At 39.7% G+C, this 57671-nt stretch carries 55 protein-coding genes and 2 tRNA genes (2 of these 57 cut by a window edge); 40 read left to right on the top strand and 17 right to left on the bottom strand.

Annotated features, from left to right (window positions below; genetic code table 11):
- The 3 genes from SOI81_RS16910 to SOI81_RS16900 form a co-directional block, all read left to right on the top strand.
- On the top strand, positions 1 to 1195 hold the 3' portion of the coding sequence (locus tag SOI81_RS16910; protein WP_320541023.1) for a hypothetical protein. It extends 239 nt beyond the left edge of the window; 1195 of the gene's 1434 nt are visible here — the last part of the coding sequence; its start codon lies beyond the left edge, outside the window; it ends in the stop codon at positions 1193 to 1195.
- 355 nt (positions 1196 to 1550) lie between these two features.
- Positions 1551 to 1685 (top strand): zinc ribbon-containing protein, encoded by a 135-nt coding sequence (locus tag SOI81_RS16905; RefSeq protein ID WP_001983336.1) that lies wholly within the window; start codon positions 1551 to 1553, stop codon positions 1683 to 1685.
- Positions 1686 to 1808: 123 nt separating this feature from the next.
- A complete protein-coding gene (locus SOI81_RS16900) occupies positions 1809 to 2384 on the top strand; it encodes a DUF4126 domain-containing protein (protein ID WP_224993701.1) in 576 nt (191 codons plus the stop codon).
- A gap of 620 nt (positions 2385 to 3004) precedes the next feature.
- On the opposite strand, the gene SOI81_RS16895 is transcribed toward SOI81_RS16900, so the two are convergent.
- Both SOI81_RS16895 and SOI81_RS16890 read right to left on the bottom strand, forming a co-directional pair.
- Positions 3005 to 3289 carry a hypothetical protein gene (locus tag SOI81_RS16895; RefSeq protein ID WP_320541022.1) on the bottom strand — a complete coding sequence of 95 codons (285 nt, stop codon included), beginning with the start codon at positions 3287 to 3289 and terminating at the stop codon, positions 3005 to 3007.
- A 671-nt stretch (positions 3290 to 3960) separates the two neighbouring features.
- Complete coding sequence (locus SOI81_RS16890) at positions 3961 to 4653, bottom strand: tetratricopeptide repeat protein (RefSeq protein ID WP_320541021.1); 693 nt, start codon at positions 4651 to 4653, stop codon at positions 3961 to 3963.
- Between the two features lie 261 nt (positions 4654 to 4914).
- Here SOI81_RS16890 and SOI81_RS16885 point away from each other — a divergent pair, with 261 nt between their 5' ends.
- Genes SOI81_RS16885 through SOI81_RS16875 form a run of 3 tightly spaced genes read left to right on the top strand, consistent with a single transcriptional unit; the run spans position 4915 to position 8899 of the window.
- On the top strand, positions 4915 to 7677 hold the full coding sequence (locus tag SOI81_RS16885) for a type VI secretion system Vgr family protein (protein WP_320541020.1): 2763 nt from the start codon (positions 4915 to 4917) through the stop codon (positions 7675 to 7677).
- A gap of 2 nt (positions 7678 to 7679) precedes the next feature.
- Complete coding sequence (locus SOI81_RS16880; RefSeq protein WP_239976220.1) at positions 7680 to 8492, top strand: hypothetical protein; 813 nt, start codon at positions 7680 to 7682, stop codon at positions 8490 to 8492.
- The gene (locus SOI81_RS16875; protein WP_239976221.1) at positions 8489 to 8899 is read left to right on the top strand and encodes a hypothetical protein; all 411 of its coding nucleotides are present in this window, start codon (positions 8489 to 8491) and stop codon (positions 8897 to 8899) included. The genes SOI81_RS16880 and SOI81_RS16875 overlap by 4 nt, the downstream gene beginning before the upstream one ends.
- Positions 8900 to 8999: 100 nt before the next feature.
- Here SOI81_RS16875 and SOI81_RS16870 read toward each other — a convergent pair whose 3' ends face one another.
- The 4 genes from SOI81_RS16870 to SOI81_RS16855 form a co-directional block, all read right to left on the bottom strand.
- Positions 9000 to 9206, bottom strand: coding sequence for a zinc-binding dehydrogenase (locus tag SOI81_RS16870; protein WP_320541019.1), 207 nt, complete (start codon positions 9204 to 9206; stop codon positions 9000 to 9002).
- Positions 9207 to 9212: 6 nt separating this feature from the next.
- Positions 9213 to 10061 carry a zinc-binding alcohol dehydrogenase family protein gene (locus SOI81_RS16865; RefSeq protein WP_320541018.1) on the bottom strand — a complete coding sequence of 283 codons (849 nt, stop codon included), beginning with the start codon at positions 10059 to 10061 and terminating at the stop codon, positions 9213 to 9215.
- A gap of 4 nt (positions 10062 to 10065) precedes the next feature.
- Entirely contained in the window at positions 10066 to 10683 is a 618-nt protein-coding gene (locus tag SOI81_RS16860) for an FMN-dependent NADH-azoreductase (protein ID WP_320541017.1), read from the bottom strand.
- Between the two features lie 87 nt (positions 10684 to 10770).
- Positions 10771 to 11472: an SDR family NAD(P)-dependent oxidoreductase gene (locus SOI81_RS16855; RefSeq protein WP_320541016.1), complete on the bottom strand. Its 702-nt coding sequence runs from the start codon at positions 11470 to 11472 to the stop codon at positions 10771 to 10773.
- A gap of 81 nt (positions 11473 to 11553) precedes the next feature.
- Between SOI81_RS16855 and SOI81_RS16850 the strand changes: the two genes are divergently transcribed.
- The 7 genes from SOI81_RS16850 (at position 11554) to SOI81_RS16820 (ending at position 17320) form a co-directional block, all read left to right on the top strand.
- Positions 11554 to 12144: a TetR family transcriptional regulator gene (locus SOI81_RS16850; protein ID WP_320541015.1), complete on the top strand. Its 591-nt coding sequence runs from the start codon at positions 11554 to 11556 to the stop codon at positions 12142 to 12144.
- A gap of 120 nt (positions 12145 to 12264) precedes the next feature.
- A complete protein-coding gene (locus SOI81_RS16845) occupies positions 12265 to 12849 on the top strand; it encodes a TetR/AcrR family transcriptional regulator (RefSeq protein ID WP_320541014.1) in 585 nt (194 codons plus the stop codon).
- Between the two features lie 197 nt (positions 12850 to 13046).
- Complete coding sequence (locus tag SOI81_RS16840) at positions 13047 to 14246, top strand: MFS transporter (RefSeq protein ID WP_224993629.1); 1200 nt, start codon at positions 13047 to 13049, stop codon at positions 14244 to 14246.
- A 681-nt stretch (positions 14247 to 14927) separates the two neighbouring features.
- Entirely contained in the window at positions 14928 to 15629 is a 702-nt protein-coding gene (locus tag SOI81_RS16835) for a DUF1003 domain-containing protein (RefSeq protein ID WP_320541013.1), read from the top strand.
- A gap of 111 nt (positions 15630 to 15740) precedes the next feature.
- Positions 15741 to 16406, top strand: coding sequence for an RluA family pseudouridine synthase (locus SOI81_RS16830; RefSeq protein ID WP_224993633.1), 666 nt, complete (start codon positions 15741 to 15743; stop codon positions 16404 to 16406).
- Between the two features lie 127 nt (positions 16407 to 16533).
- On the top strand, positions 16534 to 16914 hold the full coding sequence (locus SOI81_RS16825) for a ribonuclease E inhibitor RraB (protein ID WP_016144003.1): 381 nt from the start codon (positions 16534 to 16536) through the stop codon (positions 16912 to 16914).
- A gap of 28 nt (positions 16915 to 16942) precedes the next feature.
- Positions 16943 to 17320 carry a nuclear transport factor 2 family protein gene (locus SOI81_RS16820; RefSeq protein ID WP_057067789.1) on the top strand — a complete coding sequence of 126 codons (378 nt, stop codon included), beginning with the start codon at positions 16943 to 16945 and terminating at the stop codon, positions 17318 to 17320.
- Positions 17321 to 17363: 43 nt separating this feature from the next.
- Here the strand turns inward: SOI81_RS16820 and SOI81_RS16815 are convergent, their stop codons facing one another.
- Positions 17364 to 19454 (bottom strand): TonB-dependent siderophore receptor, encoded by a 2091-nt coding sequence (locus SOI81_RS16815; protein WP_320541012.1) that lies wholly within the window; start codon positions 19452 to 19454, stop codon positions 17364 to 17366.
- A gap of 74 nt (positions 19455 to 19528) precedes the next feature.
- On the opposite strand from SOI81_RS16815, the gene SOI81_RS16810 reads away from it, so the two are divergent.
- On the top strand, positions 19529 to 20674 hold the full coding sequence (locus SOI81_RS16810; protein WP_239976231.1) for a DUF1624 domain-containing protein: 1146 nt from the start codon (positions 19529 to 19531) through the stop codon (positions 20672 to 20674).
- A 40-nt stretch (positions 20675 to 20714) separates the two neighbouring features.
- On the opposite strand, the gene SOI81_RS16805 is transcribed toward SOI81_RS16810, so the two are convergent.
- Entirely contained in the window at positions 20715 to 21182 is a 468-nt protein-coding gene (locus SOI81_RS16805) for an Lrp/AsnC ligand binding domain-containing protein (protein WP_001247568.1), read from the bottom strand.
- Positions 21183 to 21318: 136 nt separating this feature from the next.
- Between SOI81_RS16805 and dadA the strand changes: the two genes are divergently transcribed.
- The 5 genes from dadA (at position 21319) to SOI81_RS16780 (ending at position 27483) form a co-directional block, all read left to right on the top strand.
- Positions 21319 to 22584 (top strand): D-amino acid dehydrogenase, encoded by a 1266-nt coding sequence (gene dadA / locus SOI81_RS16800; RefSeq protein WP_239969003.1) that lies wholly within the window; start codon positions 21319 to 21321, stop codon positions 22582 to 22584.
- Positions 22585 to 22604: 20 nt separating this feature from the next.
- The gene (gene alr, locus SOI81_RS16795) at positions 22605 to 23708 is read left to right on the top strand and encodes an alanine racemase (RefSeq protein WP_239976232.1); all 1104 of its coding nucleotides are present in this window, start codon (positions 22605 to 22607) and stop codon (positions 23706 to 23708) included.
- A 10-nt stretch (positions 23709 to 23718) separates the two neighbouring features.
- Positions 23719 to 24078 (top strand): RidA family protein, encoded by a 360-nt coding sequence (locus SOI81_RS16790; protein WP_000071347.1) that lies wholly within the window; start codon positions 23719 to 23721, stop codon positions 24076 to 24078.
- 161 nt (positions 24079 to 24239) lie between these two features.
- Positions 24240 to 25679: an amino acid permease gene (locus tag SOI81_RS16785; protein WP_239976233.1), complete on the top strand. Its 1440-nt coding sequence runs from the start codon at positions 24240 to 24242 to the stop codon at positions 25677 to 25679.
- A gap of 370 nt (positions 25680 to 26049) precedes the next feature.
- Complete coding sequence (locus tag SOI81_RS16780; RefSeq protein WP_239976234.1) at positions 26050 to 27483, top strand: amino acid permease; 1434 nt, start codon at positions 26050 to 26052, stop codon at positions 27481 to 27483.
- 55 nt (positions 27484 to 27538) lie between these two features.
- On the opposite strand, the gene mauR is transcribed toward SOI81_RS16780, so the two are convergent.
- Complete coding sequence (gene mauR, locus SOI81_RS16775; protein ID WP_016142532.1) at positions 27539 to 28420, bottom strand: LysR family transcriptional regulator; 882 nt, start codon at positions 28418 to 28420, stop codon at positions 27539 to 27541.
- Positions 28421 to 28586: 166 nt separating this feature from the next.
- On the opposite strand from mauR, the gene mmsA reads away from it, so the two are divergent.
- The 9 genes from mmsA (at position 28587) to SOI81_RS16730 (ending at position 40403) form a co-directional block, all read left to right on the top strand.
- Positions 28587 to 30104 carry a CoA-acylating methylmalonate-semialdehyde dehydrogenase gene (gene mmsA / locus SOI81_RS16770; protein ID WP_320541011.1) on the top strand — a complete coding sequence of 506 codons (1518 nt, stop codon included), beginning with the start codon at positions 28587 to 28589 and terminating at the stop codon, positions 30102 to 30104.
- A gap of 11 nt (positions 30105 to 30115) precedes the next feature.
- Positions 30116 to 31006: a 3-hydroxyisobutyrate dehydrogenase gene (gene mmsB, locus SOI81_RS16765; RefSeq protein ID WP_239976235.1), complete on the top strand. Its 891-nt coding sequence runs from the start codon at positions 30116 to 30118 to the stop codon at positions 31004 to 31006.
- A 77-nt stretch (positions 31007 to 31083) separates the two neighbouring features.
- Positions 31084 to 32733 (top strand): AMP-binding protein, encoded by a 1650-nt coding sequence (locus SOI81_RS16760; RefSeq protein WP_239968998.1) that lies wholly within the window; start codon positions 31084 to 31086, stop codon positions 32731 to 32733.
- 11 nt (positions 32734 to 32744) lie between these two features.
- Positions 32745 to 33872, top strand: coding sequence for an acyl-CoA dehydrogenase family protein (locus SOI81_RS16755; RefSeq protein WP_239968997.1), 1128 nt, complete (start codon positions 32745 to 32747; stop codon positions 33870 to 33872).
- 21 nt (positions 33873 to 33893) lie between these two features.
- Positions 33894 to 34667: an enoyl-CoA hydratase gene (locus SOI81_RS16750; protein ID WP_239976237.1), complete on the top strand. Its 774-nt coding sequence runs from the start codon at positions 33894 to 33896 to the stop codon at positions 34665 to 34667.
- Positions 34668 to 34679: 12 nt separating this feature from the next.
- Positions 34680 to 35705: an enoyl-CoA hydratase/isomerase family protein gene (gene hibcH / locus SOI81_RS16745; RefSeq protein WP_239976239.1), complete on the top strand. Its 1026-nt coding sequence runs from the start codon at positions 34680 to 34682 to the stop codon at positions 35703 to 35705.
- A gap of 121 nt (positions 35706 to 35826) precedes the next feature.
- The gene (locus SOI81_RS16740) at positions 35827 to 37179 is read left to right on the top strand and encodes an MFS transporter (protein ID WP_239976240.1); all 1353 of its coding nucleotides are present in this window, start codon (positions 35827 to 35829) and stop codon (positions 37177 to 37179) included.
- Positions 37180 to 37447: 268 nt separating this feature from the next.
- Positions 37448 to 38164, top strand: a complete 717-nt coding sequence (gene abaR, locus SOI81_RS16735; RefSeq protein ID WP_239976241.1) for a LuxR family transcriptional regulator AbaR — start codon at positions 37448 to 37450, stop codon at positions 38162 to 38164.
- Between the two features lie 385 nt (positions 38165 to 38549).
- Positions 38550 to 40403 carry an alpha/beta fold hydrolase gene (locus SOI81_RS16730; protein WP_239976408.1) on the top strand — a complete coding sequence of 618 codons (1854 nt, stop codon included), beginning with the start codon at positions 38550 to 38552 and terminating at the stop codon, positions 40401 to 40403.
- A gap of 177 nt (positions 40404 to 40580) precedes the next feature.
- On the opposite strand, the gene SOI81_RS16725 is transcribed toward SOI81_RS16730, so the two are convergent.
- A tRNA-Gly gene (locus tag SOI81_RS16725) sits at positions 40581 to 40656 on the bottom strand.
- 45 nt (positions 40657 to 40701) lie between these two features.
- Positions 40702 to 40777: transfer RNA gene (locus SOI81_RS16720), tRNA-Gly, on the bottom strand.
- A 230-nt stretch (positions 40778 to 41007) separates the two neighbouring features.
- Here SOI81_RS16720 and bolA point away from each other — a divergent pair.
- From bolA to SOI81_RS16695, 5 genes are all read left to right on the top strand, one after another.
- Positions 41008 to 41316, top strand: a complete 309-nt coding sequence (gene bolA / locus SOI81_RS16715; RefSeq protein ID WP_016142521.1) for a BolA family protein — start codon at positions 41008 to 41010, stop codon at positions 41314 to 41316.
- Between the two features lie 11 nt (positions 41317 to 41327).
- On the top strand, positions 41328 to 41720 hold the full coding sequence (locus tag SOI81_RS16710) for a SirB2 family protein (RefSeq protein WP_320541010.1): 393 nt from the start codon (positions 41328 to 41330) through the stop codon (positions 41718 to 41720).
- Positions 41721 to 41796: 76 nt separating this feature from the next.
- Complete coding sequence (locus SOI81_RS16705; RefSeq protein WP_009387679.1) at positions 41797 to 42639, top strand: ParA family protein; 843 nt, start codon at positions 41797 to 41799, stop codon at positions 42637 to 42639.
- Positions 42640 to 42649: 10 nt separating this feature from the next.
- Entirely contained in the window at positions 42650 to 43036 is a 387-nt protein-coding gene (locus SOI81_RS16700; RefSeq protein WP_016142519.1) for a hypothetical protein, read from the top strand.
- Between the two features lie 214 nt (positions 43037 to 43250).
- Positions 43251 to 43841, top strand: a complete 591-nt coding sequence (locus SOI81_RS16695; RefSeq protein WP_239969565.1) for a LysE family translocator — start codon at positions 43251 to 43253, stop codon at positions 43839 to 43841.
- Between the two features lie 7 nt (positions 43842 to 43848).
- Here the strand turns inward: SOI81_RS16695 and dedA are convergent, their stop codons facing one another.
- The gene (gene dedA / locus SOI81_RS16690) at positions 43849 to 44490 is read right to left on the bottom strand and encodes a DedA family protein (protein ID WP_016142517.1); all 642 of its coding nucleotides are present in this window, start codon (positions 44488 to 44490) and stop codon (positions 43849 to 43851) included.
- 194 nt (positions 44491 to 44684) lie between these two features.
- Between dedA and SOI81_RS16685 the strand changes: the two genes are divergently transcribed.
- The gene (locus SOI81_RS16685) at positions 44685 to 45122 is read left to right on the top strand and encodes a DoxX family protein (protein ID WP_016142516.1); all 438 of its coding nucleotides are present in this window, start codon (positions 44685 to 44687) and stop codon (positions 45120 to 45122) included.
- 64 nt (positions 45123 to 45186) lie between these two features.
- On the opposite strand, the gene SOI81_RS16680 is transcribed toward SOI81_RS16685, so the two are convergent.
- On the bottom strand, positions 45187 to 46404 hold the full coding sequence (locus tag SOI81_RS16680; protein ID WP_171067955.1) for a DUF445 domain-containing protein: 1218 nt from the start codon (positions 46402 to 46404) through the stop codon (positions 45187 to 45189).
- A 385-nt stretch (positions 46405 to 46789) separates the two neighbouring features.
- Between SOI81_RS16680 and guaA the strand changes: the two genes are divergently transcribed.
- From guaA to SOI81_RS16660, 4 genes are all read left to right on the top strand, one after another.
- Positions 46790 to 48358: a glutamine-hydrolyzing GMP synthase gene (guaA, locus tag SOI81_RS16675; RefSeq protein ID WP_016142514.1), complete on the top strand. Its 1569-nt coding sequence runs from the start codon at positions 46790 to 46792 to the stop codon at positions 48356 to 48358.
- Between the two features lie 216 nt (positions 48359 to 48574).
- The gene (locus tag SOI81_RS16670; RefSeq protein ID WP_239976406.1) at positions 48575 to 49522 is read left to right on the top strand and encodes a pirin family protein; all 948 of its coding nucleotides are present in this window, start codon (positions 48575 to 48577) and stop codon (positions 49520 to 49522) included.
- The gene (locus tag SOI81_RS16665; protein WP_016142512.1) at positions 49519 to 49926 is read left to right on the top strand and encodes an OsmC family protein; all 408 of its coding nucleotides are present in this window, start codon (positions 49519 to 49521) and stop codon (positions 49924 to 49926) included. The genes SOI81_RS16670 and SOI81_RS16665 overlap by 4 nt, the downstream gene beginning before the upstream one ends.
- Positions 49927 to 50038: 112 nt before the next feature.
- Positions 50039 to 50707 carry a glutathione S-transferase gene (locus SOI81_RS16660; protein WP_239976405.1) on the top strand — a complete coding sequence of 223 codons (669 nt, stop codon included), beginning with the start codon at positions 50039 to 50041 and terminating at the stop codon, positions 50705 to 50707.
- A 40-nt stretch (positions 50708 to 50747) separates the two neighbouring features.
- On the opposite strand, the gene SOI81_RS16655 is transcribed toward SOI81_RS16660, so the two are convergent.
- A complete protein-coding gene (locus tag SOI81_RS16655; protein ID WP_239976404.1) occupies positions 50748 to 51362 on the bottom strand; it encodes an SPOR domain-containing protein in 615 nt (204 codons plus the stop codon).
- 154 nt (positions 51363 to 51516) lie between these two features.
- A complete protein-coding gene (gene argS / locus SOI81_RS16650) occupies positions 51517 to 53307 on the bottom strand; it encodes an arginine--tRNA ligase (protein WP_239976403.1) in 1791 nt (596 codons plus the stop codon).
- Positions 53308 to 53801: 494 nt separating this feature from the next.
- Here argS and sfcA point away from each other — a divergent pair, with 494 nt between their 5' ends.
- Positions 53802 to 55499, top strand: coding sequence for an NAD-dependent malic enzyme (gene sfcA / locus SOI81_RS16645; protein ID WP_320541009.1), 1698 nt, complete (start codon positions 53802 to 53804; stop codon positions 55497 to 55499).
- A gap of 45 nt (positions 55500 to 55544) precedes the next feature.
- On the opposite strand, the gene SOI81_RS16640 is transcribed toward sfcA, so the two are convergent.
- Positions 55545 to 56465 carry a Dyp-type peroxidase gene (locus SOI81_RS16640; RefSeq protein WP_016142507.1) on the bottom strand — a complete coding sequence of 307 codons (921 nt, stop codon included), beginning with the start codon at positions 56463 to 56465 and terminating at the stop codon, positions 55545 to 55547.
- Between the two features lie 158 nt (positions 56466 to 56623).
- Between SOI81_RS16640 and rhtB the strand changes: the two genes are divergently transcribed.
- Entirely contained in the window at positions 56624 to 57250 is a 627-nt protein-coding gene (rhtB, locus tag SOI81_RS16635; protein ID WP_224993673.1) for a LysE family transporter, read from the top strand.
- A gap of 1 nt (position 57251) precedes the next feature.
- On the opposite strand, the gene znuB is transcribed toward rhtB, so the two are convergent.
- Positions 57252 to 57671, bottom strand: the 3' portion of a protein-coding gene (gene znuB / locus SOI81_RS16630; RefSeq protein ID WP_320541008.1) for a zinc ABC transporter permease subunit ZnuB. It continues 390 nt past the right edge of the window; the window shows 420 of its 810 coding nt (coding positions 391–810); its start codon lies off the right edge, out of view; the stop codon is at positions 57252 to 57254.

Raw genomic sequence — 57671 nt, 5'->3', positions numbered from 1 at the left:
AATAGATCATGGAAAGATAGTTATTTGTTTCTTAGATAAACTGCAAGAATTATTTATTGCAACTGGTGAAAAGCAATATTCTGGAACTGGGAAAAATAGACAAACAACTAGAATTGTTACCTCTTATAGTAATTATAATATTTTACCTTTACATATTAATTTAATAAATGCTAAAGGAAAAGAGATCAAATTAGCTCCTAAGAAATCTGAAGTAATTTCAACATATTGGACAAATTTTTCAGAAAAATCCTCTTATCAGGTAATCATCGAAGGAAGGGTTACGCCATGTTTACAGACAAAACATGGTGATAAGACAGTAGGTTTTATTGTCAATTCTAATAATTCTAATGGCGCATTAATTGGTTTGCCAAACATTGATTTTTCAGATGAGACATTTTTTGACGATGAAACAGGTGAGTGGACTATTGAAGCTCAGCAGTTTTCACATAATTTTATTAAACAAATAATTGGATTAGAAAAGGCTTTTAAGCAAGATAGTAATTTAACTGTAGAGCCGGATTGGGCAAAAAATGATGAATATAAACTCAGTTCAGAAATATCTGCTACTAGTAAATTATTATTATTAGAAGAAAAAATTAACGAATTAAATCAAAATAAAGAATTAATACTAGATGAGGTTAGAACATTAAATAAATTAAGAAATTTATTATTTGAAAAAGGAAAACCCTTAGAATTCGCAATTTTAGATGCCCTCAAAATTTTGGGTTTCTCCGTAACTCAATATGAAGATGCAGACTCTGAATTTGATGCTGTATTTGAATCAAGTGAAGGACGTTTGATAGGAGAAGTAGAAGGCAAAGATAATAAAGCTATTAATATTGATAAGTTAAGACAATTATCTTTGAATATACATGAAGATCTACAAAGAGAAGAGGTTTTAGTACCTGCTAAATCTGTACTTTTTGGCAATGCTTACCGCTTACTTCCTTTAGATGAAAGACCTGATCCATTCACTGATAAATGTAGCTCTGCTGCTTTAGTTAGTTCGACTGCATTAGTATTTACCCCTGATCTTTTTGTAGTTGCTAAATACTTAAAAGATAATAAGAATGCTAGATTTGCAACGCAATGTAGAAAATCTATTTTAGAAGCTGTTGGTCGAGTTAAATTTCCTTCTATCCCTACAAAAAGTGGAAATACTCTTTTAAGCAATAAAAGTTTAGATAACAATTGACTTAAATTTTTACTTAAAACAGCCATTTTAAATAGTCATAAAAAAAGCCCGACATCCTGTCGGGCTTTTTCGTATTTGGTTGCTAGATATGACTCCTGTCGTATCTCACGATCCTGATGCATGAACCTATTATTGTTGTTTTGTGTTCCGGAACGTCCTGTTCCTGTATGAACTCATGATAGAAAAAAAGCAGAGGGTAGCCAATCCGCTAAATCCCTAAATCTGTGTAAGATAAATCGTACAAATAACATTTTTTGCATTTATGCCATCATCATCGGGCGAAATGGACAATTGACATTCACTTTAAGTGGGTTATATTCCTGTTTAATATATATACGATTATAGGAATGTAATCATGGTAACAGCAGGCGAAAAACCCGGAACAGGCTTCTATTTCTGTGCTCAGTGCGGACATAGAGTGTTTTTAGAAATTAACACCGATCCTTTACCACCTTGCACGAAATGCTACTGCACACAATTTAAACGTTAAGAATGAAATAATATTTGCGTTCGCATTTAACAAAAAGCCCTGTCACCCGATGGGGCTTTTTGTTAGTTTAAAATAAGACTTACATAACAAGACCCGCGATGGGCATTAAAAAAGGAAACCGTTATGGAAACAATATTGGGTTTATGTATTGGTGTGGGCTTGAGTGCTGCCTGCGGTTTTCGGGTGTTTGTGCCGCTACTGGTTATGAGCATTGCAACCATGATGGGCTGGTTTGAGCCATCGAAAGGTTTTGAATGGTTGGCTATGCCGTCGGTGTGTTTAGCTTTGGCTGTGGCAACGGTGTGTGAAGTTGCGGCTTACTATATTCCGTGGGTCGATAATGCCTTAGACACAGTTGCGACTCCTGCGGCTATGATCGCGGGTACGTTAGCAACGATGGCGGTTAGCAGTGGAGAAATGTCTCAGTTTGCCAGTTGGGCAGCAGCCATTATTGTCGGTGGTGGTACGGCAGGTGTGGTGCAAATGAGTACCGTTGCTGCACGTGGTGTTTCAACTGCGACTACGGGTGGCTTGGGTAATTTTGTCGTTGCAACAGGAGAGTGGATTGGAGCAATCTTACTCTCGGTTTCAGCCATGTTAGTGCCTGCGCTTGTTGCAGTAGTGGTGCTGATTGCAGTTATCTGGGTAGTGCGTTGGATCCGTCATAAAAAGCAGGAACAGGCACATAGTCCTCTATAGGTGAGAGTAAATATTATTTTTAAATAAGCATAAAAAAAGCCCAACGTCCTGTTGGGCTTTTTCGTATTTGGGTACTAGATATGACTCCTGTCGTATCTCACGCTCCTGGTGCTTGAACCTATTATTGTTGTTTTATGTTCCGGAACATCCTGTTCCTGTATGGGTTCATATTAGGAAAAAAGAAGGGTGTCGCCAATCCGCAAAATCCTTAAAAGTTTGTAGGATAAAACGTACATTGATAAATGATTCAGTCGTTTAAACCCTAAAATTTCCCAATATTCAGATATAAAAAAAGCCCAACATCCTGTCGAGCTTTTTCGTATTTGGTTGCTAGATATGACTCCTGTCGTATCTCACGCTCCTGGTGCATGAACCTATTATTGTTGTTTTGTGTTCCGGAACATCCTGTTCCTGTATGAGTTCATATTAGGAAAAAATAAGGATGTCGCCAATCCGCAAAATCCTTAAAAGCTTGTAGGATAAAACGTACAAGATCGTCTTTTATATATCTCATTTTGAACTCAACTTAGGCCTCTGTGCCACAACAGACTTTAATCTTTTGCGCTGATTTAAAGTAATAAACCATTGCAGCACAGAGATAAAGGGGCCAAGCCAAACGCTTAACCCAGACTACTTTTGTCACACCGCTGCATGACGCTGAAAAAAGTAGGGGCGAAGTCCCGTGGGAGAACAGGACTTTGCAAACTGACATGTTCTAGCTGCTGCATCAGCTTGGGAGAGTAGGTTTGTTCAAGTCGCTGATAAATACATTCGCAACTGGTTTTGCTGTGCCCACCCGACAGACAAATTTTTTCAAACTCCTGTTGAGTGTGTAAGTTACAACCCGAAATTCCCAAGCTGCCTAGAACCAAACTTAAAGCCAAAATAGGTTTATAAATTGTCATATTATTCTCATAATGATTTATATCTATGAGTCGAATAAAAATATAATTAGTTTTAAGGTTTAAAATAATTTTTAGATAATAATTAACCCTCCCATAAATACAGGAAAATAAAAATAATTAAATTTTTAAAATAAAAATAGTCTATGAATTTAAAAAATCAGGAAATAGAAAACCCAAATTTTAAATAAATAAAATAGTTAAATAGGCGAGGGAATGAGTTTAAAAAATGTCATGGTCAACTCCTTGAAAATGGAGCCCTACCACCAGATCACCGTCAATTGATTATGGTGGTAGAACGAAAGGGGGTTGACAGACTGGAGCTCATAGAACCAGCACGCACAGGGCGTCCCCCTCCCGTCCTACCGCAAAGAAAGGGGACGCAAGGGTCTAACGAATTATAGTAGAACTATAATCCGCTATGAGCTTACGGTCTGTCAAAACCGTCTGGCAATGTAGGCCAGCAACGAGATAATAATCGGTGATTTTAATTACGTCAATTTAATATTTAAAATATTTTTGATTTAATAATAAAACTAAATGTAGCTTTAAAATAATAGAATTAATGTTTATATTTAATTAGAAAAAATAAATAATAAAATAATTGTGCATGCAGTTTTATTGGTAATAGTAATTCATCATCTTATAAATAAAAATATTATGAGTAACTACCTTTAATCTAAAATTTTAAGCATCTCTTTCGCATCTGCATCGCCTATATTGGCAGCTTGCTGGAACCATTTCTTTGCCATTTCTAAGTTTTTCTGTGTGCCTTCACCATTTAAATACATTTGGGCCAAGTTGTACTGGGCATCACTTTCGCCATGCTCGGCTGCTTTGGTGTACCACTTCAGCGCTTGCTCATCACTTTGGGTGACGCCGTGACCTTTTTTATATAGCTGAGCTAAATTATATTCTGCGGGTGGGTAGCCTTGCTCGGCAGCACGGCTAAACCATTCAAACGCCTTTCCATAGTCTTGCGCAGTTCCTTCCCCTCTGTCATATAACACCCCTAAGTTATATTGCGCTTTCGCATGGTCTTTGGCCGCAGCCTTGGTAAAATAATCAAAAGCACGCTTGATATCTTTTTCGACGCCCGTACCTGTGTAATACATCATCCCTAAACTATATTTTGCCCCCATACTTCCATTTTGGTCAGCCGCAGTTAGCCATTTAAACGCTTGTTGATAGTTTTTAACAACGCCTTGTTCGCCGCTTAAAAGCATCATCCCCAAATGATATTGAGCAACAGCTTGTCCTTGCTCTGCACGATATTGAATATCGGCGACACTCGGTTCCGCAAATGCTGAAGAGTGAAATGAGAAAATCACGGTAAATATATAAAAAGCAGACTTTTTTATTTTCATATCTCATCCTGAATTTTATTAATTTGAATATTTATTTTTCTTGCTATCTGATTGATTGTGCATGAAAAATATTAAATGTATCTTGGTGATTTATAGTGCTTTAAAATAATCTAATTTTACCGATTAAATACCTATTTAATAACAAATTAACGTAAAACAGCATATTTAGACTAGTTACATTTTGAAAATGAGTATAGATAGACAGATTAGTCTTTTATTAATTAAAATGCGGCCTAAATATAAGTTTGATTGATAATAAAAATGCAGATGAGTGTGTCGAGTATATTGGAGCGTTTAGGCCTTGTTTCACAAAATCGTGCCGTCCATATCCAATTCTCAAATCAGTCTTTAAACCAGCAAGTTTTCTTACAGCGCATTGAGGGCGAGCATACGCTCAACCAAGGTAGCGTTGCTGAGTTACTGTGTCTGTCGACGAACGCGCATATTGCATTAAAACAATTTATTGGTTGTCAGGTTGCTGTCGATCAGGTCACTGATACAGGTCAATTTTTTAGAACCACAGGTATTATTACCGAAGCGAGCCAAGGGCAAAGCGACGGCTCACTCACCATTTATAACCTCACCTTAAAAGACCCAACTGCACTTTGGCATAAACGTCGTAACAGCCGCGTGTTTATGAACAAAAGCGTGCGCGATATTAGCGAAATTTTATTTAAAGAATGGCAAGGCAAAAGCCCGCTATTTGCCTCAAGCTTAACGCTCGACACAGCAGGTTTAACGAAAGACTACGATGTGCGTCCATTTGTGATGCAGTCAAACGAAAGCGATTATGACTTTTTAACCCGTTTGTGGCGTAGCGAAGGCATTAACTGGTTAATCGATGAATCACAGCTTTTTGTCGCCGACCCGAATGCGTCCATTCAGCCACAAGTCTTACGCTTAATTGACGATAATCAGCACTATCAAGCTCTTGACCGTCGTAGCCTACGCTACCAGCGCAGCAGTGCAACAGAGCAGTTCGATACCATTACCCAAGTTAAAGCTGAGCGCCGCTTACAGCCGACGTCTGTTCATGTGCAACGCTGGCAAGCCGATGCCCTGCAACAAGAAGAAGGCAGTGGTAGCGTGCAAGGCACACAAAAGCACAGTGAACACTATGACAATGCCAGCCTAAACCTTGAAGATGCATGGCATGTCAGCCCCGCGTGGATGCAAGACTTAAACGGTGAAGACCAAGCCACCGCCTCGGGCAATAGCCAGATTGAACAGCTTAACCAGCATATTAATGCTTATCATCACTTGAGTTCGAAACAATTTACAGTTTCAGGCAACGTCCGTGATGCACAGGTCGGTTACTGGTTTGAGCTGAATGATCACCCAGAACTCGACCAACACGACAGTGCTGATAAAGAGTTCTTAATTTTAAGCAAACACTACTATAACCAGAATAATTTACCGAAAGAATTACAACAGCAACTTGAGCGTCTGTTGCCAAAGGATAAGCTCAAAGTAGCCCAACTCGACAGCCAAAATCCTGAGCAACGCCACTTTGCTGAGCTGAATGTTGTTCGACGTAATGTTAAAGCTGTGCCTGAATATAGCCCGTTAGAGCACCGTCCAGCAGCTTACCCACAGCGCGCTAGAGTGGTGGGGTTGGAAGGTGAAAGCATTCATGTCGACCAGTGGGGACGCATTAAAGTCCGCTTCCTGTTTACCCGAACTGATGACCATAGCCATGACGGTGGCGCAGGTAGTAACGACAATGACACCGACTCGGCTTGGGTGGATGTGCTCACTCCGTGGGCAGGTGCAGGTTATGGCGCACGCTTCTTGCCTCGCGTGGGTGAGATCGTGGTCATCGACTTTTTTGATGGCAATATTGACCGCCCGTTTGTGGTGGGACGTATTCATGAGGCTGAACGCCACCCAACGCAGTTCGACCAGAAAGGCCAATTACCTGACACTAAAAAGCTCAGTGGCATCCGTTCAGAAGAAGTCAATGGTAAAGGCTTTAACCAACTCCGTTTTGATGACACCACAGGGCAAATCAGTGCCCAGCTACAAAGCAGCCATGCGGCTAGCCAATTAAACCTCGGTAACTTAAGCCATCCAAAAGACAAAGCGGAAAGTGATGGCCGAGGTGAGGGTTTTGAACTTAGAACAGACCAATGGGGTGCAGTAAGAGCTGGCAGTGGCTTACTCCTTAGTACTCATAAACAAGACCAAGCCCAAGGTGTACACCTAGAGGCAGCTGAGGCCAAACAACAAATTGAAGGAGGCCTTAGCAATGCCAAAGCACTCAGTGAAGTTGCTAAAAATCAGCAAACTGACCCATTAGAAAATTTAGAAAACCTAAAATCCTTTATTGAAAAACTCGAGCAGCAAGACAACGCAAAAGCCAAAACCTTTAAAGAGGCGATTATGCTGCTGGCAAGCCCAAATAGCATCGCGCTGAGCAGTAACGAAGATATTCACCTAAGCGCAGATGGGCAGCTCAACCAAACTGCTGGAGACAGCATAAATCTGTCTACCCAAAAGAATTTAATCGCGCATGCCCAAAACAAGATCAGCCTTTTTGCGGCTCAAGAAGGGGCGAGACTCTATGCAGGCAAAGGCAAAGTCGAGATACAAGCGCAAGGAGATGGAGCAGATTTAATTGCCCGTCAAGCTGTTCAGATTATTTCATCAGAAGACAAAATTGAGGCGACAGCAGCCAAAGAAATTGTGCTCACCGCAGGCGGCTCTCAAGTCAAAATTACTGGTTCGGGCATTTTTATGACGACAGGCGGCAAGTTTGAGGTAAAGGCGGGGCAGCATTTATTTATGGGAGGCGGGAGTGTGAATAGTTCATTGCCATATCTACCCGAACAAGGAAAGCAAAAATATGGTTTATGGTTCGATGTAATGGATAAACAAGGAAATAAACTAAAACCTGGCACGGGATATATTATTTTTGACGAAAATGATAAAGAAATCGAACGTGGTCAGTTAGATCGAACAGGCTTGGTTAAGTTAGAAACAGAAGAGCCGAACAAGCAATATAAAATACATGTGGAAATTTAAACATGAATGATGCTGCTATTGCTTTACAAAGCTTTGCAAAACAAACCTGTGGTCATGCATGTGTCATGCCTCCTATACAACCTGTAGTACTAGATGTGTATAAACAGAGTTTTACTGCATTTGTTGGTGGTGCTGCTGATAAATATCAATTTCTGGGACGCCCTTTAGATATAGATTTCCCAGATGATATTGGAGCTGGACCTACAGGTATCATGAAATCATGTATGAGGAAATTTAAAGAAGCATCTACTTCACAGATAAATAAAGCTAAATTTGAGTACTATGGTTATGAAGAAGCTTACACTAATGATAGTGTTGTTAGACGATATAGAGGAAAACTATTATTAAATTTACTCACTGATATAAAAAATATTTTGAAAGAGGAACCAAATACACAAATAAATCTAGTTGGACATAGTTTAGGAGGATGGAATGTTGCAGGATTATCAGAAGAGTTATCTAAAGCAAAAATCTGTACAGTTCATACTCTTATAACAATAGATCCAGTAGGCATTAGACTTAGTAAAAGTGGTATGGGAACAGATAGGGCCCGTATTTATTATTTAGAGCCAGACCCAGTTGCGAAAAAATGGATTAATATCTTTTCTCAACCTTTAAAGAACTATAGGGATGATTATATAGCAATCTTAGGTGGAAGATGGAACGATGATGATACGGCAAAAGCTAATTTTAATAGTGTTTCTACCTATCATCATGGAGAAGCATCTGAAATGTTTTTTGAAAAAAAGTTTTTGGAAAATAAAATGTCAGCTTCAGATCTTTTAGTTTCTGAATTAAAAAAGGTCATAAAATGATAAAAAAATTATTTTTACTGAGTTCCTTATTTTTAATAGGTTGTAGTGAGAGTTTTTCAAACTTCACAATAGATAATGTAGTTAAAAGTAATGAAAAGTTAAATTTTTCTATTAATTTTAAAGATAATAAGGTTTTAGATAAAATAAGAGAGTCGTCATCAAAAAAAATTGTTTGTAACAATACTGCTAATCACAACCAAATGTTAGATGCTTATATAAATAAGATTGAAAATAACAAAATTGATGTATCTGTAGAATTTTGCTCAAATAATGATAATAGAAGCTGCGAGCCTATAGATATAAGTTCAGTTAAAAAAATTAATTTAGAATGCCAAGCAGTTTTCTCTGCAATGATTGGTAATGTCTCTAAATCGGAAAAATTTCCAATTGTATGGGAAGAACAATAGTTTTTTCAAAGACTCTAAACTTATCTTAATAAGGCAGGGACTTCTCTTATTACTTAGAAATATAGAAGAAGCATACTTTCTTAAGCTTCTTCTAATTTTACTACTCACTCACTACGACAATTTTACCAATCGTCTTATTTGACTCAATCAACAGATGTGCTTGTTTGATGGTTTTAGCATTAATAGGATGTAGAGATGTAAGTCGTGGTGAAATAATAATATTTTGATCAATCATTTTTGCGATATAACTTAAAATTTCAGACTGTTTTGTCATATCTGGGGTTTGGAAACTGGATCGAGTGAACATAAATTCCTAATGAAATGATAAACTCTTTTTCATCAATAGATTGAAATCTTGTGGATGAGAAAAGGGCACAATACTGCAAATTTTTCCAAATGGCCGAGTCGTATTAGATAATTGGTCAAAATATGAATCTGGTGAGTTACAGATCAAGACATAGTCGACCTCAGAGTAACCCAATGGGGCTAATTGAGTAGTGATGTCTTGAGTGTGATCTATAATATGGTCGGCTCCCAATTTTCTACACCAATCACTCGTTTCTTGCCGTGAGGTAGTAGCGATAACAGTTAACTGCGGTACAAGTTTAGCAAGTTGAATTGCCATCGAACCCACGCCGCCGGCACCACCGATCACCAACAAAGATTTTGGTTGGCTTTCATCATCTTCTAAAAGAAGATCTACATGGTTTTTACTAATTTGGACTGATAGCCTTTCAAATAGTGCTTCCCACGCAGTTAACGATACCAATGGTAGAGCAGCGGCATCTTCTATAGAAATACTCTGAGGCACGTGGGCAATTAATCTTGAAACAATTGCATGGTAAGCACAATTCCCCCCAGATCGATTGATATCACCTGCATAATAAACTGTATCTCCAATTTTGAATTTTCCAAAGACTTTAGAACCAATTTCAACGATTGTTCCTGCAACATCCCATCCTAAAATTGTAGTTTGGCCGTCTTTAGTTTTTCTACGTCGCGCACGCGTATCGGCAGGGTTAATTGAAATTGCTTGAACTTTAACAATAACATCGTGAGGCAGTGCTTCTGGGTAAGGAATTTGAACATCCATAAATGAATCTGGATGCTCAAGTTCTACTGGCTCGCAAATAGCAACTGCATAATTTATTTTGCTATCCATAATCTTAGGCGATCAGTTTCTCGATATTACTCATCACATCTTGCTTTGTTTTCTCATAATCTGTATTCACTACTGTAGGTGAAATATGAATATTCTCAATATCACTTACACCAATAAACTTTAACCAGTCATTAAAATAAGGTGTTGCGAAGTCAGAACCGAAGTTATTAGAAATACCTTGGTAATACACACCACTAGCAATCACGACATATGCTTTTTTATCATTTAACAATCCTATATAACCTGTAGAGGGATCAAAACCAAACGCCCAGCCTGGCTGAGTTACCACATCAATAAACTGTTTTAAGATGTAAGGAATATTGTTGTTCCAAAGAGGGACGTTAAATACATAGATATCAGCAGATGCAAAACGATCATAAACTTCTTTAATTTTTGTCCATGCTTCTTTTTCTTTAGAGTTTGAATCTTGTCCTGTAAATAATGCCATTTTGGCACCTACAGCATTTTTATCGAACGCAGGAAGATTATCTTCAAAAAGATTGAATTCATCAATAATTAAATCAGTATGCTTCCTTTTAAGCTGAGTAATCACCTGTTCAGCAATAAGCAAAGACTGACTATTCTCACCACGAGTTGATGAGTTAATATGAAGGACTTTCATAGTTTTCTCTATATTAGAAATATTTTAATGTTTGTTATTTAATAAATAATTTGAAATTTATTAAATAGTTCTAGATAAGGAATTATTTTAGGCAGCTTGAATTGCTTCACCACAAAGAGAGACAGTTTCTTGTTTATGTTGGTGTAAGTACCAAAACTGTTCCGCAATCGTTTCTGGATGTACCGTGTAGGTCTTATCTTGTGCACCTGGCGTTCCATCAACGAAACCATTCACAATAACTTGGCTCACATATACATCAGAGTCTGCTAGCGTATGAGCAAGTAAATTGGTGGTTTTATATTGAGCGGCTGCAGCAATTGCTAAAGCTGAATATTCTTTGGCAACCAAATCAATTCCTACTGCATCGAACGCGAAAATTCCGTTTGTCGATAAAATACTACCGTGATTCTTTTCTAAATCTGGTAGGCACGCTTGTACCATAGCAATATAGCTTGAAACACGAATATGGAAGCTTTGGGTGAGGTCTAGCGGATTGGTTTCTAAGATGTTGCCTTCAATGTCATGAAAAGCATTCCAATGAATATTTTTAATCTCTCCGAAGTGGTCTTTAATACGTTTTACGAGATTTGGTATATTTTCAAGAACTGCTAAATCACATGTAAAAGCATAGGCTTCTATACCGTGTGTTTTAAGTTCTAGAATGGCCTTTTCGAGTTTTTCAGCATTTCTTGCCACTAACCCGATTTTATAGCCTTCTTTACCAAACTTATGTGCTACGGCTTTGGATATACCTGTTCCATAGCCAAAAATTATAATATTGTTGTTCATTATAAAGTTCCAAAAAACCAACTATTTGGTTGGAAATATTTTATAATATGTTTTAATAATATATGCAAGTGAAAAATAATTATGTCGTGGGATACTGAAGGAACAAAACAAAAAATCTTGAAAGCTGCAATTAGTGAGTTTGCTTTGCATGGTCCAGATGGCACCACTGTTGATAAAATTGCAAAGATTGCAGGTGTTAACAAAGAGCGTATTTATAATTATTTTGGAGCAAAAAGAGAGTTATTCGACGTTGTTTTAAGTAATGAGTTAATAAAAGTTGCGCAATCTGTACCCCTTAAATCATTTGCAGAAGAAGATATTGCTGAATACGCAGGCCGTGCCTATGACTATCATTATGCACATCCTGAGCTAAGTCGTTTATTACTTTGGGAAGGACTGATCTATTCATCAGAAGAAGTACCAAATGAACGTAGTCGTCGTGAAAACTATAGTTATAAAATCCAAGCGATTAAAAAAGAACAAGACCAAGGAAAGATAACTGATGAAATTGAAGCAAGCTATCTGGCTTTTTTAGTATTAGCACTTGCAAATAGTTGGTTTATGTTGCCTCAAGTTGCCAGAATGTTTACCCCGATCGAGGATATTGATAATCCTCATGAAAAGCGTAGAGCAATGATTATTGAATCGGCTAAGCGGTTACTAATGAAATAGTTTTTATAAATAACATCAATCTACAAATTCTAATTAAATCATCTGATTAATTTTTTAATTTGACTTCTCTATCTTCCTAGCCTAAATTAACTGGAACGATCGTTCCTGTTAAGTCTAATTATGCGAACCAAAGAATTTGAAACTGATGAAATTGCTGATGCTGCAATGCAGGTTTTTTGGCGTCGTGGTTATGCTGCAACTTCAGTTCAAGACTTGGTTGATGGTACGGGCTTATCTAGAAGTAGTCTTTATAGTACCTTTCAGAGTAAACAAGGGCTTTATCAAAAAGCATTACAACGCTATGAGCTTTTAACCACACTTAATAATGTGGAGTTGTTGTCTGGTTCAGGTTCTCCAAAAGTACTTATTAGGCAATTACTTCTTAATATTGTTGAAGATGAGCTGAATGATTCAGAGCATAAAGGTTGCCTTATCGCAAATGCCTGTTTGGAACTGGCCGGACATGACGAAGATGTTTCCAAATTCGTTATAAGTAATTTACAGAAAATACAGCATGCTTTAGAGAATTTGTTAATTAAGGCTCAACAATCTGGTGAAATTTCTTCTAACCAAAACCCATGTGCATTAGCGAGTTTCTTTGTAAATACTATTCAAGGTTTACGTGTTTTAGGGAAAGGTAGTCCGCTTGAACAAAGAAAAAAATGTTTAATGGATGTGGTCGAAATTGCTTTAAACGTTTTATAAAACTCATTTAAACCTTAACTATTGTTGAGCTGAATAGTTAAGGTTTTTATTTAACTTAAATTGGAATGATCATTCCAGAATGTGATTTTTAGTTTACACGGAGAACAAATGTCTTCCCATCCTAACGTTATTAAACAAGCTTGTAGCTATACAGAGCAGATTAAGAACGCTGCAAGCGAATTTGAGAGAAAACCTTTATGAATATTAAGTGTGATGAAACATCTCCTCAGTTAACTGATGAATTCACTGCTCAATTACCGATTTGGAAACTGTTGGCTTTTACAGTTGCAGGCTTTCTAACGATCATGACAGAAACTATGCCAGCAGGGCTGTTGCCCCAAATCAGTCAAGGGCTACATATTTCAGAAGCTTACGCAGGTCAGTTAATAGCAGTATATGCCTTAGGTTCGGTTTTAGCCGCAATACCTCTGATTAGTCTTACTCGTAGTTGGAATCGAAGACCCTTGTTACTCAGTGCTATGGCGGGTTTACTTTTATTTAATGCAATTACTGCTTTATCAAATAATTATATTCTGACTTTGATTGCTCGTTTTATTGCAGGGATGGCAGCGGGTGTTATTTGGGGGCTTTTAGCAGGTTATGTAAGACGCATGGTGTCAGCATCGTATCAAGGACGAGCTTTGGCAATTGCTGGGGTTGGGCAGCCAATTGCTTTGGCGATTGGTGTTCCTTTGGGTGCATGGTTAGGAACACTGTTTGAGTGGCGTGGCGTATTTTGGATTATGTCTTTATTGGCATTGATTTTATTTGTCTGGATTCGTTTTAGTATTCCTGATTTTGCGGGACAGTCAGCACAAAAAAGATTGCCCATTTTAAAAGTTCTTTTAATGCCAGGCATTAGAGCTATTTTATTCGTTGTCTTTCTTTGGATATTGGCTCATAACATTCTTTATACCTATATTTCGCCATTTTTGGCCTCGACAGGGCAGGCATACAAAGTTGAGACCATTCTTTTTATGTTCGGCATTTCTTCTATAGTGGGTATTTTGCTTACGGGGATGTTCATCGACCGTTCATTAAGAAAAATAACACTTATCAGCTTATTTATCTTTGCAATCGCAACAGTACTATTAGCGGTTTATAATTCTTCAAGTTTTGTCGTACTCACGAGTGTAGTGTTATGGGGAGTCACTTTTGGTGGGGCTCCGACCTTATTACAAACAGCCTTGGCAAATACTGCGGGTCACGAAGCGGATCTGGCACAGTCGATGTTGGTCACGGTATTTAATCTTGCGATCGCATTCGGTGGTATGGTGGGCGGGGGCTTGCTTGAAAGTTTTGGCGCGGCTTCTTTTCCATGGTTTATGCTGATTTTTGCCCTTATCGCGTTATCTATCGTTTACCTTGCCCATAAACATGGTTTTATTTCTTCATAAAAGATTTTTGCCCTTCATGGCTATGAACGTGAAGGGTGAGTTACTTTTATAGCCCGATGCACTGCTAATAAAATAGTTGATGATTTGGTAAAATAAACCGAAAAATACAAATAAAGTGGAATTTAAGTTTAACTAAATATAAGTAAATGGGAATAAATTCTTTTTATTGTGCAGTAGGGTGTAAAAATTCCCAAAAATAATAAAAATTCGCTTTTCTTAGAAAAACAATCCCGCAGGGTGCTGGCTAAACTATATCTCAAGGGTGTGATAGGGATCGAAAAGAGTAGCATGCACCAAAACGTATAACGTTAGTGTGTACTCACCCAAAAGGTCTCGATTCGGCTTAGGACGCTATAGATCAAAAGTTTATAGGCACAAGGTTATAACTTACAAAGTTATGATTGTTGAAGTAAACCATAGATGTTTTCCCTTGACACCCTAAAAAATTCTCCATAATAAAAATGATACTTTATAAGAATATAATTCATATATAAGCCTTATCTTTCTGCGCTACCTCCTGACATTCAAATCTCCTCATATGAAGCCTGTGATGTCTGTCTCTCGAAAAATAGTACCAGCGCCTTTACAGATTTTAAGCTAGATTACTATTTTTATTTACGATGTGATCAGCCAAAATTGTTTATATAATAATCTTATTATCATAATAACGAGCTGAATAATATGGAGAATAAAAATCAGTGCCGGCAATGCGCCGTTTGTGGAAAGAGCTTTCCCTTAAAAGATCTGGTGTCTGGTGAAGTCATTCGTAATGTGATCAGTGATGAAATTTTAAAAGATTATCCAGATTGGAATTACTTAAGCTTTATTTGTCGGGCAGATCTGGCAGATTATCGAATTAAATATGTACAGTCTCTTTTACGTTCAGAAAAGGGTGAACTCTCTAATTTAGAAAATGAAGTCATTGGTAGTATGCAACGCCATGAGTTGATTAGCCGAGATACCGAATCAGATTTTGATCAAAACTGGACATTTGGAGAAAAGCTAGCAGATAAGATCGCAACCTTTGGTGGTAGCTGGGCGTTCCTGATTTGTTTTGCTTTATTTTTGACAGGTTGGATTATTTTAAACACGGTGGTAATGGTTGTACGTCCTGTAGACCCTTATCCCTTTATCTTGCTGAATTTAGTTTTGTCATGCTTAGCTGCAATTCAAGCGCCTATTATTATGATGAGCCAAAATCGCCAAGAAGCCAAAGATCGGCTGCGTTCCCAACATGATTATCAAATTAATTTAAAAGCTGAGCTTGAAATTCGCCATTTGCATGAAAAAATGGATCACCTTTTGTCGCATCAGTGGGAAAGGCTTGCGCATATTCAAGAAATTCAGCTTGATCTTTTAGCCGAAATGAATAAAAAACGATAAAGTTTTTCCGAGTTTCACGTGGAACATGAGTAGAGTGCTATAGATTATTTTGCGGTAGGTCCGAAATTTCTTTATGATTTGCCGCCATGCTCCTTTGCTGTTTCTACGACCATGCCTTTAAACGACAACTTTGTTTACGCTCCACCACAAGATCCGCTTTCAGTTTTATTTGAAGATGACGATTTAATTGTGGTTGATAAACCTGCGGGTTTGTTGTCGGTCATGGGACGTTTACCTGAGCATCATGACAGTGCTTATTTACGGGTGCTGGAAAAGTTCCCTTTGGCTAAGGTCACCCATCGTTTAGATATGGCGACCTCAGGCTTGCTTATGTTTGCCAAGCATCGCGATGCAGAAGTTGCTGTAAGTAAAATGTTTCAGGCCAGAACAGTCAAAAAACACTATATTGCTTTGGTTCAAGGCCAAGTCGCACAAGAGGGAAGCGTTGAAGTTCCGCTCATTACCGACTGGGAAAATCGCCCAAGACAAATTGTACATTTTGAACTAGGAAAACACGCTAAAACCTTGTTTCAGCCTTTGGCTTATGACGTTCAAACAGATCAAAGTCGAGTATTGCTTGAACCGGTAACAGGGCGTTCGCATCAGCTACGCGTGCACATGATGCATATTGGCCATCCGATTATGGGTGACAAGCTTTATCACCCTGAACCTAAACGTTTTCACTTAAACCGCATGGCATTACATGCTGCATATTTGGCTTTCCAACATCCTTTGAAAGGAACAGATGTGGTGATTGAGTCGCAAGTACCTTTTTAAAATTTATACAATTAAAAAAATTAATTTGATGCAATTGGGAACGGAATATATACCCAAATTGCAATAAAAGTCGGGTATTCTTGATGTCGAATAATATTAATACTGCGACAACAACAAGGATCACTTTATGACTCGTGACTACGAACAATTTCCAGATGACGATAACGGCAACGTACTTTGGCAAATGGCTGAAGATGGGGATGATTTAACCGAGCTGCATGAAATTGAATTTTCTATTGCTTTTCAAGATCAGAAAAATGCAGAGCAATGCGCGCTCTATTTGCTTTACCAAGAACAAAAAGTTTCACTTTTCCAAGATGATTCTGTTGAGCCAAATGAATGGGTGATTACCATCTTTGTCAACATGGAACCTGAGTACTCAGATATTGTTGATTTAGAGCAATGGTTTGCCAGTATCGCTGAGAAATTTCAAGGCGAATATGATGGATGGGGCTGTATGGCTTATGTCTTCGAGGAAGGCGAAGATGAAGATGACCTGTTGCAGTAAGGTCTAAAATAAAGAGTAGGAGATAAATATGAACTTATCTCAAAAACAAATTGCAGTACGGTTTTTAGAGCTTGCCGCAGCTGGTGAAGTTGATGAAGCCTATAGCAATTACACTGCGCCGAACTTCAAGCATCACAACCCTTATTTTGCAGGTGATGCGACTTCTTTGAAGGAAGGGATGCGTGAAAGTGCAATTGAAACTCCTAACAAAGTCTTTGATGTTCAACATGTCATTGAAGAGGGTGATTTGGTTGCTGTACATTCAAAACTTGAAATGCAAATGAACGGCTTAACCACCTTGGCTGTGGTTCATATTTGTCGTTTTGAAAAGGGTAAAATTGCTGAGTTTTGGGATATCGGTCAAGTACAGCCCGACCCCCTCATCAATGAAAATGGTATGTTTTAATGAAAAGCCCGAAATAATTCGGGCTTTTTTATTTATGTATGAATTAAAACTTCCATTGTGCCGAGATTGAAGCATTAAGTGGTTCACCTGGTTGAACCCACAAATCGCTATAGCTTGAAACATAGTAAGTTTTATCAAACAGGTTGTTCACATTGAGCTGATAGCGTAAACGATCAGATGGGGCATAGTAGCCATTTAAATTGACCAATGTATAACTCGGTAAATTAAAGCCATTATCAAGGTTATGTCCGCTGCGCTCGCCAACATAGGTGAGGTTAGCTCCTACACCTGCTTTTCTCGGACCTTCTTGTAGAAATTCATAATTAGTACTTACGGAGCCTTGGTGTTTTGGAACATTGCTTAGACGTGCACCTTTTGCCAAGTCTTGGTCTTTTTCAATTTGGGCATAGGTATAACTATAGTTAGCATTGACGAACCAGCGGTCATTGATCTGACTATTTAAGTCAAACTCAAGCCCTTTACTACTGACTTCACCTGCTGCGGTTTGAAAGTTACTATCGATTGGGTCTGTCGTTAGCACGTTTTGTTTTTTCATTTTAAACAAAGCGAGACTCAGCACACTTTGGTCGTTTATTTTATATTTGGTACCGACCTCGTAGCTTTCGCCTTTTTCAGGAGCAAAAGTCTGTCCATTTCGGTTCATACCACTATTCATGGCAAATGAGCGACCATAGTTGGTATAAAAAGCCCATTGCTCAGAGGCTTTAAAATTTACTCCGAAACGCGGACTATTTTGATGAAGGGTCTGGTTACTTTCAGTCTGAGTTAGGTGATTCTTAAAATCTTGTTCGACCTGATCAAAACGGTTGCCGAAAAGCACACTCCACTGATCATTGAAAAAGATCTGGTCTTGTACATTAAGCGCAAAATAACGCTGCTGTTCTTTGGTGTTGGTAAACGGTGCTAGGTTTGGTAAATATTTGCCATATTCAGGTTGGTAAATATCAATTGTGTTTGGTGAGCCTGTGCTGTGGTTGCGACGAAGTTGGTTTTGTTTGTAGTCGAGTTGACCAAGCTCGGTTGAAAGTAAAATTTCATGACGAGCCCATGACGTATCAACCTTGCCAAGTAACTCTGTCTGAGCCAGCACATCTTCACTTGTATAATCACGATAGCGACGTTGACGCTCTAAAGTACGACCGTCAGCTTGTATGCGCCGTGGTTCGGTTGCAAAGCCAACCATTTGAGCATCTTTATAGTTGACCGCACTATTCAGTTTCCAGTCCGGGTTAAATTCGTGACTTAGACGTAATTGGTAAAAGTAATCTTTTATTTTCAAATCGCCATCGTCAGGTTCACCTGTAAAGGTTTTCGGGTCCATCACAAACTGGTGATTGACTGTGCTAACGCCACGGTCAAAGGTTCCTTTATGCTCTGTAAATTCACTGTCAAAGTCGAGTTGAGTTTGGTCAGAAATTTTCCATGTGAGCTGTGGTGAAAAGAACCAACGTTCACTGCTGACATGGTCGCGGAAGCTTTGATTATCTTCGTGAGCCACCGCTAAACGATAAGCCAGTTCATCGTTTATAGGGGCAGTATGTTCCAGACTAATTCGATATTGTTCTTGGGTATTGGCGCGTAGATTAAGTTCACTTCCGCTTTCCCACAGTGGTTTTTTACTATTGAGATTGAGTAAACCCCCTGTTTCGCCGCGACCATATAAAGCTGCCATTGGTCCTTTTAAAAACTCTAAAGATTCAATGTTCACTACATCTTTTGGCGCATTAATCCCTCGGTTTACACTTAAACCGTTTCGAATCATAGCCGCACCTAAATTGGGGTCGGTACTAAAACCACGGAAAGAATAGTTATCCCAAAAACCACCACCAAAACTATTTTGATGAAAAACTCCGCTCACCAAGCTTAATGCGTCATCAATCCGTTGAACGTCTTGTTGTTCCATTATTTGTTTAGAAAGATAAGCACGGTTAAAAGGGACATCTAAAACATCGTGAGTAAATTTAGTCGCCGAGCTATTTTGGCTCACATCTTCTCGGGTGCTTTCAGCCTGAACACGTATGGTCTCCAGTACCGTTGATGTTTCTTCTCCCCAAGTGAGTGTCGATATAAATGATAGACCTAACGAAGACAACAATCCTAATTTGTGTCGCATAAATAATCAGCCATAAAAGACAAAAGGAATTAAATGTAATAGTATAACGTTACATTATTTTGTTGATTACCGCTATGTCTATAGAAAAGAATATTGAACGTTTACAGTCGATTGATGCATTGCGTGGTCTGGTCATCATCATTATGTTGCTCGACCATGTAAGAGAAACTTTCTATTTACATAAACAAGTTACCGATCCAATGGACGTAACAGTAACAGAACCGGCTTTATTTGGCAGTCGATTATTGGCACATATTTGCGCTCCGGTTTTTGTACTTTTAACCGGAATTTCCGCTTTTTTATTTCAATCAAAAAAACAAGATTTACAGCAAACGCGTGCTTTTCTATTAAAACGTGGCTTATTTTTGATTGTGCTAGAGCTTACCCTTGTGAACTTTGCGTGGACAGCGACTTTTCCACCTGAAGTCATTTATTTACAGGTGATTTGGGCGATAGGTATTAGCATGGTGGTGTTAGCTTGCTGTGTAAGTTTGCCTTTGCCAATTCTTGCAGGTATAGCGTTGGTCATTATTTTTGGGCACAACCTGCTAGATTCAGTACACTTCTCACAAGGTATATTGCAAAATATATGGTTCGTTTTACATGACCGTGGCTGGCTTGAGTTTGCGGGCATAAAACTGCGTACAAGCTATCCTGTTTTGCCTTGGATTGGGGTGATTTTATTAGGTTACGTTTTAGGTCAGTTCTTTAGTTCAAAATATAATGCAAAGCAAAGAACCAGCGCTTTACTCAGCCTTGGTTTAGCAAGTATTGGGTTGTTTGTTTTACTACGTTTTATCAATGTCTATGGTGACCAGCCGTGGCAACATTTTGAGTCATTACAACTAACATTAATGAGCTTTTTTAACCTCACCAAGTATCCACCATCTTTACTGTTTATTTTGTTAAATGTTGGGATCGGTTTGATTGTGTTGGTTGCTTTTGAGCGAATGCAGCAATACTCGTTTTTAAAACCATTGGTGGTGTTTGGTTCAGTGCCTATGTTTTTTTATTTATTGCACTTATATGTTTTAAAATTGATCTATGTGTTTGCACTAAATATGTGGGGAGCTAACTACGGAAACTATTTGTCGGTCAACCATGTGTGGATGCTGTGGCTAATTACGATTGCGCTGTCTTTCGCCCTCTATCCAGCGGTTAAATGGTTCTCGAAATTTAAACATCAAAATAAACATATTTCGATTTTAAAATATTTCTAATTTTTAAAACGTGAGTAAAGCGAGTTCAATAATGCTCGCTTTACTTGCTTACATCGAGATATAGAGTTTCTTTCACTTCTTCCATGACGACATAACTGTGTGAAGATGCCGAAGCGGGAAGTTTCTTTAATAGATCACCTAATAAGCGGCGGTATGCGCTCATTTCTTTTAAACGCGCTTTTACAAGGTAGTCAAATTCACCTGAAATAAGATGACATTCGAGCACTTCAGGAATCTCAACGAGGTCTCTGGCCACTTGATCAAATACATCACCAGATTTGGCAGATAACTTAATTTCTAAAAACACGAGAAGGTTACGGTCTACGTAAGCTGGGTTTAGACGGGCGTAATAACCCATGATAATACCATCGCGCTCAAGGCGTTTTACACGCTCTGAACAAGGGGTGGTCGACAGGTTGACTCTCGATGCCAATTCACTAATCGCAATTCGTCCTTCACGCTGCAAAATGTCCAGAATCATGCGATCTATACGATCTAAGGGGCGCATAGATATTTCCTCTTTTTTTAAAATTCTCGCGAGAAAAACATAAATTTACCTAGATTATACCCTGAAAAACAGTGAAATAAACTATTGAAGCAGAAATATACTAGTGAAATAAACTGGTGTGCGTGAGGGAATGGAAATGCGCGTAATTGTTTTAGGTAGCGGCGTTATTGGAGTGGCAAGTGCCTATTATCTAGCTCAACAAGGAGCTGAGGTTACTGTTCTCGATCGCCAGTCAGGTCCTGCTGAAGAGACAAGTTTTGGTAACGCAGGGCAAATTTCGCCTGGGTATTCGACCCCTTGGGCAGCACCAGGAATTCCTTTTAAAGCTGTGAAGTGGATGTTCCAACACCATGCACCGCTTGCCATTAATTTAGATGGCAGCATGTGGCAGTTACAGTGGATGGCGCAAATGCTGAAAAACTGTAATCCACAAAGTTATGCTGTGAACAAAGAACGTATGATGCGCGTGGCTGAATACAGCCGTGATTGCTTACGTGAGCTTAGAAAAGATACAGGCATTAATTACGAAAACCGCGCTAAAGGTACTTTGCAGCTATTTCGTAAAGAAGCTCAAATGGAAGCGGTTCAACGCGACATTAGCGTGCTTGAAGAGTGCGGCGTAAGCTACGAATTATTAAATGGCAACGAACTTGGTCGTGTAGAACCAGCGTTGGCAAATACGCAAGATAAACTGGTTGGTGGTTTACATTTACCAAATGACGAGACAGGTGACTGTTATTTGTTTACCAATGCTTTAGCTCAAATTGCCAAAGAGTTGGGGGTTAACTTCCAGTTCAACCAAAACGTAGAAAAATTGATTGTAGAAGGCGATGAAATTAAGGGCGTTCAGGTCAATGGTAAGGTCTTAACTGCAGATCGTTATGTCCTAGCGTTTGGTAGCTATTCACGTGATTTCTTGAAACCACTTGATCTACAGTTGCCTGTATATCCTGTGAAAGGTTATTCGTTGACCATTCCTATTGTTGACCCTGCTTTTGCTCCGCAATCTACAGTGCTGGATGAAACCTATAAAATTGCGATTACTCGTTTCGACCAACGTATTCGCGTAGGCGGTATGGCAGAGTTAAGCGGTTTCAATTTAGGTTTAAATGAAGACCGCCGTGCAACTTTGCAAATGGTGACTCAGGACTTGTTCCCGGGCGGCGATATGGCACAGGCGTCTTTCTGGACTGGTTTGCGTCCAATGACGCCTGACAGTACTCCAATTATTGGTGCGACTCGCTTTAAAAATCTGTTCTTGAATACAGGTCACGGTACTTTAGGTTGGACCATGGCATGTGGTTCAGGAAAATTAATCAGTGACATCGTATTGAATCATAAGACTGAAATCAGTACCGATGGTCTTTCAATTCAGCGTTATTCACAAGCGCATGCTGCATAACGGACGTTAGGAAAGTAATCATGCCTCGTCCTATTACCGCAGTGATCCACCGTCAAGCCTTACAAAATAACTTGGCGGTGGTACGCAAGGCTATGCCAAATAGTAAGGTCTTTGCTGTTGTAAAAGCCAATGCTTATGGACACGGAATTGAACGTGTTTATGAGGCATTTAAAGCAGCAGATGGCTTTGCCTTACTTGATCTTGATGAAGCAAAACGAATTCGTGCTCTAGGTTGGACAGGTCCAATCTTGTTGCTCGAAGGGATTTTCTCTCCTCAAGATCTATTTGATTGTGTGCAATATCAGCTCAGTTTTACCATTCATAGTGAAGCGCAAATCGAGTGGGTTGAAAAGCATCCTTATCCTGCTCAATTTGATGTTTGCCTAAAAATGAACAGTGGTATGAACCGTCTCGGTTTTAAACCACAGCACTATGTGCAGGCTTGGGAACGTTTAAATAGCTTGGCAAATGTGTCCAAGATTACCCACATGATGCATTTTTCAGATGCAGATGGCGATCGTTTTGGCCAGCAGGGTATCGATTATCAAATTACTGCATTTGAAGAAATTATTAAAGATTTACCGGGTGAAAGGTCGGTAAGTAATAGCGCGGCAATTCTGCGTTATCAAGACCAGCTCAAATCAGACTATGCACGTAGCGGCATCATGCTCTATGGCAGCTCGCCAGACTACCCGACGCATAGTATTGCGGACTGGGGCTTACAACCGACCATGAGCTTACGCAGTGAAATTATTTCTGTTCAACATTTAGAACCGAATGAAAGTGTCGGTTATGGCTCAAACTTTGTGGCAGAACAGCCCATGACGATTGGGATTGTGGCTTGTGGTTATGCCGATGGTTATCAGCGTATTTCACCAACAGGTACGCCTGTTTTAGTGGACTCTGTCCTCACTCGTACAATTGGCCGCGTCAGCATGGATATGTTGGCAGTCGATTTAACAGGCATTGAGAGTGCCAAAGTCGGCAGTGAAGTCGTGCTTTGGGGCCAATCAAGTACAGGCGTCGTTTTACCTATTGATGATGTCGCAGTTTCATCCGGTACGGTGGGCTATGAACTGATGTGTGCTGTCACCGCCCGTGTTCAATTTATTAATCAGGTATAAGGAAATCCGAATGTCGAATTCAGATATACAAAAGATCAATACTAATGAAGTCATGAGCGCCGTGACTGTTTTTAACAAAGTAGTTTATCTGTCAGGTCAGGTCCCTAAAAATACCGAGCAAGACGTGGCAGGCCAAACTCGTGAAATTCTTGCAACGATTGATGAACTGTTGGCATTAGCCAATACAGATAAATCTCGCTTGCTCTCTGCGCAGCTCTATTTAAAAAATCTTTCTGACTTTTCAACTGTAAATGCAATTTGGGTTGACTGGTTAAAAGGGTGTGTTGCTCCATCACGTGCCACAATTCAGGCCGATTTGGTCAATCCTGACTGGCTCATTGAAATTGCCGTGACGGCAGCACAAAAGTAATTCGTTTTTACTCTAAAAATGATGATGTATCTAACAGAAGGAAGATAGATACGGTTTAACCAGTCATTTTTGGTGAACAGATTCAGTGACCTATGGCATACGGTTCAATTTTCGCCGTAGGTTGCTGATCTTAACAAAGGAATTCAAAAAGGAATTTTAATATGACAACGGCTCGTCATTCAGATACAGAAAATTCTCCTGATCATCTGCAACGAAAACTGTCTAACCGTCATTTACAACTGATTGCTATTGGCGGTGCAATTGGAACCGGCCTATTTATGGGTTCGGGCAAAACTATCTCCCTCGCTGGTCCTTCAATTCTTTTAATCTATATGATTATTGGAGGCATGTTCTTTTTCTTAATGCGTGCAATGGGCGAGTTGCTCCTTGCAAATCTGCATTACAAATCTTTTGTTGATATGGCTCATGACTTGATTGGTCCTTGGGCTGGTTATTATTTGGGCTGGACTTATTGGTTAGGCTGGGTGCTGGTCGGTATTGCGGACCTTTCAGCGGTCATTAACTATTTGAGCTTCTGGCTGCCCGATGGGACAAGCTTCTCTCCAATACAGCAGGCCATGATTAGTGCAGGCTGTGTATTGTTTGTGATGGGTCTTAACCTACTGACAGTACGCCTATTTGGTGAAATCGAATTCTGGTTTGCACTCATTAAGATTCTGGCCATTATTGGCCTGATTGGGGTGGGTGGCTATATGATTTTTAGCCATTTCCAAGCTCCGCAAGGCGCTGTAGCAAGTTTTAGTAACGTTTGGTCGCATGGCGGTTTATTCCCGAAAGGTACGGAAGGTTTCTTAGCAGGATTCCAGATTGCCGTGTTTGCTTTTGTCGGGGTTGAATTGGTTGGTACTACTGCTGCTGAAACCAAAGATCCCCAAAAGAACTTACCGAAAGCAATTAACGCGATTCCGGTACGTATTATTTTGTTCTATGTGCTCGCACTTTTTATTGTGATGTCAGTAACGCCTTGGGATCATATTCGTGCAGACAAAAGTCCGTTTGTTGAGTTGTTCTTAAATGCGGGTATTCCTGTTTCTGCCATCATCATGAACTTGGTGGTGCTATCTTCAGTCATGTCTTCAATGAACAGCGGCGTGTTTTCAACCAGTCGTATGCTGTTCGGTTTATCAAAAGATGGTCAGGCACCGGGAGCATTTGGTCGCTTATCAAAACGTGCAGTTCCGTCGAACGGCTTAATCTTCTCATGTATTTTTATTATGGGCGGGGCAGTGCTTCAGTACTTTGTTCCTAACACCATGGAAGCATTTACCTTGGCAAGTTCACTTTGTGTGATTCTATTCATTAGTGTCTGGAGTCTCATCATGGTGTGCTATTTACGCTATCGTAAATTACGTCCTGAATTACATGAAAAATCGACTTTCAAAATGCCGGGCGGCGTTTGGATGAGTTATATCGTTTTGGCATTTATGCTTTTCACTTTAGTCATCTTGGCGCTAGAACCCGATACTTTAAAGGCGTTATATGTCAGTCCAGTATGGTTAGTCATTTTAGGTGTTACCTATCATGTGTTGTATAAACCACGGATGAAAAAATTAGGACGTGAACTCGTCAACAATCATTAAGTTTTATTAAAAAGCCAATCAATTATGATTGGCTTTTTTTGTTTTTATTATATTTTTTATCGGAATAATATTGTTTATTTTTGGATCAATAGAGCAATTTGGAGGGTGTCGGAAAAGTACATCTAGCATAATCGCATGCTACACTTCGGCTAATCTGGAAACTCAGATTGGTTAACTAAAATTGCCGTGAAGGCACTACATAAATAATGTGACTTAAAAAAATCAGGACAAACGATTTATCAATTAAGGGAAAAATATACTTGAACATCTTGTCCTGAGGTATAGACTCAGCAACCCACGATATATGGTTCGTTTTTCTCCCTATAGGTTGCTGATTTAAATTAAGCAAAATATAAAAAGGACTTCTAATATGACAATGGTTCATCATTCTGATGAGGCAAGCTCCCCTGATCATTTACAACGGAAATTAAGTAATCGCCACTTACAATTGATTGCAATTGGCGGTGCAATTGGAACGGGCCTATTTATGGGCTCGGGCAAAACCATCTCCCTCGCAGGTCCTTCAATTCTCGTTATTTACATGTTAATTGGCGGGATGTTCTTTTTTCTAATGCGTGCATTAGGTGAATTATTACTTGCTAACTTACATTATAAGTCATTTGTTGATATGGCCTATGACTTGATTGGTCCATGGGCTGGTTATTATATCGGCTGGACCTATTGGTTAGGCTGGGTATTGGTGGGTATTGCGGACCTTTCAGCGGTTATTAACTATTTGAGTTTCTGGCTACCCGAAGGCGCCAGTTTCTCACCCATGCAACAGGCCATGATTAGTGCAGGCTGTGTACTATTCGTTTTAGGACTGAACTTGCTTACAGTGAAGCTATTTGGTGAAGTTGAATTCTGGTTTGCACTCATTAAGATTTTGGCGATTATTGGCTTAATTGGCGTGGGTGGCTACATGATCCTCACTCATTTCCAAGCCCCTCACGGTGATGTTGTGAGTATCAGCAATGTATGGTCACATGGCGGTATATTTCCAAAAGGTGTAAGCGGATTTTTGGCAGGTTTCCAGATTGCCGTGTTTGCCTTTATCGGCGTTGAACTGATTGGTACAACAGCGGCTGAAACGAAAGATCCACAAACCAACTTACCGAAAGCAATTAACGCGATTCCACTACGTATTATCCTGTTCTATGTGTTGGCACTTTTTGTCGTAATGTCAGTAACACCTTGGAATCACATCCGTGCAGATAAAAGTCCGTTTGTTGAATTGTTCTTAAATGCAGGTATTCCGATTTCAGCCATCATCATGAACTTGGTGGTGCTATCTTCAGTTATGTCTTCAATGAATAGCGGTGTGTTTTCAACCAGTCGTATGCTATTTGGTTTGTCAAAAGATGGTCAAGCGCCGAGTGCATTGGGACGTTTATCAAAGCGCGCAGTGCCATCGAACGGCTTAATCTTCTCATGTATTTTCATTATGGGTGGAGCAGTGCTTCAGTACTTTGTTCCAAACACAATGGAAGCATTTACTCTGGCAAGTTCACTTTGTGTGATTCTATTCATTAGTGTGTGGATTTTAATCATGGCGTGTTATTTACGTTATCGTAAAACTCGTCCTGAACTTCATGCCGCATCAACCTTTAAAATGCCGGGTGGTGTGTTGATGGCATACGTTGTTATCGCATTCTTCTTGTTTACTTTGGTGATTTTGGCACTCGAGCCAGATACATTAAAAGCGGTATATGTGAGTCCACTATGGTTGGTGGTTTTAAGCGTAACTTATTTTGTGTTCTATAAGCCACGTATAAGAAAATTAGCTCAAGAAACTTTTGATTAATGTTTCATAGTTTCAAAAAAGCCAATCATCAGTGATTGGCTTTTTTATTTAATATTTAATCAACTAACAAATGTTGGTATTTATCGGCTTGTTTACGTAAATAATCCCAAACTAACTTAATGCGCGGTTCATGTTGTAAATCAACAAAGGTCAGCATCCAGAAAGTATGGGTAAAGCGAACTTGCTGTTCTAATACTTCTTCGAGTTCAGGCTTATCATCTGCCAGAAACTTGGGCAAAATCGCAAGCCCCGCACCAGCGCTCACGGCAATTTGTTGAGCCAAAATACTGCTGCTACGGAAGTTGGCATTCAGTTTTAAAGGTAGCCGTTCTAGACAGTACAGTTCAGGGCTATATACCAGATCATCAATATAATTCACAAAACGGTGTTGGGTTAAATCTTCTAAACCACGAATGGGTGGGTTTTGTGCCAGATAGTTTTGGCTGCCATAAATTTTTAAGCAGTAGTCTGATAACCGCGTAATGATATAGGGGCCAGACGTTGGACGATCAATTGACACCACAATGTCTGCTTCACGGTGTGAGAGCTTAATCATTTTCGGCACAGGAATCAGGTCGATGGTGAGCAGTGGATATTGAATAGAGAACTCAGCCAGTAAGCGGGCCAAAAACGCAGTACCAAAACCTTCAGGTGTGCCAATTCGCACACGGCCTTGCAAAGGTTGATGTGGTTTTTCAATTTGTAAGAAAGCTTGTTCCATTTGCTCAACTCGAGGAACAAGTGCCATCCCTTCGAGTGTCAACTCATAACCCGTCGCTTCACGTTTAAACAACGTTGTACCCAAAGCAAGTTCTAGTGCCTGAATCCGTCTAGCCACCGTACTGTGCTCGACACCAATAATCCGCGCAGCATTGGTTAGGGTTTTAGTCCGAGCTAAAACCAGAAAAAAATGTAGATGATCCCAATCCACTTTCATTTTTGTTGTCATCCTTGTGCATATTTGCACAACAATCGTGCATGAATTTCCGTTGGTGGTCAAAGTTTTCTTTGCTAGTCTCAATTGAAACTGGAATAAAGAAAATACGATCAAGAAGTATTTTCTAATAATTGAACACAATAAAAATATGGCCTACGGAGAGGTTATGAACACAATCCAAAAAATCGAATTGGAAACCGCTAAATTACTCATTAACGGAAATTTTATCGAATCTGAAACACAGGAATGGCAAGACATTATTAACCCTGCAACTCAGGAAGTGATTGGTCGTGTACCATTTGCAACGGTTAAAGAAGTTGATGCTGCTATTCAAGCTGCACAAGATGCTTTTGCTTCTTGGCGTCAGACCCCAATTCAGGCACGCATGCGCATCATGCTCAAGTTACAAGACTTAATTCGTGCCAACATGAAAGAAATTGCGCAAGTACTAACGGCTGAACAAGGCAAAACCTTGACAGATGCTGAGGGTGATATTCAACGTGGTTTAGAAGTCGTTGAACATGCTTGTTCGATCGGTACCTTACAAATGGGTGAATATGTTGAAGGTGTCGCGCGTGGTGTAGACACGTATACCTTGCAACAACCTTTGGGTGTATGTGCGGGTATTACGCCGTTTAATTTCCCTGCCATGATTCCGCTTTGGATGTTTCCAATGGCAATCGTATGCGGCAATACCTTCGTTTTAAAACCATCAGAACAAGATCCGTTATCAACCATGATGCTGGTTGAACTTGCGATTCAAGCAGGTATTCCAGCAGGTGTGCTCAACGTTGTGCATGGCGGTAAAGAAGTGGTTGATCGTTTGTGTACGCATAAAGACATTAAAGCGATTTCATTTGTAGGTTCAACTGCGGTTGGCACACATGTTTATAACCTTGCAGGACAACATGGTAAGCGCGTGCAGTCGATGATGGGCGCAAAAAACCATGTTGTGGTCATGCCTGATGCCAATAAAGAACAAACATTAAATGCTTTAGTCGGTGCAGCGTTTGGTGCGGCTGGGCAACGTTGTATGGCATTGTCTGTTGCAGTTATGGTTGGCGACAGCAAACAGTGGATTCAAGAGTTAGTTGAAAAAGCGAAAACCTTAAAAGTAAACGCAGGCCATGAGCCAAATACTGACATTGGGCCAGTGATTTCAAAACGTGCTAAAGCGCGTGTGCTTGACTTGATTAATAGCGGTGTAGAGCAAGGTGCAGAAATGCTCCTCGATGGTCGTGATGTTCAAGTACAAGGCTATGAGTCTGGTAACTTTGTCGGCGCGACGATTTTTAGTGGCGTAAATACCGACATGCGTATTTATAAAGAAGAAATCTTTGGCCCTGTTCTTTCTATTATTTGTGTAGACACACTTGACGAAGCTATTGCTCTTATCAATGCCAACCCATTTGGTAACGGTGTCGGTCTATTTACACAAAGTGGTGCCATTGCACGTACTTTCCAAAACCTGATTGATATTGGTCAAGTCGGTATCAATATTCCAATTCCTGTGCCAGTACCTTTCTTTAGTTTTACCGGTTCAAGAGGTTCAAAACTTGGTGATTTGGGACCATATGGCAAACAAGCTGTGCAGTTCTATACTCAGACCAAAACGATTACCAGTCGCTGGTTTGAAGATAGCCATGAAGTTGGCGGTGTAAATACAACTATTAGTTTACGTTAAGGGGATCACGGATGAATATCGCCTTTATCGGTCTAGGGAATATGGGCGGCAGAATGGCCCAAAACCTACTCAAAGCCGGGCTCAAAGTTTATGGTTATGACCTCAGTGAAGTCGCGATTCAGCACTTTGCCGAGGCAGGTGGTGTGGTATGTGACAGCCCGCAGACAGCAGCAAAACAAGCTGATGTGGTCATTACTATGTTACCTGCAGCCAAGCATGTTAAAGAAGTTTACTTGGGTGAAAATGGTGTATTGGAAGTGCTAAAAGCAGGTAGCTTATGCATTGATAGCAGTACCATTGACCCACAAACCATTAAAGACATTGCCGCTGTTGCAGAGAGCAAAAAAATTAAAATCTGTGATGCACCAGTTTCAGGTGGAACTATTGGTGCTCAAGCAGGAACTCTAACCTTCATGGTAGGTGCCGATGATCAAACCTTTAATGAAGTAAAACCTGTGCTTAATCATATGGGCAAAAATATTGTTCATTGTGGTGATGTAGGTGCAGGCCAAATTGCCAAAATCTGCAATAACCTGATTTTAGGTATTTCAATGGCTGCTGTTGCCGAAGGTATGGCGCTGGGCGTGAAGTTAGGTATCGACCCACAAGCATTAGCAGGCGTCATTAACACCTCAAGTGGCCGTTGCTGGAGTTCGGATGTATGCAATCCATGGCCGCATATTAATGAAAATGCGCCAGCATCTCGAGGCTATCAAGATGGCTTTGCCACTCAGCTGATGCTGAAAGATTTGGGTCTTGCGGTAGAAGCGGCAGGGCAAGTGAAACAACCTGTGGTGTTGGGTGGTATGGTGCAACAGCTGTATCAGCAAATGTGCATGCGCGGTAATGCTAATCTTGATTTTTCGAGCATTATTCAGCAATACCTGCCACAAGAGGCATAACGACAAAGCCAAAGGATGGCTTTAAACACATTAAACTCTGTCGTGAATAACAACAAATCCGGACTGAGGGAAAAGATATGATGGATTATCAAAATGCTGCACAGGTTTTCGATTTAGAAAGTACTGCAAAACAAATGTTATCAGGTTCACTTGATGCCTTAAATGCTTGTTATGAATGCTGTGATCGACACGCAGATGGCGACAAAATTGCGCTGTATTGGCAAGGAAAAGACGGACGAAAAGAGCAATATACCTTCCGTGAATTAAAAGAATGGTCGAGTCAGTTTGCTAACTTCTTAAAATCACAAGGTGTAAAAGCGGGTGACCGTATTTCAGGGCTATTACCAAGAACACCTGAACTGATCGTGACTATTTTTGCAGCTTGGCGAATTGGTGCAGTTTATCAACCACTCTTTACTGCGTTTGGTCCAAAAGCGATTGAGCACCGTATTCAGCTTGCACAAAGTAAGCTGGTGGTGACCGACATGGGCAACCGTAGCAAGCTTGATGAAATTGAAAATTGCCCTGCAATTGTGACGGTGGCCGATGTACAAGGTACTCCGCTCAAAGCAGGTGATTTTAATTTCTGGAATGAAGTGAAGCAGCAGTCCGATCAATGTGATCTGGTCATGCGTAGCATCCAAGATCCATTTTTACTCATGTTTACGTCTGGTACTACAGGTCCTGCTAAACCATTGGAAGTGCCTTTAAAAGCATTGATTGCCTTTGGGCGATATATGCAAGATGCCATTGGGTTAACCGAAGATGACTCTTTCTGGAATATTGCCGATCCGGGTTGGGCATATGGTCTGTACTATGCGATTACTGGGCCGTTATTCTTGGGTCACGCTACCTTGTTCTATGAAGGTGGTTTCAGCACAGATAGTTTATGCCAAATTGTGAAAGATTATAAAATTAACAACTTGGCAGGTGCTCCAACGGCTTACCGTATGATGATGGCAGCGGATCCAGCACAAATGGCGCCATTAAAAGGACAGTTCCGTGTGGTGAGTAGTGCAGGCGAGCCACTTAACCCAGAAGTAATTCGCTGGTTTAAACAAGTGCTTGATGCTCCGATTTATGATCACTATGGACAAACTGAAGTGGGCATGGTGGTGTGTAATCATCATGGTTTAAAACATGAAATTCATGCTGGTTCAGCAGGTTTCCCAAGTCCGGGCTACCGTGTTGCGATTGTCAATGAACAAGGTGAAGAACTTCCAGCGGACACCCCAGGAATTTTAGCAGTCGATATTAGCCAGTCTCCAATGATGTGGTTTGGCGGCTATAAAGAAAGCCGTAAATCACCTTTTGTTGGTCATTACTATTTAACTGGTGACACTGCCGAGCTTCATGCTGATGGCAGCATGAGCTTTGTAGGGCGCAGTGATGATGTAATCACCACATCGGGTTACCGCATTGGTCCGTTCGATGTAGAGAGTGCTTTACTCGAACATGAAGCGGTGGTTGAAGCAGCAGTGATTGGTGTACCTGACCCAGACCGTACCGAAATCGTTAAGGCATTCGTGATTTTAGCCGCAGATGCGCAACCTTCAGAGGCACTTGCTGAACAACTTAGCCAATTTGTAAAAAAACGACTTTCTGCACATGCTTACCCACGTTTAGTTGAATTTGTGAGTGAATTACCTAAAACTCCAAGTGGCAAAATTCAGCGCTTTTTACTGCGCAATCAAGAAATTGCTAAACAACAAGCTAAAGCAGGGTAAAGGAAATAACAATGCAATTTACCGAAGAACAATTACTCATTCGTGATATGGCGAAAAGTTTCGCTCAAGAACAAATCAAACCCAATGCCAGTGATTGGGACCGAGACGGAACATTCCCGAAAGACACATTGGCTCAAATGGGTCAACTCGGTTTTATGGGAATGCTTGTTTCAGAGCAATGGGGTGGTTCAGATACAGGTAACTTGGCGTATGTACTGGCGCTTGAAGAAGTTGCCGCAGCCGATGGCGCAACCTCGACCATCATGAGTGTACATAACTCGGTTGGTTGTGTGCCTATTTTGAAGTTTGGTACCGATGAGCAAAAAGAGCGTTTTTTAAAACCTTTAGCACAAGGTGAAATGATCGGCGCTTTTGCTTTAACCGAACCGCATACAGGTTCAGATGCAGCAGCCATTAAGACCCGTGCAGTAAAAGATGGAGATGATTACATTTTAAATGGTGCCAAGCAGTTTATTACCTCGGGTGATAATGCAGGCGTGATTATTGTGTTTGCAGTAACCGACCCAAGTGCAGGCAAAAAGGGGATTAGTGCATTTTTAGTCCCACGTGAAACACCGGGTTACGAAGTAATTCGTGTTGAAGAAAAACTCGGTCTGCATGCTTCAGATACGTGTCAGATTGCACTGACAGATGTACGCATCCATAAAAGCTTAATGCTAGGTAAAGAAGGCGAAGGTCTGAAAATTGCTCTTGCCAATTTAGAGGGTGGACGTATTGGTATTGCTGCACAAGCAGTCGGTTTAGCACGTGCGGCGCTCGAAGAAGCAACCCGTTATGCCAAAGAGCGTATTACTTTTGGAAAACCAATTTTTGAGCATCAAACCATCGCATTTCGCCTTGCCAGTATGGCAACTGAAATTGAAGCAGCAAGACAACTGGTTCACTACGCTGCGCGTTTAAAAGAAGCAGGACAACCGTGTTTGAATGAAGCTTCAATGGCCAAGCTATTTGCTTCAGAAATGACTGAGCGAGTGTGCTCGAGCGCGCTACAAGTGTTTGGTGGCTATGGTTACCTGAGAGACTTTCCAATTGAGCGTATCTATCGTGATGCCCGTATTTGTCAAATTTACGAAGGCACAAGTGATATCCAACGTTTAGTGATTGCACGTAGTCTATAAAATCAGAACAAGGAATAAATAATGCAGTGGCAAAGTATTTTATTAGAAAAGCGTAATGGGGTTGGACTGATTACATTAAATCGCCCTCAAGCGCTCAATGCTTTAAACAGTGAATTAATTGATGAAATTAATCAGGCATTAGATCAGCTCGAAAAAGACCGCGAAATTGGTTGTATGGTATTGGCAGGTTCTGAAAAGGCCTTTGCCGCAGGGGCCGACATTAAAGAAATGGCTGATTTAGCATTCCCTGATATTTATTTTGATGACTTTTTCCATCTTGCAGACCGTATTGCACAGCGCCGTAAACCTTTAATTGCAGCAGTGAGCGGCTATGCGTTAGGTGGCGGCTGTGAATTGGCACTCATGTGTGACTTTATCTATTGTGCTGACAACGCCAAGTTTGGTTTACCTGAAGTGACTTTAGGCGTAATTCCAGGTATTGGTGGCACACAGCGCTTAACCCATGCAATTGGTAAAGCCAAAGCGATGGAAATGTGTTTTACTGCTCGTCAAATGGGCGCTGTAGAAGCAGAGCAAAGTGGTTTGGTTGCACGTGTGTTTAGCAAAGAAGAATTACTTGAACAAACTTTGCAAGCTGCAGAGAAAATTGCAGCACGATCTTTAACTGCCAACATAATGCTCAAAGAAACGATTAACCGAGCTTTTGAGGTGAATCTCACCGAAGGCCTACGTTTTGAAAGACGTATGTTCCATTCAATTTTTGCAACATCTGACCAAAAAGAAGGAATGCAGGCTTTCGTTGAAAAACGAAAGGCGAATTTTAAAAATCAATAAGAGATCAATAAAATGAATACAGAAAATCACTTAATGATTGAGCAACAAGGTAAGCTCGGCGTGATTACCTTAGACCGTGTGACTCATCTCAATGCATTGTCGCTAGATATGATTGAAGGCATTGGTGCCCAATTGGAACTTTGGCGAAATGATGCTGCTGTTCAGGCTATCTTAATCAAATCGAATAGTCCAAAAGCCTTCTGTGCAGGGGGAGATATCCGCTATCTCTACGACAGTTATAAAAATGGCACGGCCGATTACAAAGGTTACTTTAGTGCCGAATATAAAATGCTCAATACAATGCGTGAATATACAAAGCCAATTATTGTTGTACTTGATGGCTATGTATTAGGTGGCGGTTTTGGCTTGGCTCAGGCTTGTCACATTGTGGTAAGCAGCGAAAAGTCTAGATTTGCCATGCCTGAAACAGCGATTGGTTTCTTCCCAGACGTTGGTGCAACACATTTCCTGTCTCGTCTTGATGATATCGGCGTTTATATGGCCATTACGGGGGAGCAGATCAGCAGTAGTGATGCGCTTTACCTCGATTTAATTGACTACCATGTGCCAAGCGAGCAGTTACAAGCTTTGCAAGATGCTCTCGTTGAAGCACCAAGTTTAAGCAAAGAGGGAATTGAACGCATCATTACCCGATTTATTACTCGTCCTGCTGAAAGTGAACTCAAACAATTGGCAGAAGGTATTCGTAAACACTTCGGATATCAGCATTTAGATGAAATCGAGCAAAGTCTTGGAAATGAACAAGATGAAAGCTTAAAAACTTGGGCAAGCAAGATGCTCAGCATTTTGCAGCAGCGCTCATTTATTGCCAAACAAACCAGTTTGAAACTGCAACATTTAGGCCGTGGGCTTTCTTTACCGCAGTGTATGCAGCTTGAACGTGATTTACAGGACATCTGGTTTGAGCATGGTGACTTTATTGAAGGTGTTCGTGCACTCATTGTCGATAAAGATAAACAACCACAGTGGCAAGAACGTAATCCGGAGCTAGAGCAAATTTTAGAAAAATTGAGCTAAACCGTATTACAAAAACATAAAAAGCTTAAGGAGATAAAGCGTGACCTGAAAATGCTTATGGTCAGGACTGGTCATAAGCATAAAAAAGACAAAACAAGAAAATCTAAAAAAGGAAATTACGATGCAAACAGTACATGGAAACGGTTCACATACTAAAAAGTCGTCACATCGATTAGCAGGCATCTCAAGCATGGTCGGCACCACCATTGAGTGGTATGACTTTTTTATTTACGGCGCGGCAGCGGCACTGATTTTTAACAAATTATTTTTCCCAAATCTGGATGCCCTTACAGGCGTGCTTGCTGCATTTGCCACCTATGCAGTGGGGTTTATTGGGCGACCTTTAGGAGGGCTAGTCTTTGGCCATTTTGGTGACAAGATTGGCCGTAAATCGATGTTGCTTTTGACTCTGATGCTCATGGGAATCCCAACGGTACTGATTGGCTTATTACCAACTTACGAGTCAATTGGTTATTGGGCTGCAATTTGTTTAGTTGTCTTGCGATTTATTCAAGGGATGGCCATGGGCGGTGAATGGGGCGGTGCTGTGCTTATGGCTGTTGAACATGCACCTGAAGGTGGTAAAGGATTCTGGGGTAGTTTGCCTCAGGCCAGTACTGGTGGCGGTTTAATGCTGGCCTCAATCGCATTAGGACTGGTATCGTTATTACCTGAACAAGCTCTATTTAGTTGGGGGTGGCGTCTACCATTTCTTGCCAGCATTATTTTACTAGCAGTAGGTTGGTACATTCGAGTGAAAGTGCCTGAATCACCAGATTTTGAAAAAATAAAACAGCAGTCCGAAGAAGTTAAAGTTCCTGCTTTACAGGTTTTTAAAAACCATCCGAAGCAACTCATCACCATTATTTTGGCCCGCGCTGCCGAAAACGCATGGTTCTATATTGCCTCAACCTTTACCTTGGCTTATACCACTGCGCAACTTGGCATCGCACGTCAAGACATTTTGTTTGCTACCATTTGCGGTGCAGTAGTCATTCTATTTATGACACCGTTATGTGGACATTTGTCAGATAAAGTTGGCCAACGCAATATGTTTATGTTTGGGCTGTGCATATTGGCACTTTACTGCTATCCATTTTTCACCATGCTCAACACAAAAGACCCTGTGTTAGTCTGGACAGCAATTGTTTTAGCAATTGGCGTGGTCTTTCCCATTATGTACGCACCACAAGCTCAGCTTTTTGCCCGTCAATTTCCTGCGGAAATTCGTTATAGTGGAATTTCAATTTCGGTACAGTTGGCTGGCGTATTAGGTGGCGGTTTAGCACCGATGATTGCGACTAAATTATTGAGTGTTGGGCAAGGCAATCCATACTTAATTATGCTTTATATTGGAAGTATGGCAGTGGTTGCAATTATATCGACCTCATTTATGCCACGCGATTGGAGTTATAAAACGGATGAAGCTTATTATAAAAAATCAAATTTAAATTTGAAAACCAAGATCGATTAATATAAGTTAATATTTTTTAGAATCATTGTTGTTTTTTTAATGAAAATATTGAAACTCATGCCTGTCTTTGGTGTGAGTTTTCTTGTTAATAGGCTTATATTTTTAAATAAGTTATATTATTTAAAATTAAAAATATTCTAGTATAATTATCACGTATAGTATCCCTATAAATTAAAAATTTCCTCAGGTTAAAATACTATTAATAGTATATAAATTTATAATAAAAGACTGTGAAAGATAATTTATGAATGAGGTCTAATGAGGGGAAATGGAAAATTGGCAAGAAGATTTATTATCAGCATCATTGACTGTAAAAAGTGAATATCAGTTATTTGAGATTTTTGAGTCTACAGCTTTAAAGCTTGGATTTGAATATTGTGCTTATGGTATGCAATCACTCTTATCAATTGCCGAACCAAAAACAATTATGTTAAATAATTATCCAGAAGCATGGCAGAAGCGTTATATGGAATGGCAGTATGTGAGGATAGATCCAACCGTACAACATTGTATGATGTCACTCCAACCACTTGTCTGGTCGAGTCAATCTGCGAAGACACAAGCACAAAAAGATTTCTGGGAAGATGCGCGTTCTTATAATTTAAATTTTGGCTGGGCACAATCAAGCCGTGATTTTATCGGTACGCGTGGGATGTTAACGTTAGCAAGATCCGTTGAGGAGTTATCAGAAAAAGAGCAGAAATCTCAATCTATAAATATGTATTGGCTGTCTCAAACAGTGCATTCTAGTATTGCTAAAATAGTGAATAACAAAGAATTTGCTCGGTTTAATCTTTATTTAACCAATCGTGAAAAAGAAGTACTACGTTGGACAGCTGAAGGTAAAACGTCAGGAGAGATTGCTCAGATACTTGGAGTGACTGAAAGAACAGTAAATTTTCATCTCGTAAATTCAATGCAGAAGCTGAATGTGAATAATAAAATTTCAGCTGCTATCCGGGCAGTGATGTTAGGGATTTTATAGAATTATAGAAATAATCAAGAAAAAGGCTATAAAGTAGTTTTTTGATAAATATAAATCAACCTGTAAATATTTACAGGTGTAATAAAAGATATTAGTACATAAAATAAAATTTGAATTTATTTTTATTAAAATAGATAACTAGTACTTTAATTGAAGAATAACCTAATTTGAAGGTTGAGTATGATTAATTAGGGAAATTATGATTTTAATAGGTATAGATAGTAGTATTGCAACTTGGGGTGATCATAAACTCTTTGAATGAAAATAAAACAGCTTCTGAGTATTTAGGACAGAAAACTGATGGAATTCAATCTCTGAAATATATAGATGAATATGCGAGTTCAATATCAAGCCCCCCTTGTTATAGTCCCTAATAAGGTGATTTATGGATAATTTAAATAACGCAAAAAAAGATAATTTTTCACGGAAGACCATATTAGTAACAGGTGCAGCGGGTTTTATTGGTAGTAGATTAATCGTTGAGCTTCTGCGTGAAGGTCATCAGGTGATTGCTGCACTGCGCAATGCGGTAACTAAGAAAGAAAAGCTATTAGGTTTCATTGCAACACAAGGGCTGACTGATCCATCTATTTCTTTTGTTGAGTATGATTTAAGTCATGACTTTAAGTTGGACTCTCTACTAACGGATACTCAAACAAAGATCCATGTGATTTATCATCTGGCTGCATCATTTAATTGGGGCATTAGCAAAGCTGAAGCTGAGCGTACGAATGTTAAGTCAGGGCTTGCTTTGATTGAATGGGCTGCAACATTAACACAGCTTGAGCGATTTATCTGGATTGGTGGGTATCGTGTAGCTGCTCCGCCACAAGAGTCGGCTGATGAGTTGTATTGCAAACATGGTGGCTATGAAGCTTCAAAAATTTTGGGATATCAAGCTTTCATTGTGGCCTGTAATCGTTTAAATGTGCCATGGACTGCAATAAATCCAGCCACAGTCATTGATGGCTTTTATAATTATGGCGATATGCAATATATCGGTATTGCTGACATGATTGATAAGCTCTATCAGGGGCGTCTGCTGGCATTGCCAGGTGGTCGTGACACATTCCTGCCACTATGCAATATGCAGTATATCGTGAGCTTTCTGATCCGAACGATGTCTTATCCTGAGACTATTGCTCAGGAGTATATGTTACTTGATCCTGCGACGCCGAAATTTCATCGTCTCGTTCACCTAGCTGCCGAGCATTTGGGAGTCAGCACACCACATTTACAAGTACCCAAAGGTCTATTAGAGAGATTGCCAGAAGTGTTGCTTGGTGGTTCTAAAGAGCAACTCTCTTTCATTTCTACCGAGCACTATCATGTTGCTGGGGCAGAGGCGATAGCAGCGAAAATGGGTATTGCGGACCTGATCAATATCACTCCTTATTTTTCTCGTTGGATTGATCGTTTGGTGCTTACACGCTTTGGTCATATGCAAGTACCAACACCTAGTCATTTCAGCTATCAAAACCAATATTGGAAAGAAATCTATACTAAACAAACAGTTGTTTCGGAAAAATCTTCTGCATTATTTTTACATGGGATTCCATTTGATAGTGCATGCTGGTCTCCAATCATAAATAAAATCACATACGAACAGGTCGCTATGATGGACCTGCCGGGACTTGGGCGTTCAGGCAGTTATGAGATGATTGAAGACAACAACCATCAATTTATTGATGCCGCTGCAAAGCTTTTAGCGCCAAATAGTGTTGTTATTGCACACTCGTTAGGATGTCTTTTTGCGTTGAATCTTACAAAGAAATATCCAGATAAAGTTGCACGTCTTATCCTCATATCGCCTTATTTTGTTCAAGCACAGGCCGCTAAAATGTTTCAGATACAAGCCATATCTAATCTGATTTTCCGTTTTGTGCCAAAAGATATGATTGCTAAAGACCTACATCCAGATGGACAACAAAATCCGTCAGTGAGATATGCGATGGATTCATTACGTCGAGTGTCGGTAGCCAAACATATTAGTGAGTATATGTACCGTATTAGTTTGCCGCAGCAGCGAGCAACTCAGACAACTTTGTTAAACGAACTTAGTTCTAAAGTTGAAATCATTGTGGGAGATAAAGATCCAATTGTTACCACAATAAGCTCAGATATCCCTATACATACTATCGCTGGCGCAGGCCATAATCCACATATTACACATGTAGATGCGGTTTCTGACTATCTGGCACCTGTTCTGATGAAATACAACAGCACTACCGCTTCCTAATGTCTGATCGTGCCCAAGTCTAGATTTATATTTATTTCATTTTAAGGATACTACGAAATTTCATTTGGTCTGGAGCTATTTCCCTACAATGGATCATGTAAATAGATAGACCGTAAAGAAATTATGAATCAATGAAAAGAAAAAAGCCCCAGTCTTTCGACTAGGGCTTTTTAAATTTGGAGCGGGAAACGAGACTCGAACTCGCGACCCCAACCTTGGCAAGGTTATGCTCTACCAACTGAGCTATTCCCGCATATATAAGCAGTTTTTACGAAAACTTTCTCAAAAAAAACCAATTTGGAGCGGGAAACGAGACTCGAACTCGCGACCCCAACCTTGGCAAGGTTATGCTCTACCAACTGAGCTATTCCCGCGTGCCGCTTATAATACATTAAGCGAAACATGGGTCAACAACTTTATGCAAATAATTATGCTGATTGCATAAAATAAAAACAGAAATGAGTATTTAGGGATATTTTTATTGTTAAGTTGCCGAATAAATAGACATTTTGTTTGGAGCCAAAGCATACAAGAGCAACTTTTGTTTATGTGTAGACAGGGTATACTAGGTTCAAATATACGAATAATCGTAAAAGGAAAAGCTATGAGCCTTGAACAACAGTTGATTGAACGGTTACAAAACCTTGCCCCTAGCCATTTAGAAGTCATCAATGAGTCCGCAGGGCATGGGGGTTATTTTCCCGGTAAAGAATCTCATTTTAAAGTGATTATAGTGAGCGATGAATTTAATGGGTTACGTTTGGTTCAACGTCATCAGAAGGTTTATGCCTTAGCTTCAGACTTAATGAATCCCGGCCAAATTCATGCTTTAGCAATTCATGCCTACTTGCCAAGTGAATGGCAAGGTCAAGCACCTGCTAGCCCAGAATGTGCACATGCACCTAAAAACTAAGGGTTAATTCCATGGATGTACATTTACTCACTAAAATTATTCATATGACTGCGGTAGCTGCCGCACTTATGGTGTTTGTTTTGCGCGCTTCTACACTGTTTATAGGTGTGCAAGGCGAACAGCCCAATCCAGCAGGGCGTAAAGTATTAATTGCCTTACAACATTTGTCGTTTACCGTAGTTTTTATTACGGGTGCAATTTTATTGGTCATGAAGGACTTTCAAGTACAGCCATGGTTTTACGCTAAAATTATTTTATTTTTAGTGCTGTTATCTTCTCTCATGAAAGCCTTTAAAAAAGATGACACTCTTTTATTGGCACAGCGCCGTGCAGGTTTGATCATTAGTGCGATTGCATTTATTGCTATTATTATTTTAGTGATTGTGAAACCTGTTTTCGCTTAATTGTTCTACATTCTTTGCCTTTTTGATTAAGCTCTAGGTTAAACTGCATATAGTAAAAAAATATGCAGAGGGAAAAATGTTAACTCGTGTGGTGTTTAACCAAAAAGGCGGTGTAGGGAAATCAAGTATTACTGTAAATTTGGCTGCAATTAGCGCCAAACATGGTTTAAGGACATTGGTGATTGACCTTGATCCTCAAGCCAACTCTAGTCAGTATCTCTTAGGCGATGAAGCGACCTATTCTGCTGAAAAATCAATTTTAGAACCGAATATCGAAAACTTTTTTGAAGATGTGTTGGGGAACAATCAACAAAAAGGTCTAATCGGTAATGCGCTAGGTTCAATTTTAAAAGCCCCACGAAATAAAGATCTCGACAGTTTTGTACATTCAACTCCTTTTGCAAAATTAGACGTGCTTCCAGCTAGCCCTACACTTGGTGCGCTTGAGCATGCACTTGAAAGTAAACATAAAATTTATAAATTACGTGATTCGATCCAAAACTTAGTTGGACGATATGACCGTATCTATATAGACACGCCACCAGCATTTAACTTCTTTACTTTGTCTGCACTCATTGCGGCAGATAAGGTACTCATTCCTTTCGATTGTGATGTTTTTTCAAAGCGTGCGTTACAAACATTGATTGAAAATGTTCTCGAAACGCAAGATGATCATAATGATCGCTTGGAAATTGAGGGAATTGTGGTGAATCAATTCCAATCCCAAGCAAAATTACCTCGGGAAGTGGTTCAGCAGTTAAAAGATGAAGGGTTGCCTGTGCTCAATAGCATGTTACCGCCTTCGATTTTAATGAAAGAATCGCATCAGAAAAATTTACCTTTGGCCCATTTGGCACCAGAACATAAATTGACTCAGGCTTATGAGACATTATTTGGTGAGATTGAGCCAAAACGATAAGAGAAAAATGATGAAAGGCTTATATATTGCGCCTTTGGTGGCAGCCACTTTACTCCTTGGCGCATGTGCTACAACGGTAAAACCGACTTATGTATCTCCGACACAATATCAATCTTTGAGCTGCCCACAGTTACAAAGTGAATATAACCGTATTCAGCAATATATCGACAATGGGGTGCAAACGCCTAAAAGTACTGGTATGGGTGTTGGTCTCGGACTCGGGGGTGGTTGGGGACGAGGCGGTTGGGGATTCGGGCCTTCTATTTCTGTAAATATGGGGCAATCTTCTTCAACAAAAAACACCGAACTTTCACGTGTTTTAGGCCAACAAGAAGCGATTGTTCAGGCTGCTCAGTTCAAGAATTGTCCAATTATTGTTCGGAAAAAGACGAATTAATAGCCAATTTGACATCACAATATGCTAATAAAAGCATATTGTGATGAATAAAGTTTAGCAAAATGTTTCATAATAAAATCAATATAAATAAATCAGTTATACATTTTTAAGCTTCTAAAAACCTACGTTTTCTGTAATCAAAAAGCTTCATAAACTTGCTATATTTTGCCTGTTTCGTTTAAGGTGGCCCCATCTTGGATATTATGGAAACTTTATGATTGAGAGTTGGTTTTTTGTATTGGCAATGTTGGCTGTTTTGCTCATTCCGGGGCCGACAAATGCTTTACTTGCAACCGCTGCTCATTCTCAAGGTTTAACTAAAGCATTTTGGCTTATTCCAATGGAATGGTTAGGCTATGCCTATGGTATTAGCTTTTGGGCTGTATTCATTCATTTGGCAGCTCCAGTTTGGCCTGCGCTACTGCTCATTTTGCATATTACAAGTGTGATCTATGTGTTCTGGATGGCATTTCGTTTATGGAAAACCAACCATTTACAACAATTTAGTCAAACTCACCGTAACATTCGCCCACGTCAATTATTCTTCTCAACTTTGAGAAATCCGAAATCTTTACTATTTGCTGCAGGTATTTTCCCAGCTGAAACATGGAATTCGCCTGAAAATTTTCTTATGGTTTTTGCCGCTTTTACTTTAACTCTTATTCCTGCGGCGAGTTTCTGGATGATTTTTGGACGTGCTCTATTGACAGGTTCAATGCAAAAAATAAAAGCCGATCATTTATATAAAGGATCGGCTATGTTACTCATTTTATGTATGCTTCCGGTGGTATTCCGTTTCTTCTAAATCAATCTTAAACGTTGGCTTTCCGGTTTTTTAGTTTTTCACGAATAAAGCCGATGATACCCGGTAAAACACTAATAATAATGATGCCAAAAATAAGATGGGTGAAGTTATCTTTAACGATTGGCATATTTCCAAATAAATAGCCTAACGTCACAAAAGAAGCGACCCAACAAAATGCTCCGATCACATTATAAGTTAAGAAAAACTTATAGTTCATGCTGCCGGCACCAGCAACAAAAGGTGCAAAGGTACGGGCAAATGGAACGAAACGAGCAAAAATGATTGTCTTGCCACCATGGCGAGCAAAGAATTCTTGAGTTTTAATTAAATGTTGCTTATTAATAAATCTGGAATTCATTTCAAACACACGCGGACCGATAAAACGCCCAATATGGTAGTTCACCGTATCGCCTAAAACCGCAGCAATGAAGAGTAGAGTCCCTAACAACCATGGATCCATCGCACCAGTAGAGGCTGCTAAAGCACCGGCTGCGAATAACAAACTATCGCCCGGTAAAAACGGCATGACCACTAAACCGGTTTCGACAAAGATAATTAAAAATAAAATGCCATAAATCCACGTCCCGTAATTTGTAATAAACTCGGCGAGATGCTGATCAACGTGTAGAATAAAATCAAGAAGTTCCATGAGATGTTTAAGTGGTAAACCGTGCTCAAATCCTAGCAGTGAGCCTATAGAAAGTCAGTATAAAACATCAAAAATATACAAATTGATCATCCTGTTTGTGCAACGATATATATGGATTTTGAGTATTTAATTATCAATGTCCTATACCTAGAATGAGCTCATCAATAAATAAGCATTTAAATAAAGGTGGCAAAATGTTTAATCCAAATGTAGTGGTCAAAAATATCGTAACGCAATCAGGCGCAGATAGTTTTATTAGCCTTGTTGCGCGTCTTCTTATCGCTTATATCTTCATTGTTGCTGGTTGGGGGAAAATTACTGGTTATGCAGCAACTGCAGGATATATGGAAGCCATGGGTGTTCCAGGTGGAATTCTCCCATTAGTTATCTTGGTTGAGTTTGGTGGTGGTTTAGCCTTATTGTTTGGTTTCCAAGCACGCTTTGCAGCTTTTGGACTTGGTATCTTCAGTATTTTAACAGCATTCTTGTTTCACCAAGGTGGGGCTGATGCAGCGGCGCAATATAACAATGGCATTCATTTTATGAAAAACTTAGCTATGGCAGGCGGTTTATTCTTTTTGATGCTTCATGGTGCTGGTCGTATTAGTTTAGATCATGCAATTGAAAAATAAGATGTAAGACAAAATAAAACCGGATGAGCAATTCATCCGGTTTTTTATTTCTTTATTTTTAAAATTAGAGCATAAATTGGATTTGCAATTCCCCAACCACGAAACCAAGCACTGCACCGACAGCAATTAAGGCCCACTCATCTTCTTTAAATGCAGGACGTAACATCCCTTCAAACTCTGAAGGTGTTAATTTCTGCATACGTTCAATAAGTGTGCTACGAATATTCATAGCATCTTCTGCATAAGACTCTACATATTTCATCGTCTCTGGAAGCTGTTGCATAATACGCTCAGCAACTTGCGATTTCATATTCTGATATTTTTCTCCACCAATTGCATATACAACTAACGGGCGAATCACCCCAGCTTGCATATCAATTTCTTGTTTGACATGGCGGTTAACCAGATCAATAACACGCGCAGAATGTGTACCGGAAAATAGCTCTTCCATCATATGACGTGAAGTTAAAAGCTGTTTGGAAATTAAAGCTGCATAGTCAGCTGCAACTTCATTTTGACGTTTAATAAACAGCCCTTGCCATGTGTAACCCAAGATCTTTTTAGGATAGAGCGGTCTAAACATCATTTGCAGTGCAATCCAGTCACTGAAAAAACCAACAAAGCCACCAAACATTGGCAGCATCCAAGGATACTTTCCTTGAGTGACAATCCAGCACAACATCTGAATCACACCAATACCGAAACCAAATACAAAACCAACATTACTGAAAAATTTAAATTCTTGTTTGCCTACACGTTTAAAAATATTGTTGAGTAGGCGTTTATCTTTAAGTAAGTTGCTGATAACTAGGTTTTTAATATCAAAATATCGGTTCACATCACGCTGTACTTCACTCATGATGTGTTCAACAATCTCCGGTGCTTTGGATTGCACGCGACGAATAAGCCTTTGGCGAGCAAATTCTGGCATGCCTTCCCATAAACCGGGCTGATATTCTTGAGCGACGTCGCGGGTAATATCTTCAGCTGCTGCAAGTAGTGGTTTTTCTATTTCTTTGGCAATACGTTTAGGATCTAGGCGTGCAAAAATTTCTTCTGGTTTAATGAGCTTGGCTGTCATGAGTTCAACAGCAATAGTTGCCATCTTCTCTGCTTTGCGAGGCACAATACCTTGCCAACCCAAAAATGGTTTAATACCTTTAAATTCAAGTGGCGAAAACATCATCTGGATAGCAATCACTTTGGTGATATAGCCAATTAAACCACTCATAAAAGGAATAGAGATATACAACCAAAAATGTTGCTGGAAATCTGCAATCATAGTTTGAAGCATTGTTGTTCCTTAGATTTCTATTGATTTTGATAGGGGGCAACAAGCCATAAAAATGGATAATTGTTTAAGCACAGACAAATATCGCTTATGGTATTTACCTTTCCATGGTAATGCCTGTTTTATCGGGTAATCTTATCATCAAATTCATGGTGATGTTGCATAGAATGTGATGAATTTATCAATACACGGGGAGTTTTTAAGTCTACTCCAGATATTTGATAAATATAAGTAAATTTTAATTTATATCAAACAATCCAATTTTAGAAATGATTCTGATATGAAAAAAATAAGATATATGATGATTTGCGGTGCGCCGAAGCATGAAAAATGTTAAAATGGCGCGCTTAATTCTTTTGCCATTTAGTGGTTTGTCATGACTACCAATACTCAAATTACTGAAGATCGTATCCTGATTTTGGATTTCGGCTCTCAATATAGTCAGCTCATTGCACGTCGTGTGCGTGAAGCTGGTGTTTACTCTGAAATGTATGCTTTTGATATGTCTGAAGAAGACATTCGCGCTTTTAAGCCAAATGGCATTATTTTGTCAGGTGGACCTGAGAGTGTGCATGAAGAAGGCAGCCCTCGTGCACCACAAGTGGTGTTTGAGCTAGGCGTTCCAGTATTGGGTATTTGCTATGGTTTGCAAACCATGTCTGAACAGTTAGGCGGTAAAGTTGAGCCAGGTACTGTGCATGAGTTTGGTTATGCTGAAGTTGATATCGTTAAACGCGACCAACTGATTGGTAACTTACAAGACCGTGAAAACCAACTTCATGTTTGGATGAGTCATGGTGATAAAGTTAGCCAGATTCCAGAAGGCTTTAGCATTACTGCAAGCACACCAAGTTGTCCAGTTGCTGCTGTAAGTGATGAAGCACGTCGTTTCTATGGCGTGCAATTCCACCCAGAAGTAACGCACACGGCAAAAGGTGAAGAGTTACTTGCAAACTTCGTTCATAAAATTTGTGGATGCGGTGGTCTTTGGACACCTGAACACATCATTGATTTACGCGTAGAGCAATTACGTGAACAAATCGGTGATGAAAAAGTTCTTTTAGGTCTTTCTGGCGGTGTTGACTCATCTGTTGTTGCTGCGCTTTTACATAAAGCAATTGGCGACCAGTTAACATGTGTATTCGTTGACAACGGTTTACTTCGTTTAAACGAAGGTGACCAAGTGATGCAGATGTTTGCTGAAAACATGGGTATCCGTGTTATTCGTGCAGATGCTGAACAACGTTTCTTAACTGCATTGGCCGGCGAAGTTGATCCAGAGAAAAAACGTAAAATTATTGGTCGTGAGTTCATTGAAGTTTTTGCTGAAGAAGCACGTAAACTTGATGGCGTGAAATTCTTGGCGCAAGGTACGATTTACCCAGACGTAATCGAATCTGCTGCAAGCAAACAAGGTAAAGCACACGTTATTAAATCTCACCACAACGTGGGCGGTTTACCAGACGATTTAGAATTTGAATTGGTAGAGCCATTACGTGACTTGTTCAAAGATGAAGTACGTAAATTAGGTACTACACTTGGCTTGCCACACAGCATGATTTACCGTCATCCATTCCCGGGCCCTGGTTTAGGCGTTCGTATTCTGGGTGAAGTGAAAAAAGAATATGCAGATATTCTTCGTCTTGCTGATGACATCTTCATGCAAGAGCTTCGCGACAGTGGTTGGTATGATAAAACTGCTCAAGCATTTGCCGTATTCCAACCGGTTAAGTCAGTTGGTGTGGTAGGTGATGGCCGTCGTTACGCATGGGTGATTGCACTTCGTGCAGTTGAAACAGTTGACTTTATGACAGCTCGTTTCGCACATTTACCATATGAATTGGTTGATAAAATCTCAACGCGTATTATGAATGAAATTAAAGATGTATCGCGTGTTGTATACGATGTGTCATCTAAACCACCAGCAACAATTGAGTGGGAATAATTTTTCTCTGTTTGTTGGTAAAGAAAAGGACGCATTAGCGTCCTTTTTTATTACTTATCTTTTAAAGATGAAAATTAATTTTCTGTAATTAAAAACTTTGATTGTTTCATTCATAACACCCTGTGTATTACTAAAAGACTATATTGAATAATGAGTGTATTGTTAAGATCATTAGAACAACTCATTGCAAAAGCATAGGTAAAAGAGAGTAATATCATGAGCAATAATAATGATTACGATATTTCTGATTCAAAGGATTGCGAGAAATTTGCCAATCAATTTATTCAAGAATTTCCAATTCGCTCTGCTGAAATTGGACAGGGGACAGTCATTAAGCGGGCTTTACCTAGCCGCCAAAAACGAATGATTGGTGCGTGGTGTTTCTTAGATCATGCGGGTCCAGTAACTTTTCCAGCAGGCGATGGTTTAGATGTTGGCCCTCATCCCCATATTGGTTTGCAAACCTTCACGTGGATGATCGAGGGCACCATGATGCATACCGATAGCTTAGGCTCAAAACAACTCATTCGTCCTAAGCAAGTTAACTTAATGACAGCGGGACACGGGATTTCACATACAGAAGTTGCGCCTGATACAGAAACTCAAATGCACGCTGCGCAGCTCTGGATTGCCTTACCGGATGATAAGCGCAATATGGATCCGAAATTTGAACATTACCCTGAACTCCCTGTAGTTGAAAAAGATGGTCTAGAATTTACTGTGCTTGTAGGTGAGTATTTAGCAACGACTTCTCCAGTTGTGGTACATACGCCGTTAGTTGGTGTCGATTTAATTGCTACCCAAGATACAAAAACTCGTATTCCACTAAACCCTAATTATGAATACGGTTTTATGGCGCTCGAAGGTGTTGCCCATGTGAATGGCCACGAGTTAACTGCTGACAACATGGTGGTCTTAGATACTGGTCTTAGTGAAATCGAGATCGAAGTAAAAAAAGGCAATCGTATTCTTTTGATTGGCGGTGAACCGTTTGAAACTCCAATTTTGCTATGGTGGAACTTTGTTGCACGTACAATGGATGATTTAAAAGAAGCGCGTGAGCAATGGATTAACCATGATGCACGTTTTGGTGAAATTCCAGATTATGTAGGTGCGCGTTTAGAAGCACCTGTTCTTCCAGATCAAATGAGAGCATCAAAATGACAGCAGTAATCGCAAGCAGTAAAGCAAAGCCCCTTGCTGGACAATGGAAGGGTGAAATCACGAGTGGTCGCCATCAATATTTTTGTGATGAGCCAGAGAAGTTGGAAGGACAAGATCAAGGTCCAGCGCCGTATGATTTACTCACTGGAAGTTTGGCCGCTTGTACGCTCATTACTTTAAGAATGTATGCAAAGCATAAGGGTTATGATTTTGGTGAATTTTCGGTTGAAATCGATTTTCATACCAATAGAGAGCATGAGGAACATATTGAACGTCGTATTGTTTTTAAAGACTTACCCGATGAAGAACTTCAACAAAAAATCTTGTTGGTGTGTGGTAAAACCCCAGTCACTAAAACTTTGTTACGTAGTTTAGACATTCATACTGTGCTTGTTACAGCGTAAAAATGCTATTTTGTTGAGGTGGATGATTTTATATCCATCCCACAAATGGAATAAAACAGCATGTTCACATGCTGTTTTTTATGTAAAAAGAAAAATAAAAGCAGGCATTAACATGATTAGTGTGCACCACCTGGAATGTTCGCGATCGTTTCGAATTTTATGGGCTTTAGAAGAGTTAGGTTTAAATTATGATATTCATTATTATCAACGCTTACCTAACTACTCTGCTCCAGAAACATTGAAATGTATTCACCCATTAGGCAAAGCTCCAATTTTGACTGATGATGAGCAAGTCATCGCAGAATCTGCTGTAATATTGGAATATCTGCAGCAGCATTATGATCAGAAACAACAATTTAAACCTACAAAACCTCAAGATTTACAGCAGTATATTTACTGGATGCATTATGCAGAAGGTTCACTAATGCCGTTATTGGTGATGACTTTGGTCATGAATAGTGTAAACAAGCATGTGCCATGGTTAATTCAACCGGTAGCTAAAAAAATCACAGAAGGTGTAAAGGCAAATTTTGTTCGCCCTCGTATGAAAGATCATATTAGTTTTTTAGAAAACTATTTGGCTGAGCACGAATATTTCGCAGGTGATTTTTCATTTGCTGATATTCAAATGAGCTTTCCTTTGGAGGCTTTACAATCCCGCTTACAGGGTAAATACCCTCATATTCAAGCTTTTTTACATCGTATTCAGCAAAGACCCGCATTTCAAAAAGCGAAACAAAAGGGGATTGGTTCTAGTGAAAGGAATTGTGTTGATATTTAAAAGAAAAGGAACAAATATTTGTTCCTTTTTTATTTTCATTTTACTTACGTTTGATCACTATGGAGTCAATACCACTATGTTGTAAGGTCTGCTGAGCAGCCAATGCAGCTTCTTGAGTATCATAAGGTCCAGAAATAACACGATACCATGTTTGGCCATTTTCAGTACTTTTAACTACGTCAGCAGATAAGCCATTTAAAATGATTTCTGCACGGCGGGCATCAGCCTGATCAGGATCGTTATAACTACGAACTTGTAAAATATAAGTAGGTTGCTGAGGAATAGTAGCTGATTGATTAGGGTCAATTCCTGCACTTTCAGAAGCAGCGGGTTGAGTTGTACTTGGTGCCTCAACAATCATAGCAGTGCCTTGATTTTTACTTTCAGGGATTGCTTGTTCAGGAATAGGAGTAACCTGTTGCTGAGGTAATAGATCGTAGAAACGATAGTCTTTATTGGTATCTTCTTCTTGATAATGTTCAGAGGTAATCTGATTTTTCGCAGGAACAGGTTGCCAAGGTTTCCAAAGCATAAGCATTACAGCGATACATAAGACCGCCAAAATAGCGACAAGTGTCCCTAACCATTTGGGAATTAGGGGCTTTTTAGGCTTATTAGGTCTTTCAGATACACCGCGTTGCGTTTTGCCAAACACGTGGATTATTCCTCTGTATTTTGATTGTTTTTTAATTCGAGTTTGATTCTCGTCTTACGATGCTAAAACAGGGGTTTGTACTGATAGTTTAACTGTACAAACCACCGCTTACTATATTGCATGACCTTTGTTTCGATGTCATGCAATATATTTATTACATAGATTCTGGTGCAGATACACCAAGTAATTCTAAACCATTACGCAACACTTGTTGTACATTGATTGAAAGTAATAAACGGGCTTGTGTAAGCTCTGCATCATCGCTTAATACTTTATGTTCATTGTACCAACCGTGGAACAGTGCAGCTAACTCTTTTAAGTAGTTACCAACCTGATGAGGTTCATATGCATTTGCAGCACGTACTACCGCATCTGGGTAAGCTGCCAGTTTAGCAAGAATCTCGGTTTCTGCATCAAGAGATAAGCGTGCTGCATGTGGGCGAGCAGTATTCACATCAAATTGTAAGCCTGTGCTTGCTGCTTTTTCTAACATACGGCAAATACGTGCATGTGCATATTGAATATAGTACACAGCATTGTCTTTACTTTGTGAAACAGCAAGGTCGAGGTCAAAGTCAATGTGTTGTTCACTCTTACGCATCACATAGTAGAAACGAGCTGCGTCATTGCCAACTTCTTTACGTAAGTCGCGTAAAGTCACAAACTGACCTGAACGAGATGACATTTGAACCATCTCGCCGCCACGCCATAAACTTACGAACTGAACTAAAAGTACAGTTAGTTTTTTAGAGTCATAACCCATTGCATCAATTGCCGCTTTTACGCGAGAAATATAGCCATGGTGGTCAGAACCCCAAATATCGATAAGGTCAGTATAACCACGTTGTAATTTATTTAAGTGGTATGCAATGTCAGATGCAAAGTAAGTGGTTTGGCCGTTACGACGCTTAACAACACGGTCTTTTTCATCGCCAAATTCAGTCGATTTAAACCAGATGTTGCCATCTTTTTCATAAAGGAAGCCACGTTGATCTAGGGTTTCTAAAGCTTCATCAATTTTCGCGCTAAGAGATGCTTCACTAAACCATTGATTGAATGTTACACCAAAGTCCGCAAGGTCATCTTTAATATCATCTAAAATGGCATGAAGCGCTGCTTGGTGGAATACGCGGTAGCCTTCACCTAACAATTGTTGTGAGTTGGCAATAAGGCCATCAATATGCTTTTCTTTATCACCAGATAACACAACTTTGTTGCCTTCGCTATCTAGCTCTTCAGCATATTGCACATCTTCTGGTACATCTTTATAAACATTCGCAACTTCACGAATGTAAGCATCGCCATCTTTATCAATAATGCCTTGTGCGATTTCTTTAACGTAATCGCCTTGATATGCATTTTTAGGGAATACAAGGTTCTGCCCAAGTAATTCCAAATAACGTAAATAAGTAGAAGTCGCCAAAATGTCCATTTGACGGCCAGCATCATTCACGTAGTACTCACGGTCAACTTTAGCACCCGTTGCTTCAAGTAAATTAGCAACAGTCATACCATATGCCGCACCACGTCCATGACCTACATGTAGACTAGACGTTGGGTTTGCAGAAACAAATTCAACTTGGATCTTTTTCGCTGCATTTGCTTGGCTACGACCAAAAATTTCTTTTTGTGCCTGAATTTGGTCAAGAATAGCAAAGCGCTGGTCTGCATTTAAAAAGAAGTTAATAAATCCGGGACCTGCTATTTCAGCTTTACTGATATCGGCCACTTCTGGTAATGCAGCTAGAACTTTCTCAGCTAAATCACGTGGTTTCATACCAGCAGCTTTCGAACCGATCATGGCAATATTAGAAGCAAAGTCGCCATGGCTTCGGTCTTTGGTGCGTGTTAAGTTGCTTGTGTTTTTCCAGTCGGAAGGAAGCACCCCTTCTTGTTGAAGAGTTTGCACTGCATGGTCGAGAGCTGCTTGTATTGCCGTATTCATATCAATCGAAAATAGATGTCGCAGAAAAACGTTAAATATAGCAAATTTCCGATGACTTAGGGGAGGGGATTTAATATTCCAATAATTCTTTATACAAATTACTGATGATTATTTTTTAAATGAATGTTGGCTGATGAATAGCTTTATTATTCTGAAAATTAAGAATTACAAACCTTTTGGGTAGTTTTGATTTATAAAATACGTGTTAAATTTAAGATTATTTCCTGTGGAAATACCTTTCACTAATAAATCATATAATTATGGCTTTTAAAAATGAGTAAATAAAAGAAATTTTTAAAAATATGAAAATAATAAGATATTGATTTTTATCGGTTATTTTTAAACATGTTTTAACTAAATAGTGTTTAATTTTGACATCATGGTTTAAAATATCTATTTTGAACGAATTAGGCTTAAGCTTATACACACAAAGAGTTTTAGAGACCATACAAAACGTGTTTTTCTCTACTCTAAGCTGGAAAATGAGATAGGCAATGATATCAGGACACCCAAGTAAACATCCCCTTTATATTCCATATGCAGGTTTTACACTTTTAGAGTTACCCCTTTTAAATAAAGGTTCGGCTTTCACTGAAGAAGAAAGAAGTAACTTTAACTTACACGGTTTACTCCCCCATATTATTGAAACTATTGAAGAGCAGAGCCAGCGCTCTTATCAGCAGTATTGCGCTTTTACTGACGATATTAACCGTCACATCTATCTGCGTAATATCCAAGATACCAATGAAACCTTGTTCTATCATTTAATCGAAAATCATCTTGAAGAAATGATGCCGATTATTTATACCCCAACCGTGGGTGAGGCATGTCAACGCTTCTCTGATATCTATCGTCGTCATCGTGGTGTTTTTATTTCATATCCAGATCGTGATGTGATTGATGATATTTTGCAAAACGTAAATAAAAATAATGTAAAAGTGATCGTCATTACTGATGGTGAACGTATCTTAGGTCTCGGTGATCAAGGTATTGGTGGCATGGGTATCCCTATTGGGAAACTTTCACTCTACACCGCTTGTGGTGGAATTAGTCCAGCGTACACATTGCCAATCACAATTGATGTAGGGACGAATAATCCACAATTGTTAAATGATCCGATCTATATGGGTTGGCGCCAGCCACGTATTAGTGGTGATGAATATTACGCATTTGTCGATATGGTGATTGAAGCTGTAAAGCGTCGTTGGCCAAAAGCATTAATTCAGTTTGAAGATTTCGCACAAAAAAATGCGATGCCACTTTTAGAAAAATATCGCGACAAGATTTGTTGTTTTAATGACGATATTCAAGGAACAGCGGCGGTATCTGTAGGTAGTTTGATTGCTGCGAGCCGTGCAGCGGGCAAACAGTTAAAAGATCAAACAATTGCTTTCTTAGGCGCGGGCTCTGCTGGATGCGGTATTGCAGAGCAAATTGTTGCGCAAATGGTTGCTGAAGGTTTGACGGACGCTGAAGCACGTGCACGCGTTTACATGGTGGATCGCTTTGGTTTGATTACCGAAAATCAGCCAAACCTATTAGATTTCCAACGTAAGTTAGCGCAAAAAGCTGAGGTGGTTGATCAGTGGGGCAATATTGAAGAAGTGATTTCACTACTTGATGTTGTTAAAAACGCTAAGCCTACAGTGTTAATTGGGGTTTCTGGTCAACCGGGTCTGTTTACAGAGGAGATTATCAAGACCATGGCGGCGAATTGTGAGCGCCCAATTGTCATGCCATTGTCTAATCCAACTTCTCGTGTTGAAGCAGTACCGGCTGATATTGTGGAGTGGACTGAAGGTAGAGCATTAATTGCAACAGGTAGCCCGTTTGCTCCTGTTAATCATCACGGCAAACTTTATAATATTTCTCAGTGTAATAACTCGTACATTTTCCCAGGCATTGGTTTAGGTGTGGTGGCATCAGGTGCTAAACGGGTTACTGAAAATATGTTAATGGCTTCAAGTAGTGCTTTAGCGAATTGCTCACCATTACTGAAAGATCCACAAGCTGATCTATTACCACCTTTAGGTGAAATTCAGCAAGTCTCTAAAGTGATTGCATTTGAAGTTGCGAAAGCTGCCATGGTAGATGGAGTGGCCGTAACGATTAGTGATGATTTGCTACAACAAAAAATCGATCAATCATTCTGGAAACCTGAATATCGCAAATATAAGCGTATTCCTTTCTAAGAATGAAAATGTAAAAAGAGGAGCTTAAGCTCCTCTTTTTTTATTTTATCCTTCTAAAATTTCTTCGAGTAATTCTTCGCTAGGTGCAAAGTAATATGCGCCGTCTAGTGGTGTCACGAAATGCAATAAGCGGTCGTGAATACCATCCCCACTTGTACCGAACATACGTTTTAACATGGCATCAATAATGTTCAGGTCCTTGGTGTAGGCAATAAAAAATAAACCTTGATCACCTCTGCCGTCGCCATAAGGCAGACTATGGCGCAAGATTTCCATTTCTTCGCCTTCATCATCTTCAACAACAGTACGGGCGACATGGGCATTTTCCGGTTTAACGTCATCATCTAATTCAATAGATTCAAGCTTGGTACGGCCCATGACATTTTCTTGAGCATCAACTTTAAGTTTTTTCCATTTTTCTAAGTCGTGTGCATAGCGCTGCGCGAAAATAAAACTACCATCAGCAAATACACCAGCCTCTTCGGGTAGAAGAGCTGTTTCTGCGCGGTCATCTGGAAATTGAGGATTTTCTGTACCGTCTATAAAGCCTGTAATATCTCGGCCATCGAAATAACGGAAGCAAACACGCTCATCAAGAACTTCCACTTTATCCTTAATACCTTCAAAAAATGCTTGGCTTAACGCAAAACAAATATCAGAACGCATGCTAGCAATATGAATAAGTACATCAGCTGGTACAACTGGCATGTTAAATGCGCCATTTTCTGGTTCAAGTTGTTTAAAGCCAGCAGGAGATTGACTGTAAAGTTGCTTCCAAAGTTCTGGACCAAAAGCGACTGCTGTTTTAATTTGCGCGTCTGAATGCTGAGTAATGAGACGGTCGCGTGTTTCAAACAACGCTTCAATTTGTTCTTTTAATTCATCAATTGATAAGTCTTTTAAACGAAGAACAATAAAACGGGCATGATCTGATGGCAACGGCAAAATGACAGATTGAGCAGTCATTGGAAGGTATCTCCTCAATTATAATTTAGTATGAGCTGTAATTATTGTGCCTGATGCGAAGAGCGGTTAGTAGTCTATTTCTTGATTTTATTGTTTGAATTCTCATCAATATCGTTTTATAAAACAGTATAATTCCACTTTTATTGTCTATTTTTACTATGTCTTTGCAAGTTTGGTTTGCCTATATGTTAGCCTGTTGGGTCATTAGTATCTCTCCGGGTGCTGGAGCTATTGCTTCAATGTCGAGTGGTCTAAATTATGGCTTTAGACATGGTTACTGGAATGTGATAGGGATGCAAATTGCTTTGCTGCTTCAAATTATGGTGGTGGCAGCAGGTGTTGGGGTCTTATTTGCAACGACTCCTTTAGCTTTTCAGTTTGTTAAATGGTTCGGTGTGGCATATTTGTTATATCTTGCTTATTCGCAGTGGACAGCACCTGTGAAAGATATAGAAATTCAACAAGAAAAAAGAGATAAATCTGCTTTAGCTCTGCTATTGAATGGTTTTGTGATCAATATTAGTAATCCTAAAGCGATCGTGTTTCTATTGGCTGTGTTGCCGCAGTTTTTGGATTTGAGTAAGCCTCAATGGATACAGTATCTAATTATGGCGGCCACTATGATTACGATTGATTTGATAGTAATGGCGGGATATACGGGATTGGCGTCAAAGGTTTTAAGATTACTTCGGTCCCCTAGGCAGCAAAAATATTTAAATCGAGGCTTTGCTGTGATGTTTAGTTGTGCGGCTTTATTATTAAGCACAGTTCATCAGGCGTCCTAATCTAGGCCGCCTGTGTCTGATTTTTTAGTTTTTGAGTTATAAAAATAACAGCAAAACTCAAAGCCATACATAAAACAATACTAAGGCCTGTAGAGATATTGAGTGCTGCACTTGACCATAAACCGACACTAACGCCGAGCTGTGCTAACACAAATGCCCAAATCACCATTTGCTTTGGCGAATTTGCCAATAGGCGAGCGCTTAAAGCGGGGATCACGAGTAATGCACCCATTAGCAAAGAACCTACAGCACGCAAAGCTAAAACTGTAAATAAAGCTAATAACAGCATAAAAATAAGGCGTTGCCAGTTTGCATTCACCCCTTCACTAATTGCGATATCTGGATCAATTGCAAACTGTATTTGCGGCTGCCAAAAACGGTAAAGAATCACGAGTGATATCGCAATAATTAAAGTGAAAAT

Origin of the sequence: Acinetobacter pittii (genome assembly GCF_034067285.1) — a bacterium.
Taxonomy (GTDB): Bacteria; Pseudomonadota; Gammaproteobacteria; order Pseudomonadales; family Moraxellaceae; genus Acinetobacter; species Acinetobacter pittii_E.
This window is presented reverse-complemented; position numbering and strand designations above follow the sequence as displayed.

What these genes read in the sequence shown, in the direction of transcription:
- guaA (WP_016142514.1), top strand. Translation starts at nt 46,790, where the DNA reads ATGACTACCAATACTCAAATTACTGAAGATCGTATCCTGATTTTGGAT.
- SOI81_RS16685 (WP_016142516.1), top strand. Translation starts at nt 44,685, where the DNA reads ATGTTTAATCCAAATGTAGTGGTCAAAAATATCGTAACGCAATCAGGC.
- SOI81_RS16790 (WP_000071347.1), top strand. Translation starts at nt 23,719, where the DNA reads ATGTCGAATTCAGATATACAAAAGATCAATACTAATGAAGTCATGAGC.
- SOI81_RS16820 (WP_057067789.1), top strand. Translation starts at nt 16,943, where the DNA reads ATGAACTTATCTCAAAAACAAATTGCAGTACGGTTTTTAGAGCTTGCC.
- mmsB (WP_239976235.1), top strand. Translation starts at nt 30,116, where the DNA reads ATGAATATCGCCTTTATCGGTCTAGGGAATATGGGCGGCAGAATGGCC.
- SOI81_RS16845 (WP_320541014.1), top strand. Translation starts at nt 12,265, where the DNA reads ATGCGAACCAAAGAATTTGAAACTGATGAAATTGCTGATGCTGCAATG.
- SOI81_RS16830 (WP_224993633.1), top strand. Translation starts at nt 15,741, where the DNA reads ATGCCTTTAAACGACAACTTTGTTTACGCTCCACCACAAGATCCGCTT.
- SOI81_RS16730 (WP_239976408.1), top strand. Translation starts at nt 38,550, where the DNA reads ATGGATAATTTAAATAACGCAAAAAAAGATAATTTTTCACGGAAGACC.
- SOI81_RS16880 (WP_239976220.1), top strand. Translation starts at nt 7,680, where the DNA reads ATGAATGATGCTGCTATTGCTTTACAAAGCTTTGCAAAACAAACCTGT.
- SOI81_RS16840 (WP_224993629.1), top strand. Translation starts at nt 13,047, where the DNA reads ATGAATATTAAGTGTGATGAAACATCTCCTCAGTTAACTGATGAATTC.
- SOI81_RS16855 (WP_320541016.1), bottom strand. Translation starts at nt 11,472, where the DNA reads ATGAACAACAATATTATAATTTTTGGCTATGGAACAGGTATATCCAAA.
- SOI81_RS16670 (WP_239976406.1), top strand. Translation starts at nt 48,575, where the DNA reads ATGAGCAATAATAATGATTACGATATTTCTGATTCAAAGGATTGCGAG.
- SOI81_RS16695 (WP_239969565.1), top strand. Translation starts at nt 43,251, where the DNA reads ATGATTGAGAGTTGGTTTTTTGTATTGGCAATGTTGGCTGTTTTGCTC.
- SOI81_RS16700 (WP_016142519.1), top strand. Translation starts at nt 42,650, where the DNA reads ATGAAAGGCTTATATATTGCGCCTTTGGTGGCAGCCACTTTACTCCTT.
- SOI81_RS16710 (WP_320541010.1), top strand. Translation starts at nt 41,328, where the DNA reads ATGGATGTACATTTACTCACTAAAATTATTCATATGACTGCGGTAGCT.
- dadA (WP_239969003.1), top strand. Translation starts at nt 21,319, where the DNA reads ATGCGCGTAATTGTTTTAGGTAGCGGCGTTATTGGAGTGGCAAGTGCC.
- SOI81_RS16825 (WP_016144003.1), top strand. Translation starts at nt 16,534, where the DNA reads ATGACTCGTGACTACGAACAATTTCCAGATGACGATAACGGCAACGTA.
- SOI81_RS16875 (WP_239976221.1), top strand. Translation starts at nt 8,489, where the DNA reads ATGATAAAAAAATTATTTTTACTGAGTTCCTTATTTTTAATAGGTTGT.
- SOI81_RS16705 (WP_009387679.1), top strand. Translation starts at nt 41,797, where the DNA reads ATGTTAACTCGTGTGGTGTTTAACCAAAAAGGCGGTGTAGGGAAATCA.
- SOI81_RS16885 (WP_320541020.1), top strand. Translation starts at nt 4,915, where the DNA reads ATGCAGATGAGTGTGTCGAGTATATTGGAGCGTTTAGGCCTTGTTTCA.
- mauR (WP_016142532.1), bottom strand. Translation starts at nt 28,420, where the DNA reads ATGAAAGTGGATTGGGATCATCTACATTTTTTTCTGGTTTTAGCTCGG.
- SOI81_RS16890 (WP_320541021.1), bottom strand. Translation starts at nt 4,653, where the DNA reads ATGAAAATAAAAAAGTCTGCTTTTTATATATTTACCGTGATTTTCTCA.
- SOI81_RS16750 (WP_239976237.1), top strand. Translation starts at nt 33,894, where the DNA reads ATGCAGTGGCAAAGTATTTTATTAGAAAAGCGTAATGGGGTTGGACTG.
- SOI81_RS16865 (WP_320541018.1), bottom strand. Translation starts at nt 10,061, where the DNA reads ATGGATAGCAAAATAAATTATGCAGTTGCTATTTGCGAGCCAGTAGAA.
- SOI81_RS16805 (WP_001247568.1), bottom strand. Translation starts at nt 21,182, where the DNA reads ATGCGCCCCTTAGATCGTATAGATCGCATGATTCTGGACATTTTGCAG.
- SOI81_RS16870 (WP_320541019.1), bottom strand. Translation starts at nt 9,206, where the DNA reads ATGTTCACTCGATCCAGTTTCCAAACCCCAGATATGACAAAACAGTCT.
- SOI81_RS16665 (WP_016142512.1), top strand. Translation starts at nt 49,519, where the DNA reads ATGACAGCAGTAATCGCAAGCAGTAAAGCAAAGCCCCTTGCTGGACAA.
- argS (WP_239976403.1), bottom strand. Translation starts at nt 53,307, where the DNA reads ATGAATACGGCAATACAAGCAGCTCTCGACCATGCAGTGCAAACTCTT.
- SOI81_RS16815 (WP_320541012.1), bottom strand. Translation starts at nt 19,454, where the DNA reads ATGCGACACAAATTAGGATTGTTGTCTTCGTTAGGTCTATCATTTATA.
- SOI81_RS16660 (WP_239976405.1), top strand. Translation starts at nt 50,039, where the DNA reads ATGATTAGTGTGCACCACCTGGAATGTTCGCGATCGTTTCGAATTTTA.
- alr (WP_239976232.1), top strand. Translation starts at nt 22,605, where the DNA reads ATGCCTCGTCCTATTACCGCAGTGATCCACCGTCAAGCCTTACAAAAT.
- SOI81_RS16780 (WP_239976234.1), top strand. Translation starts at nt 26,050, where the DNA reads ATGACAATGGTTCATCATTCTGATGAGGCAAGCTCCCCTGATCATTTA.
- SOI81_RS16740 (WP_239976240.1), top strand. Translation starts at nt 35,827, where the DNA reads ATGCAAACAGTACATGGAAACGGTTCACATACTAAAAAGTCGTCACAT.
- SOI81_RS16760 (WP_239968998.1), top strand. Translation starts at nt 31,084, where the DNA reads ATGATGGATTATCAAAATGCTGCACAGGTTTTCGATTTAGAAAGTACT.
- mmsA (WP_320541011.1), top strand. Translation starts at nt 28,587, where the DNA reads ATGAACACAATCCAAAAAATCGAATTGGAAACCGCTAAATTACTCATT.
- SOI81_RS16810 (WP_239976231.1), top strand. Translation starts at nt 19,529, where the DNA reads ATGTCTATAGAAAAGAATATTGAACGTTTACAGTCGATTGATGCATTG.
- bolA (WP_016142521.1), top strand. Translation starts at nt 41,008, where the DNA reads ATGAGCCTTGAACAACAGTTGATTGAACGGTTACAAAACCTTGCCCCT.
- SOI81_RS16860 (WP_320541017.1), bottom strand. Translation starts at nt 10,683, where the DNA reads ATGAAAGTCCTTCATATTAACTCATCAACTCGTGGTGAGAATAGTCAG.
- SOI81_RS16895 (WP_320541022.1), bottom strand. Translation starts at nt 3,289, where the DNA reads ATGACAATTTATAAACCTATTTTGGCTTTAAGTTTGGTTCTAGGCAGC.
- SOI81_RS16850 (WP_320541015.1), top strand. Translation starts at nt 11,554, where the DNA reads ATGTCGTGGGATACTGAAGGAACAAAACAAAAAATCTTGAAAGCTGCA.
- SOI81_RS16640 (WP_016142507.1), bottom strand. Translation starts at nt 56,465, where the DNA reads ATGACTGCTCAATCTGTCATTTTGCCGTTGCCATCAGATCATGCCCGT.
- abaR (WP_239976241.1), top strand. Translation starts at nt 37,448, where the DNA reads ATGGAAAATTGGCAAGAAGATTTATTATCAGCATCATTGACTGTAAAA.
- SOI81_RS16905 (WP_001983336.1), top strand. Translation starts at nt 1,551, where the DNA reads ATGGTAACAGCAGGCGAAAAACCCGGAACAGGCTTCTATTTCTGTGCT.
- sfcA (WP_320541009.1), top strand. Translation starts at nt 53,802, where the DNA reads ATGATATCAGGACACCCAAGTAAACATCCCCTTTATATTCCATATGCA.
- SOI81_RS16785 (WP_239976233.1), top strand. Translation starts at nt 24,240, where the DNA reads ATGACAACGGCTCGTCATTCAGATACAGAAAATTCTCCTGATCATCTG.
- SOI81_RS16755 (WP_239968997.1), top strand. Translation starts at nt 32,745, where the DNA reads ATGCAATTTACCGAAGAACAATTACTCATTCGTGATATGGCGAAAAGT.
- hibcH (WP_239976239.1), top strand. Translation starts at nt 34,680, where the DNA reads ATGAATACAGAAAATCACTTAATGATTGAGCAACAAGGTAAGCTCGGC.
- SOI81_RS16680 (WP_171067955.1), bottom strand. Translation starts at nt 46,404, where the DNA reads ATGATTGCAGATTTCCAGCAACATTTTTGGTTGTATATCTCTATTCCT.
- SOI81_RS16835 (WP_320541013.1), top strand. Translation starts at nt 14,928, where the DNA reads ATGGAGAATAAAAATCAGTGCCGGCAATGCGCCGTTTGTGGAAAGAGC.
- dedA (WP_016142517.1), bottom strand. Translation starts at nt 44,490, where the DNA reads ATGGAACTTCTTGATTTTATTCTACACGTTGATCAGCATCTCGCCGAG.
- rhtB (WP_224993673.1), top strand. Translation starts at nt 56,624, where the DNA reads ATGTCTTTGCAAGTTTGGTTTGCCTATATGTTAGCCTGTTGGGTCATT.
- SOI81_RS16900 (WP_224993701.1), top strand. Translation starts at nt 1,809, where the DNA reads ATGGAAACAATATTGGGTTTATGTATTGGTGTGGGCTTGAGTGCTGCC.